Source organism: Bradyrhizobium sp. CCGE-LA001, from assembly GCF_000296215.2.
Classification (GTDB): Bacteria; Pseudomonadota; Alphaproteobacteria; order Rhizobiales; family Xanthobacteraceae; genus Bradyrhizobium.
Genome location: NZ_CP013949.1, coordinates 5,804,323 through 5,859,775, shown reverse-complemented (window position 1 = coordinate 5,859,775; position 55,453 = coordinate 5,804,323). Strand labels below are relative to the sequence as shown.

Annotated in this window: 50 protein-coding genes (1 of these 50 cut by a window edge); 25 read left to right on the top strand and 25 right to left on the bottom strand. The window is 65.6% G+C overall.

Translation table 11 applies throughout. The annotated features are described in order from the left end of the window. From BCCGELA001_RS27400 to BCCGELA001_RS27365, 8 genes are all read right to left on the bottom strand, one after another. Positions 1 to 118, bottom strand: the beginning of a protein-coding gene (locus tag BCCGELA001_RS27400; RefSeq protein WP_008565120.1) for a hypothetical protein. Its footprint begins 551 nt before the window's first position; the window shows 118 of its 669 coding nt (coding positions 1-118); its start codon is at positions 116 to 118; the stop codon falls past the left edge of the window. A gap of 60 nt (positions 119 to 178) precedes the next feature. Beyond that, positions 179 to 931 carry a hypothetical protein gene (locus BCCGELA001_RS27395; RefSeq protein ID WP_008565118.1) on the bottom strand — a complete coding sequence of 251 codons (753 nt, stop codon included), beginning with the start codon at positions 929 to 931 and terminating at the stop codon, positions 179 to 181. Between the two features lie 218 nt (positions 932 to 1,149). Next, complete coding sequence (locus BCCGELA001_RS27390) at positions 1,150 to 2,361, bottom strand: M48 family metallopeptidase (RefSeq protein WP_060736746.1); 1,212 nt, start codon at positions 2,359 to 2,361, stop codon at positions 1,150 to 1,152. Between the two features lie 34 nt (positions 2,362 to 2,395). Beyond that, positions 2,396 to 2,956: a LemA family protein gene (locus BCCGELA001_RS27385; protein ID WP_060736745.1), complete on the bottom strand. Its 561-nt coding sequence runs from the start codon at positions 2,954 to 2,956 to the stop codon at positions 2,396 to 2,398. Between the two features lie 138 nt (positions 2,957 to 3,094). Further along, a complete protein-coding gene (locus BCCGELA001_RS27380) occupies positions 3,095 to 4,072 on the bottom strand; it encodes a small ribosomal subunit Rsm22 family protein (RefSeq protein ID WP_060736744.1) in 978 nt (325 codons plus the stop codon). 112 nt (positions 4,073 to 4,184) lie between these two features. Further along, a complete protein-coding gene (gene smc, locus BCCGELA001_RS27375; RefSeq protein ID WP_060736743.1) occupies positions 4,185 to 7,649 on the bottom strand; it encodes a chromosome segregation protein SMC in 3,465 nt (1,154 codons plus the stop codon). 217 nt (positions 7,650 to 7,866) lie between these two features. Then, positions 7,867 to 8,523 carry a DsbA family protein gene (locus BCCGELA001_RS27370; RefSeq protein ID WP_008565102.1) on the bottom strand — a complete coding sequence of 219 codons (657 nt, stop codon included), beginning with the start codon at positions 8,521 to 8,523 and terminating at the stop codon, positions 7,867 to 7,869. Positions 8,524 to 8,662: 139 nt separating this feature from the next. Then, on the bottom strand, positions 8,663 to 9,154 hold the full coding sequence (locus BCCGELA001_RS27365; RefSeq protein WP_008565099.1) for a DUF721 domain-containing protein: 492 nt from the start codon (positions 9,152 to 9,154) through the stop codon (positions 8,663 to 8,665). A gap of 160 nt (positions 9,155 to 9,314) precedes the next feature. On the opposite strand from BCCGELA001_RS27365, the gene mutY reads away from it, so the two are divergent. Then, positions 9,315 to 10,433 carry an A/G-specific adenine glycosylase gene (gene mutY / locus BCCGELA001_RS27360; protein ID WP_060736742.1) on the top strand — a complete coding sequence of 373 codons (1,119 nt, stop codon included), beginning with the start codon at positions 9,315 to 9,317 and terminating at the stop codon, positions 10,431 to 10,433. A gap of 4 nt (positions 10,434 to 10,437) precedes the next feature. On the opposite strand, the gene BCCGELA001_RS27355 is transcribed toward mutY, so the two are convergent. Next, the gene (locus BCCGELA001_RS27355; protein ID WP_008565086.1) at positions 10,438 to 12,186 is read right to left on the bottom strand and encodes a sensor domain-containing diguanylate cyclase; all 1,749 of its coding nucleotides are present in this window, start codon (positions 12,184 to 12,186) and stop codon (positions 10,438 to 10,440) included. Positions 12,187 to 12,433: 247 nt separating this feature from the next. Here BCCGELA001_RS27355 and BCCGELA001_RS27350 point away from each other — a divergent pair, with 247 nt between their 5' ends. Beyond that, positions 12,434 to 12,853 carry a PaaI family thioesterase gene (locus BCCGELA001_RS27350; protein ID WP_008565084.1) on the top strand — a complete coding sequence of 140 codons (420 nt, stop codon included), beginning with the start codon at positions 12,434 to 12,436 and terminating at the stop codon, positions 12,851 to 12,853. Positions 12,854 to 13,060: 207 nt separating this feature from the next. On the opposite strand, the gene BCCGELA001_RS27345 is transcribed toward BCCGELA001_RS27350, so the two are convergent. Beyond that, entirely contained in the window at positions 13,061 to 14,338 is a 1,278-nt protein-coding gene (locus BCCGELA001_RS27345; RefSeq protein WP_008565082.1) for a flavin-dependent oxidoreductase, read from the bottom strand. A 128-nt stretch (positions 14,339 to 14,466) separates the two neighbouring features. On the opposite strand from BCCGELA001_RS27345, the gene BCCGELA001_RS27340 reads away from it, so the two are divergent. Further along, positions 14,467 to 15,087 carry a glutathione S-transferase family protein gene (locus BCCGELA001_RS27340; RefSeq protein ID WP_008565080.1) on the top strand — a complete coding sequence of 207 codons (621 nt, stop codon included), beginning with the start codon at positions 14,467 to 14,469 and terminating at the stop codon, positions 15,085 to 15,087. Positions 15,088 to 15,191: 104 nt separating this feature from the next. Here BCCGELA001_RS27340 and BCCGELA001_RS27335 read toward each other — a convergent pair whose 3' ends face one another. Then, entirely contained in the window at positions 15,192 to 16,115 is a 924-nt protein-coding gene (locus tag BCCGELA001_RS27335; protein WP_008565078.1) for a LysR family transcriptional regulator, read from the bottom strand. Positions 16,116 to 16,205: 90 nt separating this feature from the next. Here BCCGELA001_RS27335 and BCCGELA001_RS27330 point away from each other — a divergent pair, with 90 nt between their 5' ends. The 5 genes from BCCGELA001_RS27330 (at position 16,206) to BCCGELA001_RS27315 (ending at position 22,364) form a co-directional block, all read left to right on the top strand. Continuing rightward, on the top strand, positions 16,206 to 16,649 hold the full coding sequence (locus tag BCCGELA001_RS27330; protein WP_060737868.1) for a nuclear transport factor 2 family protein: 444 nt from the start codon (positions 16,206 to 16,208) through the stop codon (positions 16,647 to 16,649). Between the two features lie 44 nt (positions 16,650 to 16,693). Beyond that, on the top strand, positions 16,694 to 16,867 hold the full coding sequence (locus BCCGELA001_RS39480; RefSeq protein ID WP_008565075.1) for a DUF1127 domain-containing protein: 174 nt from the start codon (positions 16,694 to 16,696) through the stop codon (positions 16,865 to 16,867). Positions 16,868 to 16,897: 30 nt separating this feature from the next. Continuing rightward, complete coding sequence (locus BCCGELA001_RS27325) at positions 16,898 to 17,554, top strand: biliverdin-producing heme oxygenase (protein ID WP_335339428.1); 657 nt, start codon at positions 16,898 to 16,900, stop codon at positions 17,552 to 17,554. After that, positions 17,551 to 20,097 (top strand): HWE histidine kinase domain-containing protein, encoded by a 2,547-nt coding sequence (locus tag BCCGELA001_RS27320; protein ID WP_060736740.1) that lies wholly within the window; start codon positions 17,551 to 17,553, stop codon positions 20,095 to 20,097. The genes BCCGELA001_RS27325 and BCCGELA001_RS27320 overlap by 4 nt, the downstream gene beginning before the upstream one ends. Positions 20,098 to 20,354: 257 nt before the next feature. Next, on the top strand, positions 20,355 to 22,364 hold the full coding sequence (locus tag BCCGELA001_RS27315; protein WP_060736739.1) for a HAMP domain-containing methyl-accepting chemotaxis protein: 2,010 nt from the start codon (positions 20,355 to 20,357) through the stop codon (positions 22,362 to 22,364). Between the two features lie 58 nt (positions 22,365 to 22,422). Here the strand turns inward: BCCGELA001_RS27315 and BCCGELA001_RS27310 are convergent, their stop codons facing one another. The 3 genes from BCCGELA001_RS27310 to BCCGELA001_RS27300 form a co-directional block, all read right to left on the bottom strand. Next, positions 22,423 to 23,109 carry a glutathione S-transferase family protein gene (locus BCCGELA001_RS27310; RefSeq protein ID WP_008565046.1) on the bottom strand — a complete coding sequence of 229 codons (687 nt, stop codon included), beginning with the start codon at positions 23,107 to 23,109 and terminating at the stop codon, positions 22,423 to 22,425. Positions 23,110 to 23,231: 122 nt separating this feature from the next. After that, complete coding sequence (locus tag BCCGELA001_RS27305) at positions 23,232 to 23,558, bottom strand: hypothetical protein (protein ID WP_008565044.1); 327 nt, start codon at positions 23,556 to 23,558, stop codon at positions 23,232 to 23,234. Positions 23,559 to 23,738: 180 nt separating this feature from the next. Beyond that, the gene (locus BCCGELA001_RS27300) at positions 23,739 to 24,866 is read right to left on the bottom strand and encodes a site-specific DNA-methyltransferase (RefSeq protein WP_060736738.1); all 1,128 of its coding nucleotides are present in this window, start codon (positions 24,864 to 24,866) and stop codon (positions 23,739 to 23,741) included. Between the two features lie 417 nt (positions 24,867 to 25,283). Between BCCGELA001_RS27300 and ypfJ the strand changes: the two genes are divergently transcribed. Together ypfJ and moaB are read left to right on the top strand one after the other, a co-directional pair. Then, complete coding sequence (gene ypfJ, locus BCCGELA001_RS27295) at positions 25,284 to 26,222, top strand: KPN_02809 family neutral zinc metallopeptidase (protein WP_060736737.1); 939 nt, start codon at positions 25,284 to 25,286, stop codon at positions 26,220 to 26,222. A 151-nt stretch (positions 26,223 to 26,373) separates the two neighbouring features. Next, positions 26,374 to 26,937 carry a molybdenum cofactor biosynthesis protein B gene (gene moaB / locus BCCGELA001_RS27290; RefSeq protein WP_060736736.1) on the top strand — a complete coding sequence of 188 codons (564 nt, stop codon included), beginning with the start codon at positions 26,374 to 26,376 and terminating at the stop codon, positions 26,935 to 26,937. Between the two features lie 228 nt (positions 26,938 to 27,165). On the opposite strand, the gene BCCGELA001_RS27285 is transcribed toward moaB, so the two are convergent. Together BCCGELA001_RS27285 and BCCGELA001_RS27280 are read right to left on the bottom strand one after the other, a co-directional pair. Continuing rightward, entirely contained in the window at positions 27,166 to 28,095 is a 930-nt protein-coding gene (locus BCCGELA001_RS27285) for a bifunctional helix-turn-helix transcriptional regulator/GNAT family N-acetyltransferase (RefSeq protein ID WP_060736735.1), read from the bottom strand. 63 nt (positions 28,096 to 28,158) lie between these two features. Continuing rightward, positions 28,159 to 28,734, bottom strand: a complete 576-nt coding sequence (locus BCCGELA001_RS27280; RefSeq protein ID WP_008565021.1) for a hypothetical protein — start codon at positions 28,732 to 28,734, stop codon at positions 28,159 to 28,161. A 308-nt stretch (positions 28,735 to 29,042) separates the two neighbouring features. On the opposite strand from BCCGELA001_RS27280, the gene BCCGELA001_RS27275 reads away from it, so the two are divergent. Continuing rightward, on the top strand, positions 29,043 to 29,882 hold the full coding sequence (locus BCCGELA001_RS27275; protein ID WP_060736734.1) for an RMD1 family protein: 840 nt from the start codon (positions 29,043 to 29,045) through the stop codon (positions 29,880 to 29,882). A gap of 66 nt (positions 29,883 to 29,948) precedes the next feature. Here the strand turns inward: BCCGELA001_RS27275 and BCCGELA001_RS27270 are convergent, their stop codons facing one another. Next, a complete protein-coding gene (locus BCCGELA001_RS27270; RefSeq protein WP_008565009.1) occupies positions 29,949 to 31,127 on the bottom strand; it encodes an acetate/propionate family kinase in 1,179 nt (392 codons plus the stop codon). Positions 31,128 to 31,131: 4 nt separating this feature from the next. After that, entirely contained in the window at positions 31,132 to 33,546 is a 2,415-nt protein-coding gene (locus BCCGELA001_RS27265) for a phosphoketolase family protein (RefSeq protein ID WP_060737867.1), read from the bottom strand. Positions 33,547 to 33,756: 210 nt separating this feature from the next. On the opposite strand from BCCGELA001_RS27265, the gene BCCGELA001_RS27260 reads away from it, so the two are divergent. The 4 genes from BCCGELA001_RS27260 (at position 33,757) to BCCGELA001_RS27245 (ending at position 38,036) form a co-directional block, all read left to right on the top strand. Then, on the top strand, positions 33,757 to 34,932 hold the full coding sequence (locus BCCGELA001_RS27260) for a PA0069 family radical SAM protein (RefSeq protein ID WP_008565005.1): 1,176 nt from the start codon (positions 33,757 to 33,759) through the stop codon (positions 34,930 to 34,932). Between the two features lie 22 nt (positions 34,933 to 34,954). After that, entirely contained in the window at positions 34,955 to 35,410 is a 456-nt protein-coding gene (locus BCCGELA001_RS27255) for a VOC family protein (protein ID WP_008565004.1), read from the top strand. 74 nt (positions 35,411 to 35,484) lie between these two features. Next, complete coding sequence (locus BCCGELA001_RS27250) at positions 35,485 to 36,318, top strand: ribonuclease HII (RefSeq protein ID WP_060737866.1); 834 nt, start codon at positions 35,485 to 35,487, stop codon at positions 36,316 to 36,318. Positions 36,319 to 36,527: 209 nt separating this feature from the next. After that, on the top strand, positions 36,528 to 38,036 hold the full coding sequence (locus BCCGELA001_RS27245) for a glycosyltransferase family 39 protein (RefSeq protein WP_008565002.1): 1,509 nt from the start codon (positions 36,528 to 36,530) through the stop codon (positions 38,034 to 38,036). Between the two features lie 112 nt (positions 38,037 to 38,148). On the opposite strand, the gene BCCGELA001_RS27240 is transcribed toward BCCGELA001_RS27245, so the two are convergent. Then, a complete protein-coding gene (locus BCCGELA001_RS27240) occupies positions 38,149 to 38,961 on the bottom strand; it encodes a uracil-DNA glycosylase (RefSeq protein ID WP_060736733.1) in 813 nt (270 codons plus the stop codon). Positions 38,962 to 39,106: 145 nt separating this feature from the next. Between BCCGELA001_RS27240 and BCCGELA001_RS27235 the strand changes: the two genes are divergently transcribed. From BCCGELA001_RS27235 to BCCGELA001_RS27225, 3 genes are all read left to right on the top strand, one after another. Further along, the gene (locus BCCGELA001_RS27235) at positions 39,107 to 40,768 is read left to right on the top strand and encodes an electron transfer flavoprotein-ubiquinone oxidoreductase (RefSeq protein WP_060736732.1); all 1,662 of its coding nucleotides are present in this window, start codon (positions 39,107 to 39,109) and stop codon (positions 40,766 to 40,768) included. Between the two features lie 324 nt (positions 40,769 to 41,092). Continuing rightward, the gene (locus BCCGELA001_RS27230) at positions 41,093 to 42,889 is read left to right on the top strand and encodes a tetratricopeptide repeat protein (RefSeq protein WP_008564982.1); all 1,797 of its coding nucleotides are present in this window, start codon (positions 41,093 to 41,095) and stop codon (positions 42,887 to 42,889) included. 111 nt (positions 42,890 to 43,000) lie between these two features. Beyond that, positions 43,001 to 43,885 (top strand): 4-(cytidine 5'-diphospho)-2-C-methyl-D-erythritol kinase, encoded by an 885-nt coding sequence (locus tag BCCGELA001_RS27225; RefSeq protein WP_060737864.1) that lies wholly within the window; start codon positions 43,001 to 43,003, stop codon positions 43,883 to 43,885. A gap of 124 nt (positions 43,886 to 44,009) precedes the next feature. Here BCCGELA001_RS27225 and BCCGELA001_RS27220 read toward each other — a convergent pair whose 3' ends face one another. The 5 genes from BCCGELA001_RS27220 to BCCGELA001_RS27200 all read right to left on the bottom strand — a co-directional run bounded on the left by BCCGELA001_RS27220 (position 44,010) and on the right by BCCGELA001_RS27200 (position 48,613). Beyond that, the gene (locus tag BCCGELA001_RS27220) at positions 44,010 to 44,888 is read right to left on the bottom strand and encodes an alpha/beta fold hydrolase (RefSeq protein ID WP_060736731.1); all 879 of its coding nucleotides are present in this window, start codon (positions 44,886 to 44,888) and stop codon (positions 44,010 to 44,012) included. Next, positions 44,881 to 45,513: a LysE family translocator gene (locus BCCGELA001_RS27215; protein ID WP_060736730.1), complete on the bottom strand. Its 633-nt coding sequence runs from the start codon at positions 45,511 to 45,513 to the stop codon at positions 44,881 to 44,883. The genes BCCGELA001_RS27220 and BCCGELA001_RS27215 overlap by 8 nt, the downstream gene beginning before the upstream one ends. Before the next feature lie 58 nt (positions 45,514 to 45,571). Further along, entirely contained in the window at positions 45,572 to 46,834 is a 1,263-nt protein-coding gene (fabF, locus tag BCCGELA001_RS27210) for a beta-ketoacyl-ACP synthase II (RefSeq protein ID WP_060736729.1), read from the bottom strand. A 1-nt stretch (position 46,835) separates the two neighbouring features. After that, complete coding sequence (locus tag BCCGELA001_RS27205; RefSeq protein WP_008566133.1) at positions 46,836 to 47,351, bottom strand: winged helix-turn-helix transcriptional regulator; 516 nt, start codon at positions 47,349 to 47,351, stop codon at positions 46,836 to 46,838. Between the two features lie 254 nt (positions 47,352 to 47,605). Then, the gene (locus BCCGELA001_RS27200) at positions 47,606 to 48,613 is read right to left on the bottom strand and encodes a polyprenyl synthetase family protein (protein WP_060737863.1); all 1,008 of its coding nucleotides are present in this window, start codon (positions 48,611 to 48,613) and stop codon (positions 47,606 to 47,608) included. Between the two features lie 133 nt (positions 48,614 to 48,746). Here BCCGELA001_RS27200 and BCCGELA001_RS27195 point away from each other — a divergent pair, with 133 nt between their 5' ends. The 6 genes from BCCGELA001_RS27195 (at position 48,747) to glyS (ending at position 54,427) form a co-directional block, all read left to right on the top strand. Then, positions 48,747 to 48,974, top strand: a complete 228-nt coding sequence (locus BCCGELA001_RS27195) for a putative signal transducing protein (RefSeq protein ID WP_008562067.1) — start codon at positions 48,747 to 48,749, stop codon at positions 48,972 to 48,974. Continuing rightward, positions 48,967 to 49,734 carry a tRNA1(Val) (adenine(37)-N6)-methyltransferase gene (locus tag BCCGELA001_RS27190; protein WP_008562069.1) on the top strand — a complete coding sequence of 256 codons (768 nt, stop codon included), beginning with the start codon at positions 48,967 to 48,969 and terminating at the stop codon, positions 49,732 to 49,734. The genes BCCGELA001_RS27195 and BCCGELA001_RS27190 overlap by 8 nt, the downstream gene beginning before the upstream one ends. A gap of 214 nt (positions 49,735 to 49,948) precedes the next feature. After that, complete coding sequence (locus BCCGELA001_RS27185) at positions 49,949 to 50,857, top strand: S49 family peptidase (RefSeq protein ID WP_008562071.1); 909 nt, start codon at positions 49,949 to 49,951, stop codon at positions 50,855 to 50,857. A 104-nt stretch (positions 50,858 to 50,961) separates the two neighbouring features. Then, a complete protein-coding gene (locus BCCGELA001_RS27180; protein ID WP_008562073.1) occupies positions 50,962 to 51,153 on the top strand; it encodes a hypothetical protein in 192 nt (63 codons plus the stop codon). A gap of 224 nt (positions 51,154 to 51,377) precedes the next feature. Beyond that, positions 51,378 to 52,316, top strand: coding sequence for a glycine--tRNA ligase subunit alpha (locus tag BCCGELA001_RS27175; RefSeq protein ID WP_060736728.1), 939 nt, complete (start codon positions 51,378 to 51,380; stop codon positions 52,314 to 52,316). Next, positions 52,316 to 54,427, top strand: a complete 2,112-nt coding sequence (gene glyS, locus BCCGELA001_RS27170) for a glycine--tRNA ligase subunit beta (RefSeq protein WP_008562078.1) — start codon at positions 52,316 to 52,318, stop codon at positions 54,425 to 54,427. The genes BCCGELA001_RS27175 and glyS overlap by 1 nt, the downstream gene beginning before the upstream one ends. Before the next feature lie 276 nt (positions 54,428 to 54,703). Here glyS and BCCGELA001_RS27165 read toward each other — a convergent pair whose 3' ends face one another. Continuing rightward, a complete protein-coding gene (locus BCCGELA001_RS27165) occupies positions 54,704 to 55,057 on the bottom strand; it encodes a DUF1236 domain-containing protein (protein WP_008562088.1) in 354 nt (117 codons plus the stop codon). A 222-nt stretch (positions 55,058 to 55,279) separates the two neighbouring features. Between BCCGELA001_RS27165 and BCCGELA001_RS36230 the strand changes: the two genes are divergently transcribed. After that, a complete protein-coding gene (locus tag BCCGELA001_RS36230; RefSeq protein WP_008562090.1) occupies positions 55,280 to 55,435 on the top strand; it encodes a DUF3096 domain-containing protein in 156 nt (51 codons plus the stop codon). The last annotated feature ends 18 nt before the right edge of the window (positions 55,436 to 55,453 follow it).

Below are 55,453 nucleotides of genomic sequence, written 5' to 3'. Positions count from 1 at the left end.
CGAAGGCCGCGACGTTGCCGTTCTTGAGCAGCAGGAATTCGCTCAAAAGCCGCGCCAGCAGGGTCTTGCCGACCTGCGGGCGGGGCGAGCAGATGATGTAGACGGGCGTTGCGGGCATTGACAGCTATATCAGGCCAACTCACCGCCCAATCCAGCCGTATCAGCCCGGGCTTCGCAACTATTTTTCGCTGTTGCGGGTGACGGATTTCGAACCGACGATGTCGGTCAGGCGGATGCGGTCGAACTCGCTCCAGACGTTGGCCAGCCAATGCCGGACATAGCCGCGCAGCACGAAGGAATAGTTCGCGGCCTCGTCGTTGATGCCCTTATTGGCGACGAATTTCAGGAACGGGACGGAGGACACTTCGACCTGCTCATAGGCCATTTCGTTGAGCTTGGGGATGGTCAGCTCGGTCGCGTCCTTGATGCGGTGGAAATAGGAGTTGTAGGTCGCCTGGTCCCACTGGAAGAACTGGGTGTCGTTGATGAAGTTCTTCACCAGGAAATATTTCGCGCCGGTCATGAAGCCCGCCGTTTCCGCGATTTCCTCCAGCGAGGCGATCGAGGGTCCGAGGATGTGGAACACGGCGAAGGTGATCTGGCCGGCCTTGGCGGCGTCGAGGAAGCCGATGTCGCGCAGCGAAGCCAGGGCCGGCGAGAGCAGGCCGGCGCGGACGTCGATCACGGTGACCGAAGGGCTGACCGCATTGAGCGTGTCGAAGATCTTCATCTGGTCGGCCGTGGTCGTCATGTCGACGATCTCGGTGATGTCGGGGTGGAAGCGCTTCAGGGTTCCGCGCGGCGACTCCGTGTCGAAGGCGCGCGTCGGCACGTTGTTGGCTGAGAAATAATCGAGCAAGGTACGCGACACCGTGGTCTTGCCGACCCCGCCCTTGTCCGCGCCCACCACAACCACTGCCGGCTTTGCCATTGCTGTCCCCTAACGCGCGCCCCCGATCGCGAGGTCGCAATCGGCCGGGCCCCAAATCGATGTCCCAAGGATGCCCCAAGGATGTCCCAAGTCTGCTGTTGGGCGCGAACATGGCAGAAACAAGGGAGAATTCAATTCCTCGGCACATCGTTGGCCAATTCCCGAGGTTTTTCCCGGTCGCGGGGAAACCTGACGCAATCGCGGCCAATCGCGCCGGTTCAATGGCGGCCCCAGGGCCCCATCGGATTGCCAGCCGGAGTTCCTGAAGTGCCTGGCGCGGGCACCGGCGGCGGATTGACCGGGCTTTCGGCATCGTCCCACGGGCCATGGCGCAGAGGCGGCGGCCCGTCTTGCGGATCCGCCTGTGTCTCGGGCTGATTGGTGACATCCGCGACGTCCGGCAGCGGGCCGGGATCATGGCCGCCGGCAAACTTGACCAGCGCGTCGATCCGGGACGGCACCGAGGGGTGGGTCGCAAACAGATCGGCGAAACCCTCGCGGGGATTGTCGACGCAGAGCTCCATCACCGCCGAGGTGGCGCCCGGCAGCTCGCCGCGGCCCTCGATCTTGCGCAGCGCCGAGATCATCGCATCGGGGTCTTTCGTCAGCTCGACCGAGCCGGCATCGGCGAGGTATTCGCGCGAACGCGACAGCGCGAGCTTCACCACCTGCGACAGCAGCCAGGCCAGCACGATCAGCACGACCGCGATGATGATGACGATCACAGCGCCGCCGCCGGAGCTCTTGCTGTCGCTCGACGAAGAGGACGACCGCGATGACGAAGACGAGCCCGAGGACCACGAGCCGCCGGAGCCGGAGCTCCAGTTGAGATTCGTGAACAGGCGGAAGAACATTTCGCCGAAGAAGCCGACCACGCCGGCGATGATGACGGCGACAACCATCAACTGCACGTCGCCGTTCCTGATGTGGGTCAGCTCGTGGCCCAGCACCGCCTCGATCTCCTTGTCGTTCAGCGCATCGAGGAGGCCGGTGGTGACGGTGATGGAATATTGCCGCGGATTGAGTCCGGTCGCGAACGCGTTCAGCGCCGGGCTCTCCATGATCTTCAGCTTCGGCATGGTGATGCCGCGCGAGATGCAGAGGTTTTCGAGCAGATTGTAGAGCCGCGGCTGTTCCTGCCGGGTGACACCGTGGCCGCCGGTCACGGCGTCGATCATCGACTGGTGGAAGAAATAGGCGATCGCGATCCAGGCGAGCGCCGCAATGGTGGCGAAGGGCGCGGCCTTGAGCAGGTCGGCAAAGGCGCGGCTCAGGTAGTAGGCGACCGTCCCATTGCCGTTGATGACGACCTCGGCGACCAGCGCGCCGGCATAGACCAGCACGTAGACGAGCGCGAACAGACCGGCGAGCAACAGCATCGAACGAAACTTGTTCGAGGCGATGTGCGTGTAGAGACCATACGCGGCCATGACGCGGGTGTCCTGCCGGCCTATCGGCTCGAGATCAGAACTTCACCTGCGGCACCGTCTCGACCTCGGCGCGGCTGGCGCCGAGATCGAAGAAGTCCTTCTTGGTGAAGCCGAACATGCCGGCGAACAAGGCGGCGGGCAGCTGCTGGATGCCGGTGTTGTATTCCTGGACCGCGTTGTTGAAGAAGCGGCGGCTGGCCGCGATCTTGTTCTCGAGGTCGGAGAGCTCGGATGCGAGCTGCTGGAAATTGGCGTTGGCCTTGAGGTCGGGATAGGCCTCCGACAACGCGATCAGCCGCCCGAGCGCGCCGGACAGCTGGTTCTCGGCCGCGGAAACCTGCGCCGGTCCCTGGGCCGACATCGCCGAGTTGCGCGCCTTGATGACGTCGTCGAGCGTGCCGCGCTCATGCGAGGCGTAGCCCTTGACGGTCTCGACCAGGTTCGGGATCAGATCGTGACGCTGCTTGAGCTGGACGTCGATGTCGGCAAAGGCCTGGCCGACCCTCTGGCTCAGCGCCACTAGGCGGTTGTAGGCGCTGAAGGCGAACAGCGCGAGGACGACGATGACGCCGAGAACGATCCAGCCGGTCGACATGGAGAACTCCTGAAGAGGGAAGAAGGCGGGCGCTAGGGTAGACCAAATTGGCGCGAAGCGAGAGCCCGTCGCGGAGGGGAGGTAGGATTTGGTCGGAGGAGGCGCCATCGGAGTTCAAGGCGAAAGCCCTGAACGAGGTTAACTTTCGGCAACAACCGCCTCACCCCAGCGCCAGCGGCGGGCGGCTGCATAGGCGGGCTTGTCGCGTCGCGGGACTTTCGTCAGCGCGACACCGTTTTCCGTGCAGAGCTTCGCCATGATCTCGGCCTTGCCGACATCCGGCGGCGCCAGCACGCGCGCGACGCGCGCGGCGGGCGGCGTCCGGGTCAGGGCGACGTAGATGAAACGCTCGTCCTCGAACGGCACCTCGGCGCCCTTGATCTGCCGATGCGCTTGGGAGCGTGGCAGCCGCTGGGAGAAATGGCACCAGTCGGGCGCGTTGAGCGGACAGGGCCTTTCGTGCGGGCAGGGCGCGGCGACGTAGGCGCCAGCCGCGATCAGTTGCTGACGCAGGGCGAGGATGCGCGCATAGCCGGCGGGTGTGCCGGGTTCGATCACCACGAGCGCGTGGCGCGCCTTCGCCCACATCGCCTCTGTCAGCGCGCGCTGGTCGGCCTCACTGAGCTCGCCGATGACGTAGCTGGCAATGACGAGATCGGCTTGTGAGACCTCCGTGAGGTTCGCACCGGCGTCACCAGGCAGATAGCGGCACTCCGCCAGTCGCGTGCTGTCGCGCGCCAATTCAAGCGCGAGCCGGCTCAACGTGGCATTGGCGTCGAGCAGGGTGAAGTCGTGCAGCGACGGAAACGCCTCCGCGGCGGCCCAGCTCGCGGTGCCCGGGCCTGCGCCGACGTCGAGTAGCGTCTCCGGGGCAAGGTCGGGTGCGATCTCGGTCAGCGCGCTCAGGCTTGCCGCCACGGCTGCGTAGGTCGCCGGCATGCGCGCCAGCGCGTAAGCGAGCGCGTCGGCGTCCGACTTGATCGTGCCGGAGGTGCCGCCGGCGCGATAAGCGGTCGAGATTTTCTGTGATCGCTGGGCGGCGTCGATGCGCGAAAAGCCCTGGAGCTTGCCGTCGAGGGCCGCTTTCAGTTCGGCGGGGAGGGTGGGTGAGATCATCTTCGCTCACCGTCATCCCGGGGCGCGACGAAGTCGCGAACCCGGGATCCAGAGATTGTCGCGCGGGATTCCGGGTTCTCGCTTCGCGAACCCCGGAATGACGCTGGCGATATCAAGCCACGTTCTGGTCGAGAATGTCCACGGCCTCGGAAAGGCTCACCGACACCAGCTGCGAGACGCCGCGCTCGGCCATGGTGACGCCGAACAGACGGTTCATCCGCGCCATCGTGATCGGGTTGTGCGTGATGATGATGAAGCGCGTGTCGGTCGAGCCGGTCATCTCGTGCAGGAGATTGCAGTACCGTTCGACGTTGTGGTCGTCGAGCGGCGCGTCGACTTCGTCCAGCACGCAGATCGGCGAGGGGTTGGTCAAGAACACCGCGAAGATCAGCGCCATCGCGGTCAGCGCCTGCTCGCCGCCCGAGAGCAGCGACAGCGTCTGCGGCTTCTTGCCCGGCGGCTTGGCGATGATTTCGAGGCCGGCTTCCAGCGGGTCGTCGCTCTCGATCAGGTGCAGCGCGGCCTCGCCGCCGCCGAACAGCTCGACGAACAGGCGCTTGAAGTGGTCGTTGACGACCTCGAACGAGGTCAGCAGCCGTTCGCGCGCTTCCTTGTTGAGGCTCTGGATGCCCTGGCGCAGCCGCTTGATGGCCTCGACCAAGTCGTCGCGCTCGGTGACGAGGCCGGTGTGCTGGGTCTCGACCTCGCGCAGTTCTTCCTCGGCGCGCAGATTGACGGCACCGAGGCGCTCGCGGTCGCGGCGCATCTTTTCGAGGTCCTCCTCGATGTCGTGCAGCGGCGGCAGCTCCGCGCCGGGCTCGAGCTCGGCGAGGCCCGCCACGGCCTGCGGCTCGACTTCGAGCATGTCGCGGATCTCGCGCTCGATGTCCTCGAGCCGTCGCCGCGCGCCTTCCATGCGCTCCTCGGCGCGAGCAGTCGCCTCGCGGGAGCTGGAGAGCGCCTCCAGCGTCAGCTTGGCGACGCGGTCGGTCTCCGCCATCGCGGTCTCCGCGGTGGCGAGCGCGTCGGCGGCCATTCGGCGGTCGTTCTCGGCGTATTCGATCTCGGTGATCAGCGCGCTGCGCTTCTCGGCGAACACGGCCGGCGCGTTCTCGAGCTCGCTGCGCTCGATCGTGAGTTCGGCGATGCGGGCCTGGATGGTGTCGATGTGGGAGGCCGCGCTCTCCTTGCGGTTCGCCCACTCGGTACGCTCGGCCAGGATCGCCTGCACGCGGCGGTCGGCCAGCTCTGCCTCGCGCGCCAGCGCCTGGGCCTCGGCGCGGACCTGCGCGGCCATGCGGCGATGGCCCTCGATATCGCTGCGGACGGCGGCGAGACGGGTCTCGGTGTCCTCGCTCGACGGCAACTCGCCGATGCTGGCCTGGGCGTATTCGTAGGCGGCCTCGGCCTCGGCGCGGTCGGCGGCGAGACGGCTGTGCGCTTCCGACAGCGTCGCCTTGCGCGCCGCATGGCGGCTGATCTCGCGCTCGGCATTGGCATGACGCTCCCGCGCGATGTTCAGCTCGCGCTGCGCGGCGCGCCAGGCTTCGCGGCTGGCGCCTTCGGTGCTGGCGGCCATCTGCAGCTCGGACTCGGCATTCTCCAGCGCCTGGCGCTTGATCTGCGCGTCGATGCGGGCCTGCTCCAGCTCGTTCTCGATGTCGACGAGGCGGGCGCGCTCGGCCAGCCGCCGCGCGGCGCCGGTCGGCGCGTGAGCCGCGGCAACAAAACCGTCCCAGCGCCAGACGTCGCCTTCGGGCGAGACCAGCCGCTGGCCGGTCTTGAGCTGCGAGACCAGCTCAGCGCCGCGTTCGCGCGGCACGACGCCGATCTGCGCGAGGCGGCGGGCCAGCTCGGCCGGCGCCTGCACGTGATTGGCGAGCGGGGTGACGCCTTCGGGCAGCTCGGGATCGCCGTCGGTGACGCCGGCATTGGTCCAGCGCATCGGCGCCGACGGATCGACCGGCGCGTCGAGATCGTCGCCGAGCGCGGCGCCGATCGCCTTTTCAAATCCCTTGTCGACGGTGATGCCGTCGATGATCGGCGGCCACAGGTTCTTGGTCTCGCCGTTGAGAATCTTGGAGATCGTGCGCGCCTCGGTTTCGAGCCGCTGTGCGCGCTTGTCGGCTTCGACCAGCGGCGAGCGCGAGGATTCCAGCGTCTGGCGCGCGGCGACGTGGGCGGCTTCGCTCGCCTGCGCCGCGGCTTCCGAAGCAGCGAGCGTCTGCTCGGCGGTCTCGACCGTCGCGGTCAGCTCGTCGAGATCGCCGAAGCCGCCGGTCTCGGCCGCAAGCTTCTGCTCCTCCGCGGCGACGTTCGCGATCTCCTGGTCGAGCCGGGCGAGCTTGTCGCGATGGGTGCGGACGTTGGCCTCTAGCTGGTTGCGCTTGGCGGTGAGGTCGGCGAGCGCGGTGGTGAGCTCGGCGAAGCGCTGCTCGGTTTCGGTCAGCACCGCTTCGGCTTCGGCGACGCGCTCGTCGACGCCGGAGCGCTTCTCGACGCGCGACTTGATCTCTTCCTTCAGCTCGGCGTCCTCGGTGTCGAGCCGTTGCAGCGCGACGTCGGCGTCCATGGTCTGCTGCTGAGCGCGCGAGATGTCGCCTTCGAACTGGGCGAGACGGCGCTCGAGCTCGGCGACGCGCTCCTTGGCGCGCTCCTCCTCGCGGTCGAGCAACTCGCGAGCGTTGGTCAGGCGCTGCAGCCCGGCCGCGGCGCGCGCTTCGGCATCGCGCAGCGCCGGCATTTCGGCGGCGCGGATCGCCTGGATGCGTGCGGCCTCGGCCTGGTGCTGGGTGCGCTCGGCCATCTCGCGCACGGCGATGTCATGGGTCTGGCCGGATTCGTTGACGTCGGCATGGGCGCCGATCCAGCGCAGATGGAACAGGGTAGCCTCAGCCTTGCGGACCTTGGCCGCGACCTCGCGATAGCGCACGGCCTGGCGGGCCTGCTTCTTCAAGCCTTCCATCTGGCCGGAGAGCTGGCCGATCACGTCCTCGACGCGGGTGAGGTTGGTCTCGGCCGCCTTCAGCCGCAGCTCGGCCTCGTGGCGGCGGGCGTGCAGGCCGGCGACGCCGGCGGCGTCTTCCAGCACGCGGCGGCGCTGCTCGGGCTTGGCCTGGATGATCTCGCCGATCTTGCCCTGGTGGACGAGAGCGGGCGAACGCGCGCCGGTGGCGGCATCCGCGAACAGGATCTGCACGTCGCGTGCGCGCACGTCGCGGCCGTTGATGCGATAGACCGAGCCGGCCTCGCGCTCGATGCGGCGGGAGATTTCGAGAAGCTGGCTGTCGTTCATCGCCGCCGGCGCGGTGCGATCGGCGTTGTCGATCGTCATCGTCACTTCGGCATGGTTGCGCGCCGGACGGTTGCCGGAGCCGGCGAAGATAACCGCGTCCATGTCGGCGGCACGCAGCGACTTGTATGAGGTCTCACCCATCGCCCAGCGCAGCGCCTCGACGAGATTCGACTTGCCGCAGCCGTTCGGGCCGACCACGCCGGTCAGGCCGGGCTCGATGACGAAGTCCGTGGGCTCAACGAAGGACTTGAAACCGTGAAGGCGCAGGCGGGTGATTTTCATAAGCACGCATCTCTGTTGGCAGGCGCGAATCCCCCTGCCGGGACAATACCATGGAAGGCAATGTCGCTGTCTGGGCGAGTCGCGCAAAGCGGCTCGTGCGGCTGGACAATGGCCGCGGTGAGCCGCGAGGGCAACCGGCGAGAGCCGCTTTTCCCAAGGGATTTATGCCGGGATGATACGGCTCTCGATGCGCGAATCAGGTTTGTCGCGCTGCGAATCAGCTCTTGAGCAGCGGATTGATCTTCTTGGCAAAATCCTCGAACGAGGTCTCGCCCTTGATCTTCTCGCCGTTGATGAAGAAGGTCGGCGTCGAATCCACCTTGAGAACGTCGCTGGCATATTTCTGGTCGGCGGCGATCTTGTCGAGCAGCGCCTGATCCTTCAGGCAGGCTTCGACCTGCTGCTGGGTGAGGCCGGCCTGCTTGCCGATCCGCGTCAGGGTCTCGGTGGTGTTCTTCAGCACCCAGTCGTTCTGCTGGCGGAACAGCATGTCGGTCACCGCGAAGTATTTCGAGGCGTCGCCATTGGCGATGCAGCGCGACAGCATCGAGCCGGCGGCGGCTTTGATGTCGAGCGGGAACTCGCGGAAGATGTAACGCACCTTGCCGGTGTCGATGTATTCCTTCTTGATCTTGGGGAACACCTGCTCGTTGAAGGCGGCGCAATGCGGGCAGGTCATCGAAGCGTATTCGGTGATGGTGACGGCGGCGTCGTTCGGGCCGAGCGCCATGTCAGGCAGCGACACCGGCTTGGCCACATCGGCGGCAGCCTGCGCCATGGCCTCGGACACGAACCGCAGCGGCGAGAGCCCGGCCAGCGCGGCAAGCCCGGTCAGCGACAGCATCATGGTGAAGGCGCGGCGGGTGATGATCACGGTCGGCTCCCGAATTGGCAAAAATATCGGCCCAGGGGTCCATCAAGTTCCCACCCGGGCGGCCTGTCGCTAGCTTGAAACGTCGATTGAGGCAATGGCGAGCGGCCAGGACAGGTCCAGATTAGCCGCCGAATGAGGCTCAATTTCGCTTGATGGCCGCCCCGAGGCGGGCCAGCGCCGTCTTCAGCTGTTCATCTTCGATATCGCCCAGGCTCTCCGCCACCTTGGCCACCGATTGAGCGTCCGGCGGGCCGGGCCGCTTCCGGGCCCGGGGCCGCGACAGGGGCGCTTGCCGGAAGGCCAGCTTGCCGACCGCACTCCAGCCGAAGAAACGGTTGACCCGCTCCAGGATCACGTCGGCGGAGTGCTGAATCTCCAGCGCCATCGGTCCCTCGACCCGCAGCACCAGGGTCGCCGGCTCCTGCGGCTGGCCCTCCACGGGCCGCGGCCATTGCATCTTCAGCGGCTCGGCATGGGCCGCGATCTCCGGCCCGGCGATCTGCGCCCACCGCGTCACCAGCTCGCGCGCGGCAAAGCCCTGCTTGGCGTAGGCCTCGGCAAAGACGTCGTCGAGCAGGAGCGACAGCGGCTTAGCGCTGATGGGACCGGGCTTGGGAGGAAATTTGGACATGGGGGCTTATAGCATCACCGCGTGCAACCGGCAGGTTCCTAGTCGTCATGGCCGGGCTTGTCCCGGCCATCCACGTTCTTCCTGCGAAGAAAGACGTGGATGCCCGCGACGAGCGCGGGCATGACGTGGAGAGATCGGCGCGTCATCGCTACAGTCAGACATGAGCTCGAAATCCGCCCTTAAGACGAAGCCGGAACCATTTGAGGCGGTCGTTTCGACCCGCCCCACCTTGCTGCTCGCCTGGTACGACCGCCACCGCCGTCGTCTGCCCTGGCGCGCCGCGCCCGGCGAGGCCTCGGACCCGTACCGCGTCTGGCTGTCGGAGATCATGCTCCAGCAGACCACCGTGAAGGCGGTCGGTCCCTATTTTGAAAAATTCGTGGCGCGCTGGCCGGATGTCACGGCGCTCGGCAAGGCTTCGCAGGATGACGTGCTGCGGATGTGGGCCGGGCTCGGCTATTACTCGCGGGCGCGCAACCTCCATGCCTGCGCGGTCGCGGTGACGTGCGAGCATGGCGGCGTCTTTCCCGATACCGAAGACGGCCTGCGTGCGCTGCCCGGCATCGGGCCGTACACCGCGGCGGCGATCGCCGCGATCGCGTTCGATCGCCGCACCATGCCGGTCGACGGCAACATCGAACGCGTGGTGTCGCGCCTGTTCGCGGTCGAGGAGGAGCTGCCGCAGGCCAAGCCGCGGATACAACAACTGGCCGCAACGCTGCTTGCAGACTCCCGCGCCGGCGACGAGAAGTCTCGCGCCGGCGACAGCGCGCAGGCGCTGATGGATCTGGGCGCCTCGATCTGCACGCCGAAGAAGCCGGCCTGCTCGCTGTGTCCGTTGAACGGGGACTGTACGGCGCGCGCGCAAGGGACGCAGGAGACGTTTCCGCGCAAGGCGCCGAAGAAGAGCGGAACGCTCAGGCGTGGCGCCGCCTTCGTCGTCGCGCGCGGCGATGAGCTGCTCGTCCGCTCGAGGCCGGAAAAGGGCCTGCTCGGCGGCATGACCGAAGTGCCCGGCTCGGACTGGCTCGCCGGTCAGGACGATGCGGCGGCGAAGCTGCAAGCGCCGGAATTGAAGGGGCTGTCTCGCTGGCAGCGCAAGGTGGGGGTCGTCACCCACGTCTTCACGCATTTCCCGCTGGAGCTGGTGGTCTACACGGCGAAGGTAGACGCCCGCGCCCGTGCGCCCGAAGGCATGCGCTGGGTGCCGATCGCAACGCTCGCCGGCGAAGCACTGCCTAATGTCATGCGCAAGGTGATCGCGCACGCGCTCGATTGAACCTTCAGGCGGCGCGGGCGGCGCGCTGGTCTTCCGCCGGCATCAGGAATGTGCGGTTGCGGCCGGTCTTCTTGGCGACATAGAGGCCCTGGTCGGCGCGCTCGATGACGTCCTGCACGTCGCGGTCGCTCTCGTCGAACAGCGCGAGCCCGACCGAGACCGTGAGGGGAATGACAATGTTGCCGTGGCGCACCGTCGCGCTCTCGATCGAGGTCCTGATGCGATCGGCGAGCAGCACGGCGGTCTCCTGGTCGATCTCGCGCAGCAGCACCACGAACTCCTCGCCGCCGAAGCGCGCGGCCTTGTCGGTGGTCCGGATCGACTGGCTGACGATCTCGGCGACGCGCTTGATGGCGTCGTCGCCGGCAGCATGGCCATGGGTGTCGTTGATCTTCTTGAAATGATCGATGTCGATCATCAGCGTCGCCATGTTGCGCTTGTAGCGGCGGCAGAACGCGACCGCGTCGTCGGCGACGGCGAGGAAGGACCGGCGGTTCATCAGACCGGTCATGAAGTCGGTGTCGGCGAGCTGGCGCAGCTTCAGCATGTCCTCCTGAAGCTGCATCGCGTTTTCGGTGGCGCGCAGCTCGGCCTCCTTCGTACGCTCTTCGGCAAGGCCGATGCGGCGGAGCAGCGAGCGCAGCGCGCGCGAGAGCTGCACGACCTCGGCCGAGCCGCTCTGCCGCGCCAGCATGGTGGGGCCGTGGGCGCGACCGATGCGGTCGGCTTCCCCGGTGATGGCGATGATCGGACCGGCGATCCGGCGCGAGACCAGGATGGCCAGGGACAGTCCTGTCAGTGCCGTCACGGCACCGATGGCCAGGATCGTGTACGCCGACGAGATCGCGGCCGCGAGCGCCACACTCGCCGGCTGGCTCGCGGTGACGATCCAGTTCAGTCCCTGATAATCGCGGTAACCCGTGCCGACGTGGAATGCGGTCAGCATCTGCTGCTCGTCCGCGGTCTCGCGGAAGGTGCCGACGCGGGTCTTCAGAATGCCGGCGAGGTCCTCGCCGCCATAGCGGACGGTCTCCTGCTTTGGTCCGACCAGGACCATACCGCCCTTGCTGAGTATAGACAGCTGCGTCTTGGCGCTGCCGTCAGTGGCTTCGGCGTCCTTGATCAGGTTGCTGGCCCAATTCCAGTCGAGATGTCCGCCGAGCACGCCGAGCAGCTTGCCCGCGGCGTCGTGCACGGGAACGGCGATGTCGACGAAGCGATAGGGTTCGTTGTTGGCGCGCTGCGTCAGCAGCGAGGCGAGCAGGAGAGCCTCATGCACATCGCCAATGGCGACGCTCTTCAGGCCCTGCCTGAACCACGGCCGCGCTGCCACGGACTTGCCTTGCAGCAGGCCACCGGTTGCGGCGACGACGTTGCCTTCGGCATCGGCAAAGCCGATCCATGCGAAGTCGGAAAAGGAGCGCTGGAGAGCTTCGAGCGCGCTGCGCAGCGCGGCCGGATCGCCCTGCCATAGCGGCTGCATCGGTTGCAGCTCCGCGAACAGCTTGATTTCCTGCTGGCGCGTTGCCATGAAGCGGTCGAGGCGGCCCGAAGTTGTGGAGGCGATCTGCGTCAGACTGCTCTCGATGAGGGTCGCCGTATTTCTATAGCTGATGAGCGCGGCGCCGGCAGCGAGGGTGCCAACGAGGACGATCGACAAGGCCGCCACGGCAGCGGCGATCTGCGTCCGTACCGTCAGGTGGTCTTCAATTGCGTGCAGGCGGTTCTTGGCCTGGTGCAACAGCGCGCGCATGGGAAAGCTCCGGTGTCACGGTGACTTGTCCCATGCGGTAACTTCCAACCGCTTACCGCCAGGGATTCCCTTGGCAATGTGTTGAATCGGCCGTGAAGCCGTTTGGTTGAAATGACCTTAATTTGCGCGGAAGCCGCGGGTCTCGCCGGAACGTGCAGGTCTTCACCTGCCGCGATGCGGGATGATGGTTGCTGACACCAGGTTGTCAGCAGCCCTGGACTATCCATGATGGGCAACGGAGGTTCGCATGGTCAAAACAGCGCTCGACAACTTTCCAAGGCCGCCCTGCGCCGAACTGCTGGGCTGGCGCCTCCTCGATGCGCGCCCGCAGGAGGGCTGGATCAGGCTCGGCTTCGACGGCAAGCCGGAGTTTTGCAACCCCGCAGGTTTCATCCAGGGCGGCATGCTCTCGGCGATGCTTGACGACACGATGGGGCCGGCGGTGCTGGTGATGAGCGACGGCCGGCTTTACACCACGACCATCAGCATGACCGTGAATTTCCTCAGTCCGGCCAAGCCCGGACCGATCATCGGCGAAGCCCAGGTGACGCAGCTCGGCAAGACCATTGCCTTTGTCGAGGGCAAACTGATGTCGGAGGACGGCACCGTGTTGGCGACAGCGAGCGCGACTGAGCGATTGCTGGAAGCGGCGAGGGTGGTGAAGTAGACGACTTCGACGCAGGCTCGCTTCCTTCTCGCCTTGTGGGAAAAGGTGGCGCGAAGTGTCGGATGAGAGGTGTGTCTCAGCGATTCAAACTGGGAGACGAATGAGCGGAGACATACCCCTCACCCAAGTGAGGCCGTGTCTACCGGCGTCGCTGTCCTCTCCCGCAAGGGGCGAGCACAGTCATGCGCACCTCGCCTTGTGCAGAACTCACGTCCTTGCGCGCGCGTACTTGCTTACAATCGCCGGCTTCGCATTCAGCGCTTCCACCTGGAATCCCGCGACGCGCTTGTAGTTGGCGGCGATGTCTTCCAGCTCCTGCTGCGACAGCACGTCGGTGACGACGTCGTAGCCGTCAGGCGCGCGCTCCTCGACCAGCTGCATCACCTGCTCCGGGCCGTTCTTGCGATTGAGCAGGACGAGGTCGGTGGTCGCGGGCCGCCGCTCGGCTTCGTAGGCGAGCAGCGCGGCTTGGGTGGGTCCATGCACCAAAATCTCGCGCGTGATGGTGCGGGCATCGAGGATCGCCTGCGAGGCGCCGTTCGAGCCGATCGGATACATGGGGTGCGCGGCATCGCCCATCAGCGTGACCTTGCCGAACGTCCATTGCGACACCGGATCTCGGTCGACCAGCGGATATTCATAGGCATGCGGGCAGTTCCTGATCAGGCCGGGCACGTCGAGCCAGTCGAACCGCCAGCTTTCGAACCAGGGCAGAAACTCCTCGAGGCGCGCGGTACGGTTATAGTCTTCGCGGCGCCATTGATAGGTCGGCGGCATGTGGCGCTCGGCGACCCAATTGATCAGATGATTGCCCGCTTCGTCCGGCGCCTTCGAAATCGGATAGCAGACGAATTTCAGGATCTCGTGCCCGGCCATGATCATGGTGCGGCCAGTGAGGAAGGCTTTCGCCGGCGTGACGCCGCGCCAGAGGATGCGACCGTTCCAGATCGGCGGGCCTTCGCCGGGATAGAGCTTTTCTCGCACGGCGGAATGGATGCCGTCAGCGGCAATCAGGATCGCGCCATCGTAGCCGCCTGCGGCCTTGCCGGTCGCCCTGTCGATGAAATCGGCGTGCACGCCATCGGCGGTCTCGGTCCAGCCGGTGAGATGATGGCTGGTGAGGATGTTCTCGCGGCCGAGCCGCTCGACGGCAGTGTCGAGCAGGAGCTGCTGGAGCGTGCCGCGATGGATCGAGAATTGCGGCCATTTGTAGCCGGCTTCGAGGCCCCGCGGTTCGCTCCAGATCGGCTTGCCGTGCTTGGAGAAATAGGCGAGCTCGCGCGTCCGCACGCCGCTGGCGTCCAGCTTCTCCATCAGGCCGAGCTCGATCAGCTCGCGCACCGCATGTGGCAGCACGTTGATGCCGACGCCGAGCGGCTTCAATTCCGCGACGCTCTCGAACACTTTTGCGGGAACGCCGATCCCGTGCAGGCTCAGCGCAAGCGTCAATCCGCCGATACCGCCACCGGCGATGAGTACGGTCATGAGAATGCCCCTCCGATTGGAGGCGTCTTCGCACAGGCGGGCGGCGGTGGGCAACTGCGAAGAGGATATCGTGCTATGGACCTCGGGGGCGACAGCCGTTATTTTCCGGCTTTCCCATGAGGTCCGACATGCTCAAGCTCTACTACGCCACCGGCACCTGCGCGCTCGCCACCTACATCACCCTGGAGGAGGCGGGCGCCGACTACACGGCCGAACGGCTGAGCTTCAAGGACAACCAGCAGAACAGCCCGGCCTATCTCGCCATCAACCCGAAGGGCCGCGTCCCGGCGCTGGTGACCGATCGCGGCGTCCTGACCGAGACGCCGGCGATGCTGGCTTACCTCGCGCAAGTCTTCCCCAAGGCGAAGCTCGCGCCGCTCGACGATCCCTTCGATTTCGCCCAGGTGCAGTCGTTCAATTCCTATCTCTGCTCGACCGTGCACATCAATCACGCCCACAAGATGCGCGGCGCGCGCTGGGCGACGCAGGAAAGCTCGTTCGCCGACATGAAAGCGAAGGTCCCGCAGACCATGGCCGCCTGCTTCTCCCTGATGGAGCAGAAGATGTTCAGGGGGCCTTGGGTGATGGGCGAGCAGTTCACGATCTGCGATCCCTATCTCTACACGCTCTCGACCTGGCTCGAAGGCGACAGCGTCGACATCAATGCCACGCCGAAGATCGCCGACCATTTCAAGCGCATGTCGGACCGGCCTGCGGTCCGCAAGGTGATGGAAGCGCAGAAGGCGTAGGGAGCAGCAAAGCTCTTGTAGGGTGGGCAAAGGCGCGCAGCGCCGTGCCCACCATGCTTCCAAGATTGCCGCACAAGTGGTGGGCACGCTTCGCTTTGCCCACCCTACGGGAGCTTGCGCTTGGCTTGCTCCAATTCCCGTCCCGTCTCCAGCATCAGCCTTCTCAGCCAGATCGAGCCCGGGTCCATCTGCGCGCGGGTTGGATGGAACATGAACTGCTCGTCGATCCCCGGGTCGAGCGGCGGCGTCACCGTGACGAGGCCGAGTTGCTTCGACAGCGCTGCGATCAGCCGGCGCGGCACGAAGGCGACGAGATCGGTGCGGGCAGCGACGTGCAGCGCTTCGAGATAGCCTGACACCACCAGGGCGATGTGCCGCTCGATCCCCTTGGTGCGCAGCCAGGGGTCAATCAGATCCTCATTGCCGCCGCGAATGATCACGCCGACATGGCGGGCCGCCAGGAACGTCTCCCGCCGCTTCAGCTTCGCGCCGATCGGATGGCCGCGGCGCACGGCCAGCGCGTCGCTGTCGGTATAGAGCAGCTGGCGGTGGAAACCCTTGAAGGCGTTGCCGATCGAGATCACGAGGTCGATGGTGCGGGCGAATTCGGCATGGAAGATCGCCGATCCGCGCCACGGCACCACGTCGATGCGGACGTTGGGGGCGGCGCGCGTCACCTTCTCCATCAAGGGCGGCATCAACAGCTCGACCGCGAGATCCGGCATCATCAGGCGGAATTGCCGCTCGCTGCGCGCCGCGTCGAAATCCTCCGGCACGAACAGCCCGCGCACCTGGTCGAGCGCCTGCGCCAGCGGCACGCGCAGGGCCAGCGCTCGCGGCGTCAGCTCCATCCGTGCGCCGGTGCGCACCAGCAGCGGATCGCCGAAGATGTCACGCAGGCGCTGCAGCGCGTGGCTCGTCGCCGGCTGAGACAGGCCGATGCGCATGGCCGCGCGGCTGACATTGGCCTCGCGCAGCAATGCGTCGAGGGCGGTCAACAGATTGAGGTCAAGCGAATTCAAATTCATAAGGTGAATAGATATCATGCTCTATATCGATTTGAAGAATGCCAATTGTTCGACGATCATCTCGGCGTTGTCACACAAGGAGATGCCGCCATGAGCGCGAGCACCAACAAGAAACTGCTGCAGGATATCTTTGCCGCGGCCGCCGACCCTGATCCCGCCGCGCGCGACCGCGCGCTGTTCACCGCAAGCCTCGCCGACGACGCCCAATGGATCGTGACCGGGCAGTATTCCTGGTCGCGCACCTTTGCCGGCAAGGAGTCGATCCTCAACGATCTGCACGGCTATGTCCGCACCCGCCTGCGTGACCGCACGCGCACCGTCGCCGATCGCTTCATTGCCGATGGCGATATCGTCGTGGTGGAAGCCAAGGGCGACAACGTCACCCCCGCGGGCGTGCGCTACGACAACGACTATTGTCTCGTGTTTCGCCTGGAGGACGGCAAGATCAAGGAGATCCGGGAATATTGCGACTCGATCCTGACCGAGAAGGCGCTCGGTCCTTTTCCGCAGGCACTGCTGAGGCCTGCGAGCTGAGTGGATCGCATGCAGAGTCCGCCGACCGATCTCATCCTGCACAGATGTCGATGCTCGTGCGCGCCTGGCAGGCGCTGGCCGGGACCGTCCGTATCAGGCGCGAGCGGTCCCGGGCTCGGTATCAGCTCGCCGCGATGACCGAGCGGGAGTTGCTGGACTTTGGGATGACCCGGGCGGAGATCGTGTACGAGCTGCATAAGCCCCGGCGGAGGAAATGACGAGGGAGGTGGCCGGTCCGGCGGAACCTTTTGGGTTCCGCCGGCGTTTCCTTCGCTTCCGGGGCAATTGCGCCCCCGGCATCGCGCGCGTTTGGGAATTTCATGCTGGTTGGGGCTTCGGACGTTTCGACACGGGTGGGCCGCAGCTTCCCAGGACTCCGTGATCGACTGAGAGATGCGACTGCGGCTGCTCACCGGGAGCTCGATGCGCAGCTTTCATCGTTCGATCTGACCGTCGTGGCGGGCTATCGTCGCTTTCTTCAAGCCAGCGCTGGCGCGCTACTTCCGCTTGAAGCGGCGCTCGTCGACGCAGGCGTCGCCAGCATGTTTCCGGATTGGCCGGAGCGGTCGCGTAGCGCCGCGATCGCGGCCGATCTCGGACGGCTCGGCAGTGCCGCGCAACCCACCGTGTCCGTGCCGCCGCTGACGTCCGGCGGGATGCTCGGCACCATGTATGTGCTGGAAGGCTCCCGGCTCGGAGCCAAGTTCCTGCTGAAGGAGGTCGCCGACGCCGCCGACCCGCGCATCACGGAGGCGACCAGCTATCTGAGCCATGGCGCGGGCAAGCGGCTCTGGCAGAGCTTCCTGTCGAAGCTGCAAAGCGAAGAGGTCAGCGACGAGGATGAGGTGATCGAAGCGGCGCGCGCGGCCTTCGCGGCGTTCGAGCGGGCGGCGGACCGGGCATGAACGAGGCCGTCAATCTCACCAATTGCGATCGGGAGCCGATCCACGTTCCCGGCAGTGTGCAGCCCTTCGGCTTCCTGCTCGCGGTGCTCTCGGACTTCACGATCTGCATGGCCTCGGACAATGCCGGCAGCTTCCTCGGGGCCGACGTCGCCGATCTGTTGCAGCGGCCGTTATCGAGCGTGATCTCGGAAGCGGCGGTCGAGACGATCCGCAACCGTGTCGATCATCTCGCAGGGCCGGACGCGACCGAGCGTCTGTTCGGTGTCGAGCTCCAGGCCGGCAAGCCGCTTTACGATCTGTCGATCCATTTCTCGGGCGCCTATCTCGTGGTGGAAGCCGAGCCCAGCGTCAACGAGCCGGGCGTCAATTCCGGCGAGCTCGTGCGCCTGATGCTGGAGCGCATCCGCAAGACGCGCGGCATGACCGATCTCGCTCGCGAGGCGGCGCGCCAGCTCAAGGTGCTGACCGGCTTCGACCGGGTGATGGTCTACCAGTTTCACCCGGACGGATCGGGCGAGGTCATCGCCGAGACGGCGGAGGCCGGGCTCGAATCGTTCTTCGGCCTGCGTTATCCGGCTTCGGACATCCCGCGGCAGGCCCGCGCGCTCTACCAGCGCAACTGGCTGCGCATCATCGCCGACGTCAATACCCGGCCGGCCGCGCTGGTGTCGACGGCCACGCACAATGCCGGACTGCTCGACCTCTCGATGAGCGTGCTGCGCTCGGTGTCGCCGATCCACATCGAATACCTCCGCAACATGGGCGTCGCCGCCTCGATGTCGGTGTCGATCCTGCGCGACGGTAAGCTGTGGGGCCTGTTCGCCTGCCATCATTATTCGCCGCGTTACATCTCGTTCGACAAGCGTACGGCGTCCGAGCTGTTCGGCCAGATGTTCTCCTGGATCGTCGAAGGGCGCGAGCGGGAGGGCGACGTCGCCTATGAGGCCCGCGCGCACCAGGTGCAGGAGCGGCTGATTGAGATCGCAGCCTCGCACGAGCACAGCCGGCGCGCGATCGTCGATTTTCTCGGCGACTATCGCAAGATGATCGCGTGCGACGGCGTCGCGGTCTGGTCCGACGACAGGATTGCATGCGAGGGTGAGACGCCGACGGAGGACGAGGTGAAGGACCTCGTCGCCTTCATCAACCGCACCTCGCCGGGCCGGATCTTCGCCAGCGCCGAGATCGCCAAGGTCTACGCCGCCGGTGAGGCCTTCCGCGACCGCGCCGCCGGCTTTCTCGCCATCCCGATCTCGCGCACGCCGCGCGATTGCCTGATCTTCTTCCGCCGAGAGGTGACGCGCTCGGTCAACTGGGCCGGTGCTCCCGACAAGGTCTATGACGAGGGCCCCAACGGTCCCCGGCTGACGCCGCGCAGAAGCTTCGAACTGTGGCAGGAGACCGTGGCGGGCCAATCGAAGCCGTGGTCGGTCGCCGACATTCGCATCGCCGAGAGCCTGCGCGTCACCCTGCTCGAGGTGATCCTGCAACTGTCCGACCTCGCCGCGCGTGAGCGGCGCGGCGCGCAGGAGCGGCAGGAACTGATGATTGCCGAGCTCAATCATCGGGTCCGCAACATCCTGAGCCTCGTCCGCGCGCTAGTGGCGCAGAGCAAGGACACCGCGACCAGCATCGAGGAATTCGCCAGCGTTCTCGGCGGCCGTATCCAGGCACTGGCGCGCGCGCATGACCAGATCACCAATCTCAATTGGGCACCGGTGGCGCTGCGCACCCTGGTCGAATCCGAGGCGGGCGCCTATCTCGGCTCGCGCGCCGACCGCGTGAAGATGGGCGGCCCCGACGTCGCGCTCGATCCCAAGGCTTTCGCGACGCTGGCGCTCGTCGTGCACGAGATGATGACCAACTCCGCCAAATACGGCGCGCTTGCCGATTCCACCGGCAATGTCGAAGTGGTCTGGCGCCTCGATCCGTCTTCCAGCCTCGTCATCGAATGGAAGGAGAGCGGCGGTCCGCCGGTGCAGCCGCCCTCGCGGCGCGGCTTCGGCACGACGATCATCGAGCGGTCGGTGCCGTTCGATCTCAAGGGCGATGCCGAAATTCGCTTCGACCTTCTGGGTGTGCACGCGAAATTCGTCATTCCCCCCAATTTCGTCCAGCTATTGCCGTCCATCGCGGGAGCCGCCATGCGCATTGAAGAGCAGAAATCCGCCAAGCCCAGGATTTCCGAGACGGCCCTGATCGTCGAGGACAACCTGATCATCGCGATGGCCGCCGAGGTCATCCTGCTCGACCTCGGCGCCCGTCACGTCGACACCGCCGCGACTGTCGATCAGGCGCTGCGCTCGATCGAGCGCACCCGGCCGAGCTTTGCCCTGCTCGATCTCAACCTCGGCAGCGAGAGCAGCATCAAGGTGGCGCACAAGCTGAAGGAGATCGGCGTGCCCTTCATGTTCGCGACCGGCTATGGCGAGCGCGCGCCGCTTCCGGCGGAGCTGGCCTCGGTGCCGGTGGTCCAGAAGCCCTACACGCTGGAAGTGGTCGAGAACGCGCTCGGGAAATTGCAGCAGGTTAGCGCCGGGTAAACCTTCGTGGGCCGAACTCTGCATGGCGCTGCGGATTTCTGCTCGGCTGTGCACGGCTGCCGATAAAAATCGGCACGTCTTGTGCGGGCCGGTCCTGCGCGCGCGAACAATTTGAAGGTTCAATTAACGAGTGTCCCCCATTGTGCCGCGGTGCAGCGTGAGTCGCATCGACGCGATGTGAGGCTGCCGGGGTGGCCGCGACATCGCCGGAATCGTTCGGCCGCTCGAAGTGACATGCATCTGGGTGGACAGTGGGAATGGCGAAGTTTCGTTTGCGGATCAGGGGACGCCTGTACGCAGGCTTCATGGCCCTCGTGGCGGTCGGTCTGGTGATGGCGGTGGTTGCCGTCTGGAATTTGCAGGCGGTGCAGGATCAGGTTGCAAGACAATCCGCGCTGTCGGACAGCACGGCGCGCGTGCTGGAGATCTCGACCCATCTGCAGGCGATCCAGCGCGCCAATCTGCGCTACGTCTATGACGCCAATGAGTCCGCCATGAAGGAAGCCCAGGAGCGGGAAGCCGCGGCGACCGAGCTGTTGCAGGTCGCGGCGAAAGGCGCGCTCTCGGAGGAGCGGAAGAAGCTCTACAACGGCCTCATCGACGACATCGCCAAGATGCGGCGCCTGCGCGACAATCTCTCCGACGCCGTCAATGAAGCGAGGACGGGCAAGGCGTCTCTGCTGCCGGGCGGAGAGGAGCTGGCGGCCAAGATGAGCAAGCTGGCCGATACGGCGCGCGCCGCCGTCGATGAAGACACCGCGGCCCTGGTCGCGGACCTCGAATCCAGGGTCCTCCTGGTCCGGATCGCGAACTGGCGTTTCCTGGCCTTGCGCGATGCGCAGGGGCCGGCCAACTTCAGGGCGAGTGTGGACAGGGCGGCACAACGGCTTTCGGCGCTGGAAAAGAGCCCTCAAGCGACGGAGTTGCGTGCCACGCTCGCGCCCGTGAAGACCTCGCTCGGAATCTACAAATCCGCATTCGAGACGACCTCGGCTGCGATGCTTCAGGCCGACGAGATCTATCACAAGAGCCTCGCCCCGCTGATCGTCGACAGCATCGCCAGGCTCAAGGCCGCGGAAGCGACGCTGAAGACGGACTATCAGGACTCGCGCAGCCACGCCGAGGCCGTGATCGCGAGCACGACGACCGTTCAGGAAGTCGCAGGCGGTCTCGCCATCCTGTTCGGCGGCATCGTCGCCTTCCTGATCGCCCGCAGCATCGTCGGGCCCCTGGCCTCGATGACGCGCGCGATGGGGCAGCTGGCCGGCGGCAATCTCGCGGTCGAGATTCCCGGGCGCGGCAAGGCCGACGAGATCGGCGACATGGCCAAGGCGATCCAGGTGTTCAAGGACAACATGATCGACACCGAGCGCATGCGCGCCGAGCAGAGCGAGCTCGAGGCGCGGCAGGCCGAAAGCCGCAAGCAGGACATGGTCAGGCTCGCCGACCAGTTCGAGCAGGCCGTCGGCGAGATCGTCAATACCGTGTCGTCGGCATCGAACGAGCTCGAGGCCTCGGCCGGCACGCTGACCACGACCGCCTCGCGCGCCCAGGATCTGTCGACCGAGGTGGCCTCCGCATCGCAGGAAGCCACCGCCAACGTGCAGGCAGTCGCCTCGGCCACCGAGGAGCTGTCCTCCTCGGTCGGCGAGATCGCCCGTCAGGTGCAGGAATCCGCCCGGATCGCCGGCGAGGCCGTCGGCCAGGCCAGCAGGACCAATGACCGCGTCGGCGAGCTCTCCAAGGCGGCGGCGCGGATCGGCGACGTGGTCGAGTTGATCAGCACCATCGCTGGCCAGACCAATCTCCTCGCGCTCAACGCCACCATCGAGGCCGCGCGCGCTGGCGAAGCCGGTCGCGGCTTTGCCGTGGTCGCGACCGAGGTCAAGGCGCTGGCCGAGCAGACCGCGAAGGCGACCGGCGAGATCGGCCAGCAGATCGCCAACATCCAGGCCGCCACGGAGCAGTCGGTCGGCGCCATCAGGGAGATCAGTGGCACCATCGAGCGGCTGTCCGAGATCTCCGCGACGGTCGCGGCCGCCGTGGAAGAGCAGGGCGCAGCCACGCGGGAAATCTCCCGCAACGTGCAGCAGGCTGCCCAGGGCACCCAGCGCGTCTCGACCAATATCGGCGACGTGCAGCGCGGCGCCTCCGAGACCGGCTCGGCCTCCTCGCAAGTGCTCTCGGCGGCGCGGTCGTTGTCGGCCGACAGCAATCGCTTGAAGATCGAGGTCGAGAGGTTCCTCGAGACGGTCCACGCCGCCTGAGTTCTAAAAGCAAGAGGCCACGCGCATGCGCGTGGCCTCTAACAACGTCCCGGCGCGATCAGGCCACCTTGGTGGTCATGTGCTTGAACATGTTGGCTCGCGCCTCGTCGTCCATCTCGGCCTTGAAGGTGAACTTGTCCTTCAGCGCGACGGCGCGCGCGGCCGCCGGCCGCGCCGAGATCTCGTCCACCAGCCGCTTCACGTTCGGGTACCGCGTAAAGGCGTCGTCGCCGAGCTTGAACGGCACCATCCGTGCCCAGCCCCACAGCGCCATGTCGACGATCGAATAGCTGTCGCCGACCATGTAACGGCGGCCGTTGAGATGGCCGTCGAGAATCCTGTAGTGGCGGTCGGTCTCGTACTGGTAGCGGTTATGGGCGTAGTCGTGGTTCTGCTCCTTCGGCGCAAAGTGCTTGAAGTGCACCGCCTGCCCCGAATACGGCCCGACGCCGGTCGCAACGAACATCAGCCAGGACAGCGTCTCGCCGCGCACGCTGGCGGGGGGCAGAAACTTGCCCGTCTTCTCGGCGAGATAGAGCAGGATGGCGTTCGAGTCGAACACGATGGTGCCGTTGTCGTCGATCGCCGGCACCTTGCCGTTCGGATTGATCTCGAGGTAGTCCGGCGTGAACTGCTCGCCCTTGCGGGTATCGATCTTCACCGGCTCGTACGGCAGTCCCGCCTCTTCGAGATAGAGCGCGACCTTGGTCGGGTTCGGCGATCCGTTGAAATAGAATTTGAGCATCGATCTCCCCAATGTTGTTGCCGAAGCGGGCGCGGTGTCATTGCCGCGGTCCCCACTTGCCCGAACCTGCTCCGCGAGAGCAACCGCCGAGTTTGCCGGGCGGTATCTGCGCGGTGCGCAGATCAGGAGGCGTAACAAAGGCCGATGGCCGCCGTAATGACCATCGCTGCGCCCACGGCCTCCAGCCGCAATCCGAGCCTCGCGGCGAGATGCATGTCCGACGCACGCGCCTTGCGCTCCGATCCGCGCGCGTAGCCGTGCACGATGACGTCATGGTTGAAGTTATCGTGCGCCTCGTTGCTGCTGGCGAGTCCGACGCAGACCACGAGCACGCCGAATAGGGCGAGGCCGAAGAAGCCTAACAGCGCGATCAGGAACATCGGAAACATGCCGAGCAGGAAGATCGGCAGCAAAGGCACCAGCAGCAATGTCTCGGACTGTCGTCGCATGGGAGCCGGACCGGGACGGGACTGATCGGTAAAATCTAGTCCTGCCTGGCGCCTCCTTCAAGATGCCGTAGGGTGGGCAAAGGCGCGGAGCGCCGTGCCCACCGGCACTGCTTCCATCTGGATGGACGGGGATGGTGGGCACGCTTTCGCTTTGCCCACCCTACGAGATCGCGAAAGCCGCTACTCCGCCATGCCGGCGCGGATCTCGGCGCGGAGTTCGTCGATCAGCTTGAGGCCCTTCTTGGTCTCGACATGCCAGAAGGTCCAGCCGTTGCAGGCTTGCGAGCCTTGCGCCACGGCGCCGATGCGGTGGATCGAGCCGACCTTGTCACCCAGCATGATGGCGCCGTCGGCGCGCACCAGGGCGCCGAGCTTCTTCTTGGCGTCGAACAGTTTCGTGCCGGGCATGATCATGCCGCGCTCGATCAGCTCGGAGAACGCCACCCGTGGCGCTTCGCGCGCGGTCATGAATGGGGCGAGGCTCGCTTCCGGCAGCGGCTCGACCGCGGCGATGCGCGCTTCCGCGGCCTTCGCATAGGTCTTGTCGCGCTCGAAGCCGATATAGGAGCGGCCGAGACGCTTGGCGACCGCGCCCGTGGTGCCGGTGCCGTTGAAGGGATCGATCACGAGATCGCCGGGCTTGGAGGAGGACAGCAGCACGCGCGCGAGCAGGCCTTCCGGCTTCTGCGTCGGATGCACTTTCTTGCCGTCGGCGCCCTTGAGGCGCTCCTCGCCGGTGCACAGCGGGATCAGCCAGTCGGAGCGTGCCTGCACGTCCTCGTTGGCCGCCTTCAGCGCCTCGTAATTGAACGTGTAGCCCTTGGCCTTCTCGTCGCGCGCGGCCCAGATCATGGTCTCGTGCGCATTGGTGAAGCGGCGGCCGCGGAAATTCGGCATCGGGTTGGTCTTGCGCCAGACGATGTCGTTCAGGAGCCAGAAGCCGAGGTCCTGCATGATGGCGCCGACGCGGAAGATGTTGTGATAGGAGCCGATCACCCAGATCGTCGCCGACGGCTTCATCGCGCGGCGTGCGGCAAGCAGCCAGGCGCGGGTGAAATCGTCATAGGCGGAGAACGAATCGAACTTGTCCCAATCGTCGTCGACGGCGTCGACATGGGATTCGTCGGGGCGCTTCAGGTCGCCCTTGAGCTGGAGATTGTAGGGCGGATCGGCGAACACGAGATCGACCGAACCAGCCTGAAGCTTCGACATCTCGGCGACGCAATCGCCGAGGATGATGCGATGCGAGGCGGACTCAAAATTTGTGCGGGGCGCCCTTGCAGACGCCCCGCGACGCGACTCTACCATGACTCAAGAACTCTGACTCAGGCGACGCTGTCGGCGACGCGGGACCAAACAACCGACTGACCGTTACATTGAAGCGGCAAAGTAAAAATCGACTTAACCCGCCGCTTTCGTGGGCAACACTCGCATCGCGTTCTGCGTGCATGTCGTCGTGCGCATACGCCGTGTTTTATAGTGTATTTCGCGGTTGCTCGCGTTGCGGAAGCAATCATGGCTCCAAAAAGGCTGCAAATTTCTCTCGGAAAAAATTGCTCGACCCTCGGAAAAATTTGCTGGCACCGGCATGCTGTCGCACTAGGCAATTTTTGCCGGCCACGATATTGATAAAAGCAACGGAAATTTTACGTGTGTGGCGCGTTGAGCTTTGGCGTCGATGCGCACCGACGAACTTGAACCAGGGACCCCGAGGGGAAGGCCGCCATGCGTTACGATGACTTCCGCCGCAGCGACGACATCGAGGATCGTCGCGACGAAGGTGGTGGCTTTGGCGGCGGCGGAGGCGGCGGGTTCGGCCTGCCCATGGGCGGCGGCGGGCTCGGCATCGGCACCATCATCATCCTCGGCCTGGTCGGCTATGCCTTCGGCATCGACCCGCGCATCCTGATCGGCGGCGCCGAGATCCTCACCGGCGGCGGCCATGCGCCGACCTACCAGACCGATCGCCAGTCCTCTTCCGGCAAGCGCGGCGCGCCCACCGACGAGATGGGCAGCATGATCTCGGGCATCCTCGGCGAGATCGACGACCGCTGGACCGAGATTTTCCAGGCCAACGGCCAGACCTATACTGGTCCGAAGATCGTGCTGTTCCGCAACGCCACCAATGGCGGCCGCTGCGGCATGGCGCAGTCGGCGATGGGTCCGTTCTATTGCCCGCCGGACCGCACCATCTTCCTCGACACCAGCTTCTTCCGCGAGGTCGAGACGCGATTCCGCGGCTGCTCCGGCAAGTCGGCGTGCAATTTCACCACGGCCTACATCATCGCGCACGAGGTCGGTCATCACATCCAGAACCTGCTCGGCATCATTCCGCGCGTGACACGCCTGCAGCAGCAGGCCGGCAGCAAGGCCGAAGCCAATGCGCTTCAGGTGAAGGTCGAGTTGCAGGCCGACTGCCTGTCCGGCGTCTGGGTCAACCGCGAGGCCAAGAAGCGCCCGAACTTCCTCGAGCCCGGCGACATCGACGCCGCCCTGTCCACGGCGAGCGCGATCGGGGACGATACGCTGCAGCGCCAGGCCACGGGACGCGTCGTGCCGGATTCCTTCACCCACGGCTCGGCGGCGCAGCGCAAGCAGTGGTTCATGACCGGCTATCAGCAGGGCACGGTGCAGGCCTGCAACACGTTCGGCGGTGGGCAATAGCAAAGTCTCGTGCCCCGGACGCGGCGCAGCATGGAATGCTGAGCCGCTGAGCCGGGGGCCCACAGCCTCGGTTTCAAGCCAATGGGTCCCGGCTCTGCGAAGCAGCGCTTACGCGCTGCATCGCGTCCGGGACACAAGAGGATAAAGCACAATGGCCTCCATCGACGAGACAAAGCAGTTCATCCCGCTCAACATCGCGGTGCTCACGGTGTCGGACACGCGCGCGCTCGCGGACGACAAGTCGGGCCAGACGCTGGCCGATCGCCTGACCGAGGCGGGTCATCAGCTGGCCGCGCGCGAGATCGTCACCGACGATGTCGAGGCGATCCGCGCCGTGATCCGCCGCTGGATCGCGGATGCCGGGGTCGATGTCGTCATCACCACCGGCGGCACCGGCTTTACGGGACGCGACGTCACGCCGGAGGCGATCGAGCCGCTGTTCGAGAAGCGCATGGACGGCTTCTCGATCGCGTTCCACATGCTGAGCCACGCCAAGATCGGCGCGTCGACGATCCAGAGCCGCGCCACGGCGGGCGTCGCGGGCGCGACCTATATCTTCTGCCTGCCCGGTTCGCCCGGCGCCTGCCGCGACGGCTGGGACGGCATCCTCAAGGCCCAGCTCGACTACCGCACGCGGCCCTGCAATTTCGTCGAGATCATGCCGCGGTTAGATGAGCATCTGCGAAGGCCGAAGGCGCAGGGCGCGACGGTTTGAACACGAGCTGGCGCGGATCATGTTGATCCGCACACGGACGATTAGAGGAGCGAACGATTCGCATTGATGTGCCCTCGCCCCTTGTGGGAGAGGCAGCTCCGCTGGTAGACACGAGCTCGCTTGGGTGAGGGGTTCTCTCAGCGCACGCCGTGTGGATAGATACCCCTCATCCGGCGCTTCGCGCCACCTTCTCCCACAAGGGGAGAAGGAAGTAAGTGCCTCGATCAATTAAAGATCCCGCTCCCAGGTCTCCCCAACCAGATCCTGCCCGAAGCTGCGATGCGGCTCGGTGGCGACGAGCTCAAAGCCCGCACTCTTGTAGATGCCACGGGCGGCAACCAGGATGCTCTGCGTCCACAGCGTCATCCTGCTGTAGCCTCTCTCGCGGGCGCCCTGGATGCATTGCTCGACCAGCGCTCGGCCGACGCCGAGCCCCCGCGCTTTCCTCTCCACCTGCAACAGGCGCAGCTTGGCGACCTCGTCGCTGGCCTTGACCAGAAAGACCGAGCCGACGGGCTCGCCGTCCACTTCCGCGATCCAGCAGTGCTCGCGCGCCGCGTCGTAGTTCCTGATGAACTGCGCGCAGATCTCGGCGACCAGCGCCTCGTAGCTGACGTCCCAGCCGTAGTCCGCAGCGTAGGCGGCGCCCTGTCGCGAGATGACCCATCCCATGTCGCCCACGCGGTGGCTGCGCAGCATGAAAGCCGCGGGCTGGCTTCGACGTTGCTCCAGCACGGCCTCGATGGTCGCCATCGCCTGAGTCAGCCGCGTTGCGTCGTCGGCCGAAAGCTGAGCCAGCATGGCCGCAACTTCATTTTGCGAGCCCAGGTTCAGCTTGGCAAACGCCTGGCGGCCCTTGGCGGTGAGGCTGAGCTGGTATTGCCTGCGATCGGCGGGCAGGGGCCTTCGCGTGATAAGCCCCTTTTCGTCGAAGCTTTGCACGATGCGGCTGAGATAGCCGGGGTCGAGACCGAGCTCGTTGCCGATCTCCTTGGCTGCGATGTCATCCCGATGGGCGAGCTCGTAGAGCACGCGGGCCTCGCTGAGCGAGAACGGGCTCTGTCCAAGGTGCTGGTCGAGTACGCCGAGCTTGCGGGTATAAAAGCGGTTGAAGGCGCGAACCGCTGCGATCTGGTCGTCGATACCGTTCATTGCCATGAGATCACCTCGATACTTGCCATTGTCAATTAATTATTTGACTTTGGCAAGTATCTGGCGCTCTCACCCGGCCATGACGATCCGGCTGCGCAGCATGGTGCGGGATGAGCGTCCGAGCCGGCGGAGCAGCCGTGCCTCGGCGCGGCGGGCCTGCGGTGGGTATCCGCCGAGCCGGTCATAATGATCGCGCGCGATCAAAAGCCCCTGATCGCCGAGCGGGCCCACGAGCTTGCGGGCTACGGCGCGGAGAATGTCGCGGACTCCGGTGTCGGCATAAGGTGAGCGCGCATAGCGAAACACCGCCGCGCGATCCCGCCCGCTCGCCGAGACGGCCTGGATGAACTGGGTGGTCTCCTCGATCCAGCCGGTCTCCAGCACAGCGCCGGCCGGCAGGAACATCAGCCACGGCGAACGGGCCTGGCGTGCGCCGGCGGCGAAGGCGGCAGCTTGGGAGGATGGCTCGATGCCGATGAAACGGCAACCGGCAACGTCGGCGACGCGTTCGATGACGCCATTGCCGGCGCCATCGACCAGGAGGACCTCGCGGATGATGCCGGCAGCCGCGCCGGGAACGAGCGCGGCCAGCGTTGCGACCGCCGTCTGCTCGACGCCCTCGGTTGGAATGATGACGCTCAGCATGATTGAGACTTCAATGTCTGCAATTCGGGAGAAGCGTAGCTCTTCATGATGTTGTCATAAACACGTGACGCTGCCGAGTGCAACTTTCCGGCGGTGCCTCGGCATGCAATGGTAAACTCCGTCGTAGCCGAATATGTCGTGCGCAGGATGAGATTCTGCCGAATGTTTCGGCACGAGTTCATCCGGACCGTATTAATCCGGACGACCGTGGAACGACCGGGCTCGTTTGCAATCGTACAAGGAATGCATCGGCTACAACGCACCGGCGAACGGGAAGAGCATACGATTTGTGCCGACGGAGGCTTTGCATGAACGCCGATCACCTTGCCGCCAGCGCCGCAGCCGCAACGCCGAAGCAGGACGCCGCGCCGACGTTGCGGATTCGCGCGCTGATGCTCGGCGACCGCATCAACGCTTCCGGCCTCGAGCTCGGCACGTTGGTGTCCTCGACGCCGGCCGCCTTCCGCGTCCATGCCGGCCTCGTCGTGATCTTCCGCTACGGCGTCGTGGTGCTGATCGGTCTTTTGCCTTCGGAGGAGAAGGTCGTGATCGACAGTCTGAAGTCGCGCGTGATCGGCGAGCTCAGCCCCCATGAGGAGGAGACCGCGCAGGCGCAGCTCTGCAAGGATGAGAATGCCGAGGCGATCCAGCCGGGCGGTCCAATCTGCCTCGCCAAATTCTCCGACGACCGCCTGCTCCTGATCGCGGACGCGCTCGCCAAGAGCACCTCGTTGGCGCGCGACGAGCGGCGCGTCGCCGCGGTCTTCGACGTGATCGAGCCGTTCGCGCGCATGCTCGCCGAGCAGGGTCGCACGCCGCCCGGCCGCAAGGGCATCCTGCAACTGATCGGAAACGCGCTGCTGGTGCAGCAGCGCGTCGCCGGCCGCGTCGCCGTGGCCGAAAAACCCGACGTGCTCTGGGAGAAGCCCGAGCTCGATCGGCTCTATTCACGTCTCGAGGACGAGTACGAGCTGAAGGAGCGCCTCGACACGCTCGAGCGCAAGCTCGCGGCCGTGTCGGAGACCGCGAATGCGCTTACCGACATCATCGACACAAGGCGCTCACTCCGCCTCGAGATCGCGGTGGTGGTGCTGATCGTCATCGAGGTCGTGATTAGCTGTTACCAGATATTGACGGGCACGCATTAGTTCGGACTGCGTATTCTTGTGCCCTCTCTCCTTGCGGGAGAGCAGCAGTGCCAGGTGCCTATCTCATCATGATCGCAACACTGCCGCGCAATGCCGCGCGATCGTCAGTTCCTCGTTCGTCGGAACGATGAACACCTCGACGCTGCTATCGCCCCGGCTGATGCGCTCGCGCCCCGCATCGTTCGCAGCGGCATCGATGCGCACGCCGAGCCAGCCAAGACGCTCGCCGATCGCGCTACGGATCTCCTTGGCATGCTCGCCGATGCCGCCGGTGAAGACCAGGCAGTCCAGTCCACCGAGCGTGGCCGCCATCATCGCGATCTCTTGCGCCGCGCGGAGGACGAAGAGGTCGATCGCCTCGCGTGCCGCAGCCGTGCCGCTCGCGAGCAGCGTGCGCATGTCCGCGGAGAGACCGGAGACGCCGAGCAAACCGGACTCGTGATAGAGCAGCTTCTGGACCTGCTCGACGGACATGTTCTCGTGCTGCTGCAGATAGAGCAGCACGCCGGGATCGATCGTGCCGCAGCGCGTGCCCATCACGAGGCCGTCGAGCGGCGTCAATCCCATCGTGGTGTCGACGCTGCGGCCATCGCGCAGGGCGCACAGGCTCGCGCCATTGCCGAGATGGGCGATTACGGTGCGCTTTGCAACGAGGTGCGGCGCGATCTCGGCGAGGCACCCGGCGATGTATTCGAAGGAGAGGCCGTGGAAGCCGTAGCGACGGATGCCGCGCTGCTCCAATTGCCTGGGAATTGCGAAGCGGCGCGCCGTCGGCGACAGGCTGTGGTGGAAGGCGGTGTCGAAGCAGGCGACTTGCGTCAGATCCGGCCGGATCGCCTTGATGCTGCGGACCGGCTCCAGACAACGTGGTTGGTGCAACGGGGCCAGCGGCGCCAGTGCCTCCAGCCTGGCGTAGACCTCGTCCGTCAGCGCCACCGGTCCGGAATAGTCCGGCCCGCCGTGGACGATGCGGTGACCGACCGCGCGCAGGCGGTGCTCGCCGAAACGCTCCACGATGAACGCCAGCACGTCGAAGAACAGATGGCCGCTGTCCCCATCCGACGCATCCTTCCGCGTCTCGAACAAATCCTCGCCCATAGGGCTCTTCACCACGAGCCTGGGCGTTGCCTCGTGCTCGTCGAGCAGGCCGCTGCAGAGCAGGGCGGGGCCGGATGCCGCGAGCTCGAACAGGCTGAACTTGATGCTCGACGAGCCCGCGTTGAGGACAAGGACCGTGTCCGACATGGCTTCAGTCGCCGGCTTCGGCCGGCGTGTTGCCGCCGGAACTGTTCGGCCAGACCCAGCCCTGAACCTCGGGCATGTCCTCGCCGTGCTCGCGGACATAGCGGGCGTGCTCGATCAGCTTGTCGCGGAATTGCTGCTTGATCCCCGCCGCTTTGGTCGCGAGACCAGGCACGCGCTCGATCGCCTCGATGGCGAGGTGGTAGCGGTCGAGCTTGTTGAGCACGACCATGTCGAACGGCGTCGTTGTGGTGCCTTCCTCGGCAAAGCCGCGCACATGCATGCCGGCATGGTTGGTGCGATTATAGGTCAGCCGGTGAATGAGATAGGGGTAGCCGTGATAGGCGAAGATGACAGGCTTGTCCGCTGTGAACAGGCCGTCGAAGTCGCGGCCGGAGAGGCCGTGCGGATGCTGTTCCCTCGGTTGCAGCGTCATCAGGTCGACGACGTTGACGACGCGGATTTTCAGGTCCGGCAGCGCCTTGCGCAGGAGGTCGACGGCGGCGAGCGTTTCCAATGTCGGCACGTCGCCGGCGCAGGCCATCACGACGTCGGGCTCTGCACTCGCATCCTCCGTGCCCGCCCAGCTCCAGATGCCGATGCCGGCATCGCAATGCGTGGCCGCATCCTGCATCGACAGCCATTGCGGCGCCGGCTGCTTGCCGGCGACGATCACGTTGATGCGGTTGTAGGTGCGCAGGCAGTGATCGGCGATCCACAGCAGCGTGTTAGCGTCCGGGGGGAAATAGATGCGGACGATATCGGCCTTCTTGTTGGCGACGAGATCGACGAAACCAGGGTCCTGGTGGCTGAAGCCGTTATGGTCCTGGCGCCAGACATGCGAAGTCAGGAGATAATTGAGCGAGGCGATCGGGCGGCGCCACGGCAATTCGCGCGTCACCTTCAGCCATTTGGCATGCTGGTTGAACATGGAATCGACGATGTGGATGAAAGCCTCGTAGCAGGAGAAGAAGCCATGCCTGCCGGTGAGCAGATAGCCCTCGAGCCAGCCCTGGCAGAGATGCTCGCTGAGCACCTCCATCACACGCCCGTCCTGCGCGAGATGCACGTCGTAGGGCTCGGTCGGCTCCATCCAGACGCGTTCGGTGGCCTCGAACACCGCGTCCAGCCGGTTTGACGCGGTCTCGTCCGGGCCCATGATGCGGAAGTTGCGCTCCTTGGCGTTGAGGCGGATGACGTCGCGCAGGAATTTGCCGAGCTCGCGCGTGGCTTCGGCGATGACGCCGCCGGGCTGCGGCACCTCCACGGCGAAGCTGCGGAAGTCCGGCAGTTTCAGCTCTTTCTTCAGGAGCCCGCCATTGGCGTGCGGATTGGCGCCCATCCGCCGCGGGCCGTCGGGTGCCAGCGCCTGAAGCTCGGGAATCAGTGCGCCGCTCGAGTCGAACAGCTTGTCCGGCTCGTAGCTGCGCATCCAGTCTTCGAGCACTTTAAGGTGCGCCGGGTTGTCGCGGCAGCCTGAAACGGGAACCTGGTGCGCACGCCAGAAGCCTTCGACCTTCTTGCCGTCAACCTCTTTCGGCCCGGTCCAGCCCTTGGGACTGCGCAGCACGATCATCGGCCAGCGCGGCCGCTCGATCGTCGTGCGTCCATCGCGGGCATGCTGCCGGATCGAGCGAATGCTGGCGAGCGCCACGTCGAGCGCGTCCGCCATGGACTGGTGCATCAATCTGGGATCGTCGCCTTCGACGAACAGCGGCTCGTGGCCGAAGCCGCGGAAGAGATTGCGAATTTCCTCGTCCCGCATCCGCCCGAGCACGGTAGGGTTGGCGATCTTGTAGCCGTTGAGATGCAGGATCGGCAGCACCGCGCCGTCATGGGCCGGGTTGAGGAACTTGTTGGAGTGCCAGGACGCAGCGAGCGGACCGGTCTCTGCCTCGCCGTCGCCGACGACGCAGGCCACGATCAGGTCAGGATTGTCGAAGGCGGCGCCATAGGCGTGCACCAGCGCATAGCCGAGCTCGCCGCCCTCGTGGATCGACCCTGGCGTCTCGGGCGCCGCGTGGCTCGGAATGCCGCCGGGGAAGGAGAACTGCCTGAACAGCTTGCGCAATCCGTCCGCATCGCGGGCGATTTCGGGATAGATCTCGCTGTAGCTGCCTTCGAGATAGGTGTTGGCGACCATGCCCGGGCCGCCATGGCCGGGGCCGCAGATGTAGATCACGCTGAGGTCCAGCGCGCGGATCACGCGATTGAGATGGGCATAGATGAAGTTCAACCCGGGCGTCGTGCCCCAATGGCCGAGCAAGCGCGGCTTGATGTGCTCGGGCCGCAGCGGCTCGCGCAGCAGCGGATTGTCGAGCAGGTAGATCTGCCCGACGGAAAGGTAGTTCGCAGCGCGCCAATAGCGATCGAGCAGATCGAGGTCGCTGCTCGCCGCTCGCGATTGTTGTTGATTTGTCATGTTGTTGCCGACCTTCACCCAGCGATCGTCACCAACTTTGTTCCGGCGCGATCGATCCGTGACGGGCATCAAACGAAATCGGGGTGACGCAGGTGTTGCGGCAGGTCAAAGGCGTGCGCCCGTAAGGTGGGCGCTACTGTGCATGGGGTTGTTTTAACGCTTTTTGGTTTGTGTTCTTGATTTGTTCCGGGCTCGTGCTATCTTCGCGTCATGAGTCCAGCGTCCTCTCATGCTCTCAAGCACCCGCCGGTCAAGGCGCCCTCCGAGCCGGCGGGTGCGGACTCTGATTTACCCGCGGACTTTCCAGAACTTGGCGTTGCCATCGACCGCACGCGCAGGCGAGGGCGGGGTGCCCAGTCCAACGCCAGCGGCCGCTATGAGGCCGAAGCGCGCGTCGCCTTCGACGATGGCTGGCAGAGCCTGGAAGAGCTGCCGCCGTTCAAGACCAGCGTCGCCGTCGACACCTCGCGCAAGGTGATCACCCGCAACGATTCTCCCGACATCGGCTTCGATCGCTCGATCAATCCTTATCGTGGCTGCGAGCACGGTTGCGTCTATTGTTTCGCGCGGCCGACCCACGCCTATCTCGGCCTCTCGCCCGGGCTCGATTTCGAGTCGAAGCTGTTGGCCAAGCCCGATGCGCCGGCGCTGCTGGAGAAGGAGCTCGCCGCGTCCGGCTATGAGCCGCGCATGATTGCGATCGGCACCAATACCGATCCCTATCAGCCGATCGAGCGCGAGCGGAAGATCATGCGCGGCATCCTCGAAGTGCTGGAGCGCGCCGGGCATCCCGTCGGCATCGTCACCAAATCGGCGCTGGTGGTGCGCGATATCGACATTCTTTCACGGATGGCCGAGCGCAATCTCGCCAAGGTCGCGATCTCCGTCACTACGCTCGATCCGAAGCTTGCACGCACCATGGAGCCGCGCGCCGCGACGCCGCCGAAGCGGCTGGAAGCGCTCAAGCAGCTGTCGGACGCCGGCATCCCGACCACGGTGATGGTCGCACCCGTGATCCCCGCGCTGAACGATTCCGAGATCGAGCGCATCCTCGATGCCGCCGCCCATGCCGGCGTCAAGGAAGCCGCTTACGTGCTGCTGCGGCTGCCGCTGGAGGTGCGAGATCTCTTCCGCGAATGGCTGATGGCGAACTATCCGGACCGCTACCGTCACGTCTTTACGCTGATCCGCGACATGCGGGGCGGCCGCGACTACGATGCGAAATGGGGCGAGCGGATGAAGGGAACCGGCCCAATGGCCTGGACCATCGGCCGCCGCTTCGAGATCGCCTGCGACAGGCTCGGCCTCAACAAGCGGCGCTCCAGGCTGACGACGGATCACTTTGCGCGGCCAAAGCGGAACGGCGATCAGCTGAGCCTGTTCTGACCGGAGAAGTGGAAGAGCTCGCATGGCCAAGGAACTCATCGTGCCGGTACCGCGGCTCACCGTGATTACGTTAGGTGTGAGCGACATCCGCACCAGCATCGCCTTCTACGACGCGCTCGGTTTCTCGCGCCGGATGAAGGCAACCGGCGAAGCCGTCGCCTTTTACGATACCGGCGGTCCGGTGCTTGCCCTGTTTCACTGGGATCAGCTTGCTGCTGATGCCACCTTGCCGGACAAGCCGCGGCCGCAGGCCTTCCGCGGCATGACGCTCGCCTGGAATTGCCGGACACGCGAGGAGGTCGATACCGTACTGGCTTTCGCGGTCAGCAAGGGAGCGCGGCTGCTGAAGGCTGCGGGCGAGACCGATTACGGCGGCTATTGCGGCTATTTTTCAGATCCCGACGGTCATGTCTGGGAGGCCGTGGTCGCGCCCGGCATCGAGGTGGGTGAAGACCGACGGGTGCATCTGGCAGCGTAGGGCCGGCCTGAATAACGGGAATTATCCTGGGTTCCCGGTTGCGCTGGCCCGGCTGGTTGCGCACGATCCCGGCCATGATTCGGGACAAGTCTGTCAGGAAGCCGGCCAGGGCCGCACCAGCAAAGGATGCTGCGACGAAGGCTACGCCTGGCAAGGCAGCCAAAGCTCCGGCTGGCAAGAAAGGCATCATCGCCATCGCGCCGCCGAGTTTCCGCCGCGAGCGCGCGCTGATCAAGCGCGGCGTCTGGCCGGTGGCCGGTTGCGACGAGGCCGGCCGCGGCCCGCTCGCCGGTCCCGTGGTGGCGGCGGCGGTGATTCTCGATCCCGATCGTATCCCGCGCGGCATCGACGATTCGAAGCGGCTGACCGCCGAGGAACGCGAAAAGCTGTTCGACAAGATCTGCGCCACCGCGCAAGTCTCGGTTGCCGTCGCCTCGCCTTCGCGGATCGACCGCGACAACATCCTGCGCGCCTCGCTATGGGCGCTCAAGCGCGCGGTGGTGGCTTTGCCTGAACGGCCCCGGCACGTGTTCGTCGACGGCCGCGACCGGCTCGACACGGAATGCGACTGCGAAGCCGTGATCGGCGGTGACGGCATCGTGCTGTCGATCGCGGCGGCATCCATCGTCGCCAAGGTCACCCGCGACCGGCTGATGTGCGCGCTGGCGCAGGACTGTCCCGGCTACGGTTTCGAGCAGCACAAGGGCTATGCCGTCCCCGAGCATCTCGACGCACTCGACCGTCTCGGCCCCTCCATCCACCACCGCAGCTTCTTCGCCCCCGTCGCCGCCGCCCGCGCCAAGCACATGCCGTGGACGGTCGAGCCGGTGCACGACCTGTTCTCGGTGACCGAGGTCGAGGTGCGGGTGGAGGCGAGCGTCGAGACCAGTGCCGCCGCAAATCTCTAGCTGATCCCGGTACAACTTCTCATTCGTCATGGCCGGGCTTGACCCGGCCATCCACGTCTTCTGCTGCCGCTCCGAAATACGTGGATGCCCGGGACAAGCCCGGGCATTACGACGTGCGGCGGTTGCCACGACCCGCAGCGCCCTTTATCAAATCAGATGTGAGCGAATAGGGCCGGCTGGACGGGTTGGCTGCATCTTTCGGACGTTGCATGCGGTTTACCTCCCTGGTCATCGAGCTCATTCGCGCCCGGCCGCGGCTGATCGTGTGGATCGCCGTGCTGCTGCAGGCTGCGATGTGGCTGTTCGTCGCGCTGGTGTTCTACCGCAGCCCGCCCGGCACCCTTGCGACGCTGCTGGCCTTCGGCCGGGAGTACCAGGTCGGCACCGATCTCGGCCCGCCCTTGCCGATCTGGCTAGCCGACATCTCCTATCGCGCCGCCGGCGGCCACATGCTGGGTGTCTATGTCCTCGCCCAGCTCTGCGAGATCGCGACCTTCATTGCGCTCTATTATCTCGCCCGCGCCGTGGTCGGCTCGCAGCAGGCGGTGCTCGCCGTGCTCTTGACCATGACGGTGCTGGCCTTCTCCTCGCCTGCGCTCGATTTCGGTCCGCTGGTGCTGGCGCGGCCGCTCTGGGCGCTGTTGCTGCTGCACTCCTGGCAGATCATCGGCCAACGCCGCGGCAATGCCTGGTTCGCCTGGTCGATCGAGGCCGGCCTGCTGTTGCTCACGACGCCTGCGGCGATCTTCCTTCTCCTGCTGATCGTCGCCTTCGCGGTTTCGACCGCCGGCGGTCGCAGGACGCTGCGCGGGCTGGATCCGCTGTTCGCATCGATCGTGGTCGCCGTGCTGGCGCTGCCCTACGCGGTCTGGCTGATGCGTGCCGAGACGTTGACGCTGCCGGCCTTGCCGCAGGCCTCCGAGCTCAACGCCCGCGCGCTGCACGCAGCCTGGCTGCTTGGTGGCCTCGTGCTTGGCGCGGCGGCGATCCCCGCATTGACTTTCCTCAACACCGGCCTGTTTGCCGGTAAGGGCGAGGAGCCGCCGATCATCTACCGGCCGCCGGTCGCGCCGCTCGCGCGCAATTTCGTCTATTTCTTCGCGGCCGCGCCCGCACTCGGGGCGGTGCTGATCTCAGGCTTGCTCGGGCTGGAATCCGTCGTCGGCGGCGCCGCCGTTGTGCTGTTGATGTCGGGCCTCGCCGTGGTCGTTGCCGCCGGCGATCTGATCGCGATGCGCCGCGCGCGAATGCTGCGCATGGTGTGGGCCGCCGCGGTCGTCGCGCCTGCCATCGGCGTCGTGCTCGCCGTCCTGCTCATGCCCTGGACCGGCACCGGGGAAATCGCGACCTCGATACCGGCGCGCGCGATCGCGGATTTCTTCGACGAGAGCTTCGCGCGTCGCACCAACCAGCGCCTGCGCGCGGTCGCCGGCGAGACTCAGCTTGCGAGCCTGATCACGCTGCATTCCGGCCGGCCGCATCTGTTCATCGACGCCGATCCTGCGCGCACGCCGTGGATGAACCAGACCAAATTCAGGGAAACCGGCGGTGTCGTCGTCTGGCGCGCCTCCGACACTGCCGGCACGCCGCCGCCGGAGATCCTGAAGCGCTTCCCCGACATCGTGCCGGAAGTCCCGCGCGCCTTCGAATGGCTGGTCACCGGCCGCCAACAGCTCCTGCGCATCGGTTGGGCGATCGTGCGGCCGAAGGGGACGTAGCGCGCTCTCTCGGTTGTCATTGCGAGGAGCTCTTGCGACGAAGCAATCCAGGATATCTCCGCGGAGGCACTCTGGATTACTTCGCTGCGCTCGCAATGACGGAGATGGAACGTCACGCGCCTTGTGCCAGCGCCTTCGCGATCGACCGCAGATCCTGCCACGCCAGCCGTTTGTAGGCCGGCGAGCGCAACAGATAGGCCGGGTGAAACGTCGGCAGCGCGCGAATGGTGCGCTGGCCGGTGTCGTAGTCGAACCAGCGGCCGCGCGTGCGCATGATGCCGTCGCGCGTCGACAGCAGCGTCTGCGTCGAGGGATTGCCGAGCGTGACCAGCACATCCGGATTCACCAGCTCGATCTGACGCTGGATGAAGGGCAGGCAGATCTGAGTCTCCTGCGGCGTCGGCGTGCGGTTGCCGGGCGGCCGCCAGGGTATGACGTTGGCGATGTAGGCGGTGGTGCGGTTGAGACCTATGGCGCCTATCATCAGATCGAGCAGCTTGCCGCTGCGGCCGACGAAGGGCAGCCCTTCGATGTCCTCGTCGCGCCCCGGTGCCTCGCCGACGAACATGACGCGCGCCTTCGGATTGCCGTCGGCAAACACCAGCCGCGTGGCGGTGTGCTTCAGCGCGCAGCCCTCGAAGCTCTGCATCAGCTCGCGTAACGCCTCCAGCGTCGGCGCGGTGCGCGCGGCCTCGCGTGCGGACGCGATCGCAACGTCCGGTGCAGGGGCGCTCTCGCCGCGCATGACCGCGGGCGCTGCGACCGGCCGCGGTGCCTCGGCCGGAGCTGCCGCGCGCGGCGGCGGCGGCGGAGCATCCAATTCCGCCAGGCGGTCGATCGGTTCCTCCGCGAGCGCGCAGTCGACCCCGGCCTCCAGATAGAAGGCGAGAAGCTCGCGGACGGTGGGTGCGGGTTCGGGGATCATGGGAAAGTCTGACTATTAGTTCAGTTTAAGGCGCCTTGCACCCCCTTGCACCCCGGCGAAACGCATTTCCGAGGTTGTCCTGCCCGGAAAAATCGGAAACAAGAGGGCGCAAATGACCAAGGACCGTCTCAAGGGCTGAGATCAGATGAGCACCGAAGAACTTCCCCCGCGCGAATCCATGGAATTCGACGTCGTCATCGTCGGCGCCGGCCCCTCAGGCCTGGCCGCGGCGATCCGGCTGAAGCAGCTCAATGCCGATCTCAACGTCGTCGTGGTGGAGAAGGGCTCCGAGGTCGGCGCGCATATTCTCTCCGGCGCCGTGATCGATCCGGCCGGGCTCGACAAGCTGATTCCGGACTGGCGCGAAGATTCCGATTGTCCGCTGAAGACGCAGGTGAAGGACGACCGCTTCTTCTGGATGACGGGCGCCGGCGCGATCAAGCTGCCGAACTTCATGATGCCACCGCTGATGAACAATCATCACTGCTACATCGGCTCGCTCGGCAATGTCTGCCGCTGGCTGGCGCGCAAGGCCGAGGCGCTCGGGGTCGAGATCTATCCGGGCTTTGCCGCCGCCGAAGTGCTCTATGACGAGGAGGGCAAGGTCAAGGGCATCGCCACCGGCGACATGGGCATCGGCCGTGACGGCAAGCCGAAGGATTCCTTCACCCGTGGCATGGAATTGCTCGGCAAGTACACGCTGTTCGCCGAAGGCGCCCGCGGCAGCCTGACCAAGCAGCTCATCAACAAATTCGCGCTGGACGCCAAGAGCGAGCCGCCGAAATTCGGTATCGGCCTCAAGGAAGTCTGGCAGATCGATCCGGCCAAGCATCAGAAGGGAATGATCCAGCATTCCTTCGGCTGGCCGCTCGACATGAAGACCGGCGGCGGCTCGTTCCTCTATCACTACGACGACAATCTCGTCGCCGTCGGTTTCGTCGTGCATCTCAACTACGACGATCCCTATCTGTCGCCGTTCGACGAGTTCCAGCGCTTCAAGACCCATCCCTCGATCCGCGGCACGTTCGAGGGCGCCAAGCGGCTCGCTTACGGCGCGCGCGCCATCACGGAGGGCGGTTATCAGTCGGTGCCGAAGCTCAGCTTCCCCGGCGGCGCGCTGATCGGCTGCGCGGCCGGCTTCGTCAACGTGCCGCGCATCAAGGGCGTGCACAATGCGATGGGTACCGGCATGCTCGCGGCCGAGCATGTCGCAGCCGCGCTTGCGGCCGAGCGCGCCAATGACGAACTGATCGAATACGAGAATGCCTGGCGGTCCTCGTCGGTCGGCAAGGACCTATTCCTGGTCCGCAACGTCAAGCCGCTGTGGTCGAAGTTCGGCACCGTGCTCGGCGTCGCGCTAGGCGGCTTCGACATGTGGTGCAACACGCTGTTCGGCGCGTCGCTGTTCGGCACGCAATCCCATCTCAAGCATGATCGTGCCACGCTCGATCCAGCCAAGCAGCACGCGCCCAAGGACTATCCGAAGCCCGACGGCAAGATCACGTTCGACAAGCTCTCCTCGGTGTTCCTGTCCAACACCAATCATGAGGAGGACCAGCCGGTCCATCTGAAGGTGACTGACATGAACCTGCAGAAGACCTCCGAGCACGACGTCTATGCCGGTCCCTCGAACCGTTATTGCCCCGCTGGCGTCTATGAGTGGGTCGAGGAGGGGACGAGCCCGCGCTTCCAGATCAACGCCCAGAATTGCGTCCACTGCAAAACCTGCGACGTGAAGGACCCGAACGGCAACATCACATGGGTTCCTCCGGAGGGGGGCGGCGGCCCAAACTACGAGGCGATGTAGGCCCAAATCCCGTCCAGCCAGGGCCAATGTGACCAAGGTTACGCGGCCCCGGTCATGTGCGCACGTTCGCGTGAGAACCGGACTACGGAAGCGGCCCGCGGCCACGATAAGGCCATAGTAGCGGCGTCTTGGGGCGCTGTTGGCGGATTCACCTGGCCGATTTGGGGCGTGCGGCGGTGATCGCCGGTCCGAATCCTTGCGGCGAAGCGCCAAAAGCGGCATTGTCGGCCTGACGGTTCCGGGTCCCGATGCCACCGGCCGCGTTCGCATGCGATACGGCCCTCTGCTGCAAACCCAGGCACTACCAACTCAAGGCGAGCCCTGATGTTTTCAAATCGTTTCAACCGCTGGACTGCTGCCGCCATCGCCTTCATGGGCACCGCGCTCGTGGCGGTCCCTGGCGCGGTCCTGGCGCAGACGCCGGATCACCCGGAGAACACGGCGGCGCAGTTTCCGACCCGAAACGATCTGAAGTCGCTGACCGGTGCCGGCAGCTATCTCGCCGCCCGCCACGCCAGTGTCGAGCGTGACGCGGCCTCGGCCGCCGCATTCTATCGCTCCGCCTTACGCACCGACCCGAAGAACAACGAGCTGCTCGACCGCGCCTTCATCTCGTCGGTCGCCGACGGCGACATCGAGGAGGCGGTCAAGCTCGCCGAGCGCATCCTCACCATCGACAAGACCAACCGTGTCGCGCGCCTCGTGGTCGGCGTGCACGATCTCAAGCTGAAGAAGTACGCGTCGGCGCAAACCAACATCAACCAGTCGATCCGCGGTCCCATCACCGATCTCGTCGCCACGCTGCTGTCGGGCTGGGCCGCCTATGGCGCGGGTGATGCCAAGGGTGGTGTCGCCACCATCGACAAGTTGACAGGTCCCGAATGGTACCCGCTGTTCAAGGACCTCCACACCGGCATGATCCTCGAGCTCTCCGGCAAGGAGAAGGACGCCGGCACGCGCTTCGAGCGCGCCTACAAGCTCGACGATTCCATGCTGCGCGTCACCGAAGCCTATGGGCGCTGGCTGTCGCGCAACAAGGATTCCGCCGCGGCGACCAATGTCTACCAGGCCTTCGACAAGAAGCTCGCGCGTCATCCGCTGATTCAGGAAGGCCTGCGCGACACCAAGGCCGGCAAGAAGATGTCGCCGCTGGTCGATTCGGCGCAAGCGGGCGCCGCCGAAGCGCTCTACGGCATCGGCGCCACGCTGACCCGCCGCGGCGGCGAGGATCTGGCGCTGGTCTATCTTCAGCTGGCGCTCTACCTCCAGCCCAGCCATCCGCTGGCGCTGCTCTCGCTCGCCGATCTCTATGAGTCGGTGAAGCGGCCGAAGATGGCGATCAAGGTCTATGAGCGCGTGCCCGCGTCCTCGCCGCTCAAGCGCAACGCGCAGATCCAGCTGGCCATCGACCTCGATTCCGCCGACCGCACCGACGAGGCGATCAAGATCCTCAAGGGCGTCACGTCGGAGGATCCAAAGGATCTCGAAGCCATCATGGCGCTCGGCAACATCGAGCGCGGCCGCAAGCGGTTCGGCGATTGCGGCGCGACCTATTCGCAAGGCATCGAGGTGCTCCCGGCCGGCAACGACAAGGCCAACAGCGTCTGGTACTATTATCGCGGCATCTGCGAGGAGCGCTCCAAGCAGTGGAGCAAGGCCGAGGCCGACATGAAGAAGGCGCTGGAACTCCAGCCCGACCAGCCCCACGTCCTCAACTATCTCGGCTATTCCTGGATCGACCAGGGCGTGAATCTCGACGAAGGCATGAAGATGATCAAGCGTGCCGTCGAGCAGCGTCCCGACGACGGCTACATCGTCGATTCGCTCGGCTGGGCCTATTACCGCATCGGCAATTACGAGGAAGCGGTGAAGAACCTCGAGCGCGCGATCGATCTCAAGCCCGAGGATCCCACCATCAACGATCACCTCGGCGACGCCTATTGGCGCGTCGGCCGCACGCTGGAAGCCAAATTCCAGTGGTCGCATGCGCGCGATCTCAAGCCCGAGCCGGAAGAGCTGCCGAAGATCGAGGCCAAGATCGCCAACGGCCTTCCGGACGACAACTCGAACTCTTCCGCGGCGCAGGCCGAGAAGAAAAAGGACGACGGCAGGGGCGGCTGAGCTGGCGCATGATCCGGAAAAGTATGTAGCGGTTTTCCTCGCGACAAACGCTGAACGCGTTTGCGCGGAGATCATGCGCAACGAGAATCTGAAGTTGGGGGCGTGTCGCCGATGTCGGCGTTGATTGAAGAGGGGCGCGCGAAGGTCAATTTGAGCCTTCGCGTCGTCGGCCGTCGTGCCGACGGCTATCATGATCTCGAAAGCGTGGTCGCGTTTGCCGACTGCGCTGACCGGCTGACGCTGGAGCCGGGCGGCGAGCTGAAGCTCATCACCACCGGACCGTTGGCTGCGGCTTGCGGCGATACCGCCGACAATCTCGTGATCAAGGCCGCTAGGCTTCTGGCCGAGGCCGTTCCCGGCCTGAAGCTCGGCGCCTTCGCGCTCGACAAGGTGCTCCCCGTCGCAGCCGGCATCGGCGGCGGCTCGGCGGATGCCGCGGCGGCGCTGCGGCTCCTGGCGCGTCTCAACGATCTGCCGCTCGATGATCCCCGCATTAAGAAGGTCGCGCTCGCGACCGGCGCGGACGTGCCGGTGTGCCTCGTCTCGCGCGCCTGCGACATGACCGGGGTCGGCGAGCAGCTGTTGCCGCTGGCGCTGCCGAGCATGCCCTGCGTCATGGTCAATCCGCGCGTGCCCGTCGCGACCCAGGACGTGTTCAAGGCGCTGGGCTTGCGCAACGGCGAGCTCTTGGTCGGCGTCACCGACGTCATCCGCGCCCCGGCCTGGCCGGAGGAGGGCGGCTCCATCGCCGATTGGATTAAGGTCCTCGAAACGGTGGGCAACGACCTCGAAGCGCCCGCGATGCGCATCGAGCCGGTGATCGGCGAGGTACTGGAAGCCTTGCGCGATTCCGCCGGCGTCAAGCTCGCCCGCATGTCCGGCTCGGGTGCGACCTGCTTTGCCATCTATGGCGCGCCGGCCGACGCCCATGCCGCCGCCGAACGGACCCGGCGCGATCACCCCGGCTGGTGGGTGCATGCGGGGACGTTGAGCTAGGTATTTCCCGGCAACGGTGCCGTAGGGTGGGCAAAGCGAAGCGTGCCCACCACTCCTATTCTCCAACTTGGATGCATGGTGGGCACGGCGCTGTGGCGCCTTTGCCCACCCTACGGCAGGTGAGCTAGCCGTTGCTTTCCGCGTCCAGCCCGAGAAACCGCCGGATCTCGCCCAACACCTCCTGCGGCTTGTCATGCTGCAGCCAGTGTCCTGCGCCGGCGATGGTCGCGATGCGCGCGTTCGGGAAATAGCGCTCCAGGCCTGCCGCTTCTGCGCCTGCCAGAAAGCTTTCGCCGGCATTGAGCAGCAGCGTCGGGCAGGCGATGCGCGACCACAGCGCGACGTGGTCGTCCGGCCAGAGCCGGTGCGGGGCGCTGGCGCGCTGATAGGGATCGAACTTCCAGCTATAGGTGCCGTCCTCGTTCTTCCGCGCGCCATGCGTGGCAAGATGCAGCGCGAGGTCGCGGGCGAGGCGCTTGTTGTGGAGCATCATCTGCGCCGCGGCATCGTCGAGGGTCGGATAGCGGCGCGGCGTGCGGTCGTGCAGCCTGTCGAGCTGGGCCACCCATTTGCCAATGCGCTCATGCACAGGCGGTTTTTGTGCATCCGGCGACATGGTCACGCCGTCGAGCACGACCAGCTTGGTGACCAGCTCGGGGAACGATCCTGAAAAGATCAGGCTCACCATGCCGCCCATGGAATGGCCGATGAGCGTGACGTCAGGCGCCGCGATGCTGCGGATTAGCTGCGCAAGATCGTACACATACTCCGTCAGCGCGTAGCTGCCGCCTTTGGTCCAGTCGGAATCGCCGTGACCGCGCAGGTCCGGTGCGATGACATGGAAATGCGGCTGCAACGACCGGGCGATGACGTCCCAGCTCCGGCAATGATCGCGGCCGCCGTGAACCAGGATGGCGACGGGCGCGCTTTCGTTGCCCCAGTCCGCGTAGTGCAGCCGCAGGCCGTGCGACTCGTAATAGCGGCTTTGTGGCTTGCTAGCCATTTGCCGGCCGCCGCGCCAGCGCAAGTGAAAGGCCGAGGCCGGCAATGAAGACGCCGGAGGATTGCGTGAGACGCCGCATCAGATGCGGCCGTCCGATCAGCTGTGCGCGCGTTGCCGAGGCCATCAGCACCACCACGACGTCCGCGAGGGTGTTCAGGGCCACCGAGATCGCACCGAGCACGATGAATTGCAGCGTGGGGTTCGATCCCGCGGGATCGAGGAACTGTGGAATGAAGGCGAGGAAGAAAGCCGCGGTCTTCGGGTTCAGCGCCTCGACCAGCACGCCGTCGCGGAATGCGCGCTTGTCGCCGATGGGCTCGCCCGCGAGCGACAGCGCGCGGCCGGCGTTGCGAAACGTCTTGATGCCGAGCCAGACCAGATAGAGCGCGCCGACGAACTTCACCGCCGCGAACAGCTCGGCGCTGGCCAGGATGATCGCGGAGATGCCGAGGCTGCCCGCGACCACGTGAACCAGTCCGCCCAGTGCCGTGCCCGCGGTCGATGCATAACCGCTGGCGCGCCCCTCCGACAAGGTCCGTGCGGCGACATAGAAGATGCCGGGGCCGGGAATGGCGGCAATGAGGACAGCGGCGGCCAGGAACAGCCAGAAATTCGGTTCGATCATGCTGTTTTGGTAACGAAGCCCGCCGCGATTGCAAGGCCTCTCGTTCAAAGACCTCCGTTCAGCCGATCCGGCGGAAGATCACGCTGGCGTTCACCCCGCCGAAGCCGAATCCGTTGGAGATGGCATGCTGCATCGGCATCGGCCGCGCGCTGCCTGCGACGATGTCGATGCCGTCCGCGCCCGGATCGGGGTTTTCGAGATTGAGCGTCGGCGGCGCGATCTGGTCACGCAAGGCGAGCACGGTGAAGATTGCTTCCAGCCCGCCGGCGGCACCAAGCAGATGGCCGGTGGCCGATTTGGTCGCGCTGACGGCAATGCCGCGGTTGCGGCCGAACAACGCGGCGATGGCGCCTAGCTCGCTCTCGTCGCCGGCCGGCGTCGAGGTCGCATGCGCATTGAGGTGCTGCACATCCGCGGGCGCAAGCTTCGCCTGCCGTAGCGCGATCTCCATGGCGCGACGCGCGCCGTCACCATCGGGCGGGCCCGACGTCATGTGATAGGCATCCGCAGTCGTGCCGTAGCCGAGGATCTCCGCGATCGGCGTCGCGCCGCGCGCGAGCGCATGGTCCAGTGCTTCGATCACCAGGATGCCGGCGCCTTCGCCCATCACAAAGCCGTCGCGGTCGCGATCGAACGGGCGCGAGGCGCGCGCGGGCGCATTGTTGAAGCCGCTCGACAGCGCGCGGGCCGCCGCAAAGCCGCCGAGGCTGACGATATCGATGCAGGCCTCTGCGCCGCCGCAGATCGCGACATCGGCTTCGCCTGATCGGATCATGCGCGCGGCATCGCCGATCGCCTGCACGCCGGCGGCGCAGGCCGTGACGGGCGTGCCCAGCGCGCCCCTAAAGCCGTACTTGATCGAGACATGACCGGCGGCGAGATTGGCGAGGAACGAGGGGATCGTGAAGGGCGAGAGCCGGCGGACGCCGCGCTGCTCGGTGATGCGCACAGCCTCCGCCATCGCCGGAAAGCCGCCGACGCCGGAGGCGATGATCGTCGCGGTGCGCTCCAGCGCGCTCGCGTTCTGCGGCGTCCATCCGGCCTGCGCGACCGCTTCGGCAGTGGCGAGCAGCGCGAACAGGATGAAGCGGTCCATCTTGCGCTGGTCCTTCGGCGCGGCTGCCTGAGCGGGATCGAAGCCGCCCTCGGCATCATCGGCCTTGTCGGGCACGCGTCCGGCAATACGCGCCGGCAGCGCCTGCGCCCATTCGGGCAACGGCCGCAGTCCGCTCTGGCCCGCGAGCAGCCGCCGCCACGACAATTCGACACCGCAGCCGAGTGGCGACACCGCGCCCATTCCCGTCACGACGATACGACGCATGTCAGTCTCCAGCCGGCGCGATGGCCGGGTTCATGGCTTTGAGCGAAGCGAGGCGCGCGCGCATCCCGCGGCTGGCGCGGGGGCCTGCGACCACCACCGCATTGGCGAGCGTGATCGGCCGCATGTCGACGGCATCGACCACGACCGGATTGAGCGGACGGACGTCGCTGCGGTTCGCCAGCAGGATGGATTCGCCTTTGGGTGCGAGATGCTTGTTGCCCCAGGCGAGCAGCGCCACGATCACGGGGAAGAAGTCCCGCGCCTTGTCTGTCAGCACATATTCGTAGCGCGGCGGTCGCTCCTGATAGCGGCGCCGGACAAACATGCCGCTTTCGGTGAGATGCGCAAGCCGCCGCGACAGGATGTTCGGCGCGATGCCAAGGCTCTGCGAGAACTCGTCGAACTTCGTCGTACCCTGAAACGCATCGCGCAGGATCAGGATGCTCCACCATTCACCGACGGTTTCCACGGCGCGGCCGACGGGGCATTCGAGGATCGAGGGAGATTTGGGTTGCATGGGGTGGAACGTAGGATAGTAACTTGCAAAACGCAAGTCACCAGGCGGCAAGCTGCGAGGCGCGGAGCAGTAGCTTCATTCTGAGAATGCGAGTTGGGGAAAGGGTTGGCGCACCTTGTTCCGTCATTGCGAGCGCAGCGAAGCAATCCAGACCGCTTCCGCAGCAAGATTCTGGATTGCTTCGTCGCTGCGCTTCACGCAATGACGGCTGATGCAGTCGCGACGACTTCAACGGCGTCGTGCCGGCGAAGCGCCTAATGCGACCGTGCCAGGCAAAACGCCACGACCTGCTCCAGCGCGCTCTTCATCGGCGAGGAGGGGAACAGCGCCAGCGCGTCGACCGCCATGGCGCCGTAGTGCTGGGCGCGGCTCAGCGTGTCCTCGAGCGCGCGGTGCTTGTTCATCAAGCCGATGGCGTGGTCGAGATCGGAATCGCCGATCTCGCCGCGCTCGAGCGCCCGGATCCAGAAGGCACGCTCGGTGTCGTTGCCGCGGCGGAAGGCGAGCACGACAGGCAGGGTGATCTTGCCCTCGCGGAAATCGTCGCCGGTGTTCTTGCCGAGCTTTGCGCTTTTGCCGCCGTAGTCGAGCACGTCGTCGACGAGCTGGAAGGCGATGCCGAGATTCATGCCGACCGAACGGCAGGCGGTCTGCTCGGCCTTCGGGCGGTTGGCAATCACGGGGCCGACCTCGCAGGCCGCCGCGAACAGCTCGGCGGTCTTGCCGCGGATCACGGCGAGATATTCATCCTCGGTGGTCGCCGTGTTCTTGGCGGCCGCAAGCTGCATCACCTCGCCCTCGGCGATGGTGGCGGCGGCCGCAGAGAGGATGTCGAGCGCGCGCAGCGAGCCGACCTCGACCATCATGCGGAAGGCCTGGCCGAGCAGGAAGTCGCCGACCAACACGCTCGCCTCGTTGCCCCAGAGCATGCGCGCCGACAGCTTGCCGCGGCGCATCTCGCTCTCGTCGACGACATCGTCATGGAGCAGGGTGGCCGTATGCATGAACTCGACGGAGGCCGCGAGCTTGATGTGGCCGTCACCGGTGTAGCCGGCGAGGTTGGCCATGGCGAGGGTGAGCATCGGCCGCAGGCGCTTGCCCCCGGAGGAGATCAGATGGTTGGCGACCTCCGGGATCATGGTCACGTCCGAGCCGGTCCGCGACAGGATCGTGGCGTTGACGCGCGCCATGTCAGGGGCGACAAGGGCAACCAGCTCTTCGATCGACGCGCCGGGAGTTTCGAAAGGTACGATGACGGCCACGCCGGTCTCCAATATTTGCCCCGGAAGGGCTATTCTGATGGAAAGACAATAGAAACTGGCGGCGGATGCGGCAAGGGCCGCAGAACCATTGACATTTGCCGCTGCCCCCTTTTTCAGGCAGGAGACCTACGTTTTGCGTGAACTGGTGCGAACCAACGACATGGTGCTGGTGTCGGCGATCGGCGCGCTGCTCGACGGCGCCAACATCCATCATCTGGTGCTCGACCAGAACATGAGCATCATCGAGGGCTCGCTCGGCATCCTGCCGCGACGGATCCTGGTGCATGAGGATGACGCCGAGGAGGCCAGGGCGCTCCTCACCGAGGCCGGCCTCAGCCACGAATTGCGCGGCGATGATTGAGGCCGCAGCTGACATCACCGAGGACGCTTTTCTTGGCGGCCAGCTGCGGCTGAAGCAGAAGCGGAACGGCCATCGCGCCGGGCACGACGCCATCCTGCTCGCGGCGGCCACTCAGGCCAAGGCAGGCGATCATGTGGTGGATCTCGGTGCCGGCATCGGCGCGGCGGGCCTTGCGCTGGCCCGGCGCGTGGCGGGAATCCGCCTCAGCCTGGTCGAGATCGATCCGGAACTGGCGGAGCTCGCGCGCGCCAATGCGGCGGCGAATGGAATGACGGCCAAGACGGTCGTGCTCGACGTCACCGCCGATGCGCAGGCTTTTGCGGCTCATGGGCTCGGGCCTGACAGCGCCGATGTGGTGCTGATGAATCCGCCCTTCAACGACCCGGTGCGACATCGCGGCTCGCCGGACCAGGCGCGCCATAGCGCGCATGTCGCGACGGAGCAGACCCTGCATGCGTGGGTGCATGCGGCGCGGCGGATTCTTCGTTCGAATGGTGTGCTGACGCTGATCTGGCGCGCGGATGGGATCGCGGACGTTCTGGCAGCGCTGTCACGCGGCTTCGGCAGCCTGTCGGTCCTGCCGGTTCATGGCGAGGCGGGACGGCCGGCCATCCGCATCCTGGTGCGCGCGGTGAAAGGCGGCCGGGCCCCGACGCGCCTGCTGCCGGGGCTCGTGCTCAACGACGAGTCACGCGTGCCTAATAACGAGGTGAAGGAGATTTTGGAGGGGAGAGCGGTCTTGCCGCTGGCGGAGCCGTGACGGCTTACTGCGGAAGCGATTCCGACTGCTGCTCTTGCGGCGTCGTCAGGCGGATCGCCATGAACAGCGCACCGATCAGCAGCATCAGCAGATAGATTTTCATGGCGTTCTCCACTGCCTCATTGCAGCCTCCCAACGGAAAATCTGCAAAACACGTTCCAGGCAATTCCAATGACAGTCGCGTGATAAGAAATGGTTAAACAGAGGTAACGGCATGGCCGAACAATTGAACGATCGTGAGAGTTCCGGCCTGGCCGACAAGCTCATGCAATATCTTCCGGCGCGGTTCCGCCCGGGCACGGCGGTGGTGCCGGTGATCCGCCTCTCTGGCGTGATCGGCGCGGTGACGCCGCTGCGTCCGGGTATGACGCTCGCGGGTGTCGCGCGCGTGCTGGAGCGGGCGTTTTCCTATCGCAACGCCAAGGCGGTGGCGCTGGTGATCAACTCGCCCGGCGGCTCGCCGGTGCAGTCGCGCCAGATCTATCTCCGGATCAAACAGCTCGCGGCGGAGAAGAAGCTGCCCGTGCTCGTCTTCGTCGAGGACGTTGCCGCCTCCGGCGGCTACATGATCGCCTGCGCGGGCGACGAGATCATCTGCGATCCCTCCTCGATCCTCGGCTCGATCGGCGTCGTCGGCGGCAGCTTTGGTTTCCAGGACGCGATCAGGCGGCTCGGCATCGAGCGGCGCCTGTACACCGCCGGCGCGCACAAGGCGATGCTCGATCCGTTCCTCCCGGAGAACCCGGATGACGTCGCCAAGCTCAAGGCAATCCAGCGTGAGATCCACCAGATCTTCATCGCGCTGGTCAAGGACAGCCGCAGCACGCGGCTGAAGGGCGACGACGACACGCTGTTCACGGGCGAATACTGGGCCGGCGAGAGCGCGGTGGCGTTGGGACTGGCCGACAGCATCGGCGACCTCCGCTCAACTCTTCGTGCCCGCTATGGCGAGAAGGTTATCACCCCCGTGATCGCCCAACCGACCGGTTTGCTTTCCGGCCTGATGGGGCGGAAATCGCCGGGCGCGGGGCAGCTTTCGGCTCTGGAATCAATCGCCGGCCTGCCGGACGAGCTGATCTCGGCGGTCGAGACGCGGGCGATTTGGGCGAAATTCGGGTTCTAGGCAACGCCCTCCCGCGCCATTTGGCCCGGGCGGCGCCAATTGCGGCGCAGGTCCATCTGCGCAACAATGCGCGTGGGGGCTGAGCATGAGACAAGGATCGACCGATGCCGCCGTTCGTCGCTTTCGCGGGCGTCCTGGGCGGGCTTGCCGTGGTCCGCTGGGCCTACAAGACCGCACTCCGGATCAACCAGGAGCTGGAGGAGATGCGCCTGTCGCGCGTCGCCGAGGCCGCCCCCATGGGGGACATCAAGACGCTGAAGCGTGACCCCGTGACCGGAGCCTACCGGCCGGGGTAGCCGCTGCACAACCGCTGCCGTAGGGTGGGCAAAGCGAAGCGTGCCCACGAGCAGCATCGGATTGAACGATGGTGGGCACGGCGCAAGTGCGCCTTTGCCCACCCTACGACACTCCCGGGACGATGGGCTGATTGGCCCGAATCCGCCCCCTTCGCCTTGATTCCCACCCCCGCCGTCGATACGGTCCCGCGCGATTCAACCCCCCGCGAGAGCCCGATCTGACGATGGACGCCTCCTTGCCCGCCCATATGCGCCCGGAACGGTCGTTCCAGGGCTTCATCCTCGCGCTCCAGCGGTTCTGGGCCGAGCAGGGCTGCGTGATCCTGCAGCCCTACGACATGGAGATGGGCGCGGGCACCTTCCATCCGGCGACCACGCTGCGCGCGCTCGGGCCGAAGCCTTGGAACGCCGCCTATGTGCAGCCCTCGCGCCGGCCTAAGGATGGCCGCTATGGCGAGAACCCGAACCGGATGCAGCACTATTACCAGTTCCAGGTCATCATGAAGCCGTCGCCACCGAACCTTCAGGAGCTGTACCTGAAGTCGCTCGCCGCGATCGGCATCGATTCCGCCGTGCACGACATCCGCTTCGTCGAGGACGATTGGGAAAGCCCGACGCTGGGTGCCTGGGGCCTCGGTTGGGAATGCTGGTGCGATGGCATGGAAGTCAGCCAGTTCACCTATTTCCAGCAGGTCGCCGGCTTCGAATGCGCACCGGTTGCCGGCGAGCTCACCTACGGGCTCGAGCGGCTCGCGATGTATGTGCAGGGCGTCGACCGCGTCTACGACCTCAACTTCAATGGCCGCGATGGTGATCAGAAGGTCACCTATGGCGACGTCTTCCTGCAAGCGGAGCAGGAATATTCCCGGCACAATTTCGAGTATGCCGACACCGCGATGCTGTTCGAGCAGTTCAAGATGGCCGAGGCGGCCTGCCGGAAATATCTCGACGCCGGCTGGCGCGAAGGCGGCAACAAGAAGCAGCATCTGATGGCGCTGCCGGCCTATGACCAGTGCATCAAGGCGAGCCACGTCTTCAACCTGCTCGATGCGCGCGGCGTGATCTCCGTGACCGAGCGGCAGAGCTACATTCTGCGTGTGCGCGAATTGGCAAAAGCCTGCGGCGAAGCCTGGATCCATACTGAAGCGGGCGGAGCGGCCTGATGCCCGATCTTTTGCTTGAACTGTTCTCCGAAGAAATCCCCGCGCGCATGCAAGGGAAGGCGGCCGACGATCTGCGCCGCATGGTCACGGACAAGCTGGTCGCCGAGGGCCTCGTCTATGAAGGCGCAAAGGCGTTCGCGACGCCGCGCCGCCTTGCGCTGACCGTGCACGGCATTCCCGCGCGTCAACCGGACCTGAAAACCGAACGACGCGGGCCTAAGGTCGGCGCGCCCGATGCGGCCGTGCAGGGCTTCCTGAAGGCGACAGGTCTGAAGTCGCTGGATGAAGCAAAAATCCAGCGCGACCCCAAAGGTGACTTCTACATCGGATTGATCGAGAAGCCCGGCCGCGACGCCATCGACGTGCTCGCTGAAATCCTGCCCGTGATCATCCGCACCTTCCCCTGGCCGAAATCGATGCGCTGGGGCGCGCGCTCCGGCAAGCCGGGCTCGCTGAACTGGGTGCGTCCGCTGCACGCGATCACCGCGACCTTCGGGCCCGAGACCGAAGAGCCCGATGTCGTGAAGTTCGAGGTGGACGGGATCGAGACGGGCCAGACCACTTACGGCCATCGCTTCCTGGCGCCGGCGCCCATTCAGGTGCGCCGGTTCGAGGATTACGAGGCGAAGCTTCTCGCGGCGAAAGTCGTGCTTGATCCGGAGCGACGCAAGAACACGATCCTCACCGACGCCAAGCAGCTTGCGTTCGCGCAAGGATACGAGCTCGTCGAGGATCAGAACCTGCTCGATGAAGTCGCCGGCCTCGTCGAATGGCCGGTCGTGCTGATGGGTTCGTTCGAGCGGGAGTTTTTGGCGACGCCCGCCGAAGTGATCCGCGCCACCATCCGCAACAACCAGAAATGCTTCGTCGTCAGCGATCCCAAGAGCACTGACAAGACGGGCAAGCTCGCCAACAAGTTCATCCTGGTCGCCAACATCGAGGCGACCGACGGCGGCAGCACCATCATCGCCGGCAACGAGCGCGTGATCCGCGCGCGGCTGAGCGATGCGAAGTTCTTCTACGAGACGGATCTGAAGACCAAGCTCGAGGATCGGCTGCCGAAGTTCGAGCAGATCGTGTTCCACGAGAAGCTCGGCACGCAAGCGGAACGCATCAAGCGCATCGAGCGGCTCGCCGCGGAGATCGCGCCGCTGGTTGGCGCAGATGTCGCGAAGGCCAAACGTGCTGCGCAACTTGCAAAGGCGGATCTGCTGACTGAAGTCGTCGGCGAATTCCCGGAGGTGCAGGGCCTCATGGGGAAGTATTACGCGCTGGCGCAGGGCGAGGATGCCTCCGTCGCCGCAGCCTGCGAGGAGCATTACAAGCCGCAAGGTCCCGCGGACCGCGTGCCGACCGATCCGGTCAGCGTCGCCGTCGCGCTCGCCGACAAGCTCGATACACTCGTGGGTTTCTGGGCCATCGACGAGAAGCCAACGGGCAGCAAGGATCCTTATGCGCTGCGTCGCGCGGCTTTGGGCGCGATCAGGTTGATCGCCGAGAATTCGTTGCGTTTGTCGCTCATGAAGGTGGCTGCGTCCGCGTTCGCTGGTCTGTCGGTGAAGCCGGCCGATGCGCAAAAGCTTCCGAGCGATTTGCTCGCCTTCTTTGCCGATCGCCTCAAGGTCCAGCTCCGCGAGCAGGGCGCACGGCACGATCTCGTCGATGCCGTGTTCGCGCTCGGCGGCCAGGACGATCTCCTCATGATCGTCCGACGTGTCGAGGCGCTCGGTAAATTCCTCGATACTGACGACGGCAAGAACCTGCTCGCCGGCACCAAGCGTGCCAGCAACATCCTCTCGATCGAGGAGAAGAAGGACAAGCGCAGCTTCGGCGGCGCGCCGGATGCTGCGCTCTACAGCCTCAATGAAGAGAAGGCGCTGGCGAACGCGATCGGCGAGGTGAAGGCGGAAGCAAGTGCTGCCGTCGCCAAGGAAGATTTCGCTGCGGCCATGAGCGCGATGGCAAAGCTGCGTCCGCCGGTCGATGCGTTCTTCGACAAGGTTCGCGTCAACGACGATGATGCGAAGGTGCGCGAGAATCGGCTGAAGCTGCTGAACGAGATCCGCAGCGCCACGCGTGCGGTGGCGGATTTCTCGAAGATCCAGGATTGAGGCGCGGGTATTGCGGCTCTCGTGCCCCGGACGCAGCGCAGTGCGCCGCCTCTTCGCGGCGTGATGCGCTGCAGAGCCGGGGCCGATATTGGCCGCGTGCGCGGGGCTTCTGGGTCCCGGGTCGCGCTTCGCTTGCCCGGGACACGAGAGTAACGCCACAAAAAAAGCCCCGCCCGGCGGGGGGAGAACCGGGCGGGGCCTGATGTCCGTTTCTATACTGCTCGCGCCAGCCTGACGTGACGCGCCGGACATCTAGTCGATCTCAGTTGGTCTCTCTCAGTCGATCACCTCGACGATGCGGCGAGAGCGCGGCTCGACCAGCACCGTCTCGCCGTTCACGACGGTGTAGCGATAGGTCGTGGCGCCGAAGCGTTGCGGCACGTCATAATAAGTCACGCCGACCTCGGGTAAGGTGGCGCCGACCACCACGCGATCCGGGACACGGAAGGCCGGCACACGTTGTTCGACGACATAATCGCGGAAGGCCAGCCGCTGATCGGCCGCAATGGTCGGCTCACTGTCGACCACGGCGGGCGCGCGTCCGACGGTCACACCGCTTTGCGCCTGCGCCGCAAAAGGCGAGCCGATCGCGGCCGCGAGCGCTGCAAGAGCAAGAATCCTGTTCCGCATGGACAACTCCTTCGACGTGATTTTTCGGATGCGCCAATGGCGCGATCGCTTGCCAATGCATGCGACTACGCAATGTTCCGGCAAACGCCCTGCCGCATCAGCGGCAATTTCGGGCAGTTTTCGTGGGGCCGGGAACCCGCATCGGCCTTGCGCGTCTCCACTCGCGGAACCGGGATCGCTATGATCCGGCAGCGATTCGTCTCACTCACAGAAAGATAATTCATGCACATCACCGTCGCCCACATTTCGCCGATCCTGTCGTTGATTGCGGGCGTGCTCATCCTGATCATGCCGCGGCTGCTCAACCTGATCGTCGCGATCTTCCTCATCGTGAATGGCGCGATCGGGCTCGGGCTCCTGAAGTGGCTCCGCTTCTAGGCGGTTTCACTTTTCGGA

What these genes read in the sequence shown, in the direction of transcription:
- BCCGELA001_RS27365 (WP_008565099.1), bottom strand. Translation starts at nt 9,154, where the DNA reads ATGTCCAAATTTCCTCCCAAGCCCGGTCCCATCAGCGCTAAGCCGCTG.
- BCCGELA001_RS27265 (WP_060737867.1), bottom strand. Translation starts at nt 33,546, where the DNA reads ATGACAAATCAACAACAATCGCGAGCGGCGAGCAGCGACCTCGATCTG.
- BCCGELA001_RS27395 (WP_008565118.1), bottom strand. Translation starts at nt 931, where the DNA reads ATGGCAAAGCCGGCAGTGGTTGTGGTGGGCGCGGACAAGGGCGGGGTC.
- BCCGELA001_RS27175 (WP_060736728.1), top strand. Translation starts at nt 51,378, where the DNA reads ATGGACGCCTCCTTGCCCGCCCATATGCGCCCGGAACGGTCGTTCCAG.
- BCCGELA001_RS27310 (WP_008565046.1), bottom strand. Translation starts at nt 23,109, where the DNA reads ATGCTCAAATTCTATTTCAACGGATCGCCGAACCCGACCAAGGTCGCG.
- BCCGELA001_RS27380 (WP_060736744.1), bottom strand. Translation starts at nt 4,072, where the DNA reads ATGATCTCACCCACCCTCCCCGCCGAACTGAAAGCGGCCCTCGACGGC.
- BCCGELA001_RS27345 (WP_008565082.1), bottom strand. Translation starts at nt 14,338, where the DNA reads ATGACCGTACTCATCGCCGGTGGCGGTATCGGCGGATTGACGCTTGCG.
- BCCGELA001_RS27165 (WP_008562088.1), bottom strand. Translation starts at nt 55,057, where the DNA reads ATGCGGAACAGGATTCTTGCTCTTGCAGCGCTCGCGGCCGCGATCGGC.
- BCCGELA001_RS27340 (WP_008565080.1), top strand. Translation starts at nt 14,467, where the DNA reads ATGCTCAAGCTCTACTACGCCACCGGCACCTGCGCGCTCGCCACCTAC.
- BCCGELA001_RS27225 (WP_060737864.1), top strand. Translation starts at nt 43,001, where the DNA reads ATGTCGGCGTTGATTGAAGAGGGGCGCGCGAAGGTCAATTTGAGCCTT.
- moaB (WP_060736736.1), top strand. Translation starts at nt 26,374, where the DNA reads ATGGCCTCCATCGACGAGACAAAGCAGTTCATCCCGCTCAACATCGCG.
- BCCGELA001_RS27315 (WP_060736739.1), top strand. Translation starts at nt 20,355, where the DNA reads ATGGCGAAGTTTCGTTTGCGGATCAGGGGACGCCTGTACGCAGGCTTC.
- BCCGELA001_RS27190 (WP_008562069.1), top strand. Translation starts at nt 48,967, where the DNA reads ATGATTGAGGCCGCAGCTGACATCACCGAGGACGCTTTTCTTGGCGGC.
- BCCGELA001_RS27250 (WP_060737866.1), top strand. Translation starts at nt 35,485, where the DNA reads ATGATTCGGGACAAGTCTGTCAGGAAGCCGGCCAGGGCCGCACCAGCA.
- BCCGELA001_RS27240 (WP_060736733.1), bottom strand. Translation starts at nt 38,961, where the DNA reads ATGATCCCCGAACCCGCACCCACCGTCCGCGAGCTTCTCGCCTTCTAT.
- BCCGELA001_RS27215 (WP_060736730.1), bottom strand. Translation starts at nt 45,513, where the DNA reads ATGATCGAACCGAATTTCTGGCTGTTCCTGGCCGCCGCTGTCCTCATT.
- BCCGELA001_RS27335 (WP_008565078.1), bottom strand. Translation starts at nt 16,115, where the DNA reads ATGAATTTGAATTCGCTTGACCTCAATCTGTTGACCGCCCTCGACGCA.
- BCCGELA001_RS27255 (WP_008565004.1), top strand. Translation starts at nt 34,955, where the DNA reads ATGGCCAAGGAACTCATCGTGCCGGTACCGCGGCTCACCGTGATTACG.
- BCCGELA001_RS27385 (WP_060736745.1), bottom strand. Translation starts at nt 2,956, where the DNA reads ATGTCGACCGGCTGGATCGTTCTCGGCGTCATCGTCGTCCTCGCGCTG.
- BCCGELA001_RS27305 (WP_008565044.1), bottom strand. Translation starts at nt 23,558, where the DNA reads ATGCGACGACAGTCCGAGACATTGCTGCTGGTGCCTTTGCTGCCGATC.
- BCCGELA001_RS27320 (WP_060736740.1), top strand. Translation starts at nt 17,551, where the DNA reads ATGAACGAGGCCGTCAATCTCACCAATTGCGATCGGGAGCCGATCCAC.
- BCCGELA001_RS27300 (WP_060736738.1), bottom strand. Translation starts at nt 24,866, where the DNA reads ATGGTAGAGTCGCGTCGCGGGGCGTCTGCAAGGGCGCCCCGCACAAAT.
- BCCGELA001_RS27275 (WP_060736734.1), top strand. Translation starts at nt 29,043, where the DNA reads ATGAACGCCGATCACCTTGCCGCCAGCGCCGCAGCCGCAACGCCGAAG.
- BCCGELA001_RS27330 (WP_060737868.1), top strand. Translation starts at nt 16,206, where the DNA reads ATGAGCGCGAGCACCAACAAGAAACTGCTGCAGGATATCTTTGCCGCG.
- BCCGELA001_RS27260 (WP_008565005.1), top strand. Translation starts at nt 33,757, where the DNA reads ATGAGTCCAGCGTCCTCTCATGCTCTCAAGCACCCGCCGGTCAAGGCG.
- BCCGELA001_RS27205 (WP_008566133.1), bottom strand. Translation starts at nt 47,351, where the DNA reads ATGCAACCCAAATCTCCCTCGATCCTCGAATGCCCCGTCGGCCGCGCC.
- BCCGELA001_RS27285 (WP_060736735.1), bottom strand. Translation starts at nt 28,095, where the DNA reads ATGGCAATGAACGGTATCGACGACCAGATCGCAGCGGTTCGCGCCTTC.
- smc (WP_060736743.1), bottom strand. Translation starts at nt 7,649, where the DNA reads ATGAAAATCACCCGCCTGCGCCTTCACGGTTTCAAGTCCTTCGTTGAG.
- BCCGELA001_RS27390 (WP_060736746.1), bottom strand. Translation starts at nt 2,361, where the DNA reads ATGGCCGCGTATGGTCTCTACACGCACATCGCCTCGAACAAGTTTCGT.
- BCCGELA001_RS36230 (WP_008562090.1), top strand. Translation starts at nt 55,280, where the DNA reads ATGCACATCACCGTCGCCCACATTTCGCCGATCCTGTCGTTGATTGCG.
- fabF (WP_060736729.1), bottom strand. Translation starts at nt 46,834, where the DNA reads ATGCGTCGTATCGTCGTGACGGGAATGGGCGCGGTGTCGCCACTCGGC.
- BCCGELA001_RS27350 (WP_008565084.1), top strand. Translation starts at nt 12,434, where the DNA reads ATGGTCAAAACAGCGCTCGACAACTTTCCAAGGCCGCCCTGCGCCGAA.
- BCCGELA001_RS39480 (WP_008565075.1), top strand. Translation starts at nt 16,694, where the DNA reads ATGTCGATGCTCGTGCGCGCCTGGCAGGCGCTGGCCGGGACCGTCCGT.
- ypfJ (WP_060736737.1), top strand. Translation starts at nt 25,284, where the DNA reads ATGCGTTACGATGACTTCCGCCGCAGCGACGACATCGAGGATCGTCGC.
- BCCGELA001_RS27270 (WP_008565009.1), bottom strand. Translation starts at nt 31,127, where the DNA reads ATGTCGGACACGGTCCTTGTCCTCAACGCGGGCTCGTCGAGCATCAAG.
- glyS (WP_008562078.1), top strand. Translation starts at nt 52,316, where the DNA reads ATGCCCGATCTTTTGCTTGAACTGTTCTCCGAAGAAATCCCCGCGCGC.
- BCCGELA001_RS27220 (WP_060736731.1), bottom strand. Translation starts at nt 44,888, where the DNA reads ATGGCTAGCAAGCCACAAAGCCGCTATTACGAGTCGCACGGCCTGCGG.
- mutY (WP_060736742.1), top strand. Translation starts at nt 9,315, where the DNA reads ATGAGCTCGAAATCCGCCCTTAAGACGAAGCCGGAACCATTTGAGGCG.
- BCCGELA001_RS27180 (WP_008562073.1), top strand. Translation starts at nt 50,962, where the DNA reads ATGCCGCCGTTCGTCGCTTTCGCGGGCGTCCTGGGCGGGCTTGCCGTG.
- BCCGELA001_RS27235 (WP_060736732.1), top strand. Translation starts at nt 39,107, where the DNA reads ATGAGCACCGAAGAACTTCCCCCGCGCGAATCCATGGAATTCGACGTC.
- BCCGELA001_RS27245 (WP_008565002.1), top strand. Translation starts at nt 36,528, where the DNA reads ATGCGGTTTACCTCCCTGGTCATCGAGCTCATTCGCGCCCGGCCGCGG.
- BCCGELA001_RS27230 (WP_008564982.1), top strand. Translation starts at nt 41,093, where the DNA reads ATGTTTTCAAATCGTTTCAACCGCTGGACTGCTGCCGCCATCGCCTTC.
- BCCGELA001_RS27280 (WP_008565021.1), bottom strand. Translation starts at nt 28,734, where the DNA reads ATGCTGAGCGTCATCATTCCAACCGAGGGCGTCGAGCAGACGGCGGTC.
- BCCGELA001_RS27355 (WP_008565086.1), bottom strand. Translation starts at nt 12,186, where the DNA reads ATGCGCGCGCTGTTGCACCAGGCCAAGAACCGCCTGCACGCAATTGAA.
- BCCGELA001_RS27185 (WP_008562071.1), top strand. Translation starts at nt 49,949, where the DNA reads ATGGCCGAACAATTGAACGATCGTGAGAGTTCCGGCCTGGCCGACAAG.